The organism is Tenacibaculum pelagium, assembly GCF_014062345.1.
GTDB lineage: Bacteria > Bacteroidota > Bacteroidia > Flavobacteriales > Flavobacteriaceae > Polaribacter > Polaribacter pelagius.
On the sequence record NZ_JACGLS010000002.1, the window covers coordinates 173,015 to 230,685 of the forward strand.

Consider the following 57,671-nt stretch of genomic DNA (forward strand, 5'->3'; position numbering starts at 1 on the left):
CTCAACACAGAAATAAAGAACTGGTTATAAAACGTTTTTTTGAATTAATTACCTCAAGCTTAATCAAGAAAAAAATACGAAAAGCTTCCAAACCAACAAAGGCATCAATAAAAAGAAAGGCTGAAAATAAAAAGCGAAATGCGCTTAAGAAAGTTCTACGAAAAAAGCCTAATATAGATTAAGCATTTGTTTTTTCGACAACCTAGATAAAAATTATTGCTTCTTTGTGTTCTATTCTAAAAATCTGTTATACATTTGCAGCGTTCTCGTAAAGGGGTGCCTAATATCGGCTGAGATCATACCCAATGAACCTAGAACAGGTAATGCTGTTTAGGGATTGTGAACGTAAAGAAAACATCTAATAGATGTTTTAGTGTAGAGATAAAGGGTTATGCTTTTTTATTTTTACGCTACGTTTAAAACACGTTAATTATTCAACAAAAACATAGAATAATTACCTCTTTTTATTCGATTTTATTTTTAAAAAAATGAGACCGATGTCTTTTATTAAACAAGTGAAGATAGTAGCTTTTTTAATGGTATTATTTGCAACCTTAACCGCAAATGCTCAAGATTACATTTTAGCTGGTAAAGTAGTTAACAACAAACAAGAACCTTTGGTTGGAGCTACTGTGGCTGTTAAACAATTACAAAAAGGAACTTCAACTGATTTTGAAGGAACTTTTAAATTAAACTTAGCTAAAGGTAAACACACTATTGAGGTTTCTTACCTTGGTTATAAAACTTTAACTCAAGAAGTTGATATCACGTCAAACCAAAGCATTACTTTAAAATTAGTTTCTGATGCTAATGTATTAGACGAAGTTTTAGTTTCGGCGGTTCGAGTAAAAGCGGATGCTCCTGTAACCCACTCTAACTTATCTAAAAAAGAAATAGCAAAGCGTAATTTAGGACAAGACATTCCTATTTTAATGAACTATTTACCGAATGTGATTTCATCATCAGACGCTGGTGCTGGTATTGGATATACTTATTTAAGAGTTCGTGGTTCTGATGCTTCTCGTGTAAATGTTACTGTAAACGGAATTCCTTATAACGACAGTGAAAGTCAAGGAACTTTCTGGGTAAATATGGGAGATTTTGCTTCGTCAACTCAAAGCTTACAATTACAACGTGGTGTAGGAACATCTACAAACGGTTCGGGAGCTTTCGGTGCAAGTTTAAACATTTTAACCGATGCTGTTGCTGAAGAAGCTGGCGGAGAAATTTCAAACTCTTTCGGTTCTTATGGGACAAGAAAACATACCGTAAAATTTACCACAGGAAAAGTTAATGACCACTTTGAATTTGCTGGTCGTTTATCAAACATTTATTCTGATGGTTATGTCGATAGAGCTTTTACAGATTTAAAGTCTTATTTTTTACAAGGAAGTTATACTGATGAAAACACTTTAATAAAGGCTTTAGTTTTTGGTGGTAAAGAACACACCTACCAAGCTTGGTATGGTTTAGATGCGGCTCAACTAGCAGCAGACAGAAGACAAAATCCTTATACTTATGATAACGAATCAGACAATTATCAACAAGATCATTATCAATTACATTGGAATGAAAAACTGAACGATAACTGGTCTACAAATATTGGTTTAAACTACACTCGTGGTAAAGGTTATTTCGAGCAATTTAAAGGTGGTAGAGATGCTGTAGATTACAATAATTTAATTGTAGATGATAGCGATGTAATTGTTAGACGTTGGTTAGACAATCATTTTTATGTATTAAATGGAAGTACAACTTATAAAAACGACAAACTAGAAGTTATTTCAGGACTTTCTTATAGCAAGTATAAAAACGATCATTACGGAGAAGTAATCTGGGGAAGTGACTTAGCTCCTAACACTAACATTAGAGATAGATATTACGAAAGTAATTCTAAAAAATCTGATTGGAGTATCTTTTCTAAAGCCACTTTTAATATTACTGATAATTTAAAAGCTTTTGTAGATGTACAAGGTAGGTTTGTAAACTATACAACTGCTGGGTTAACTTCTGATAGAAACCCTATTGATGTTGATAAAGACTTTAATTTCTTTAATCCAAAGTTAGGTTTTACTTATAAGGTAAATAACGAAAATAGTTTATACGCTTCTTATGCTAAAGCTAATAGAGAACCTAACAGAAATGATTTTGAAAGTAACGCTGCAAAAGTAGCTCACGAAAGTTTAAATGATTTTGAATTAGGATGGAGACTTGCTAATGAAACTGTTAAACTAAACACTAATATCTATTACATGCAATACGATAATCAACTAGTACTTACTGGAGCTTTAGATAATTCTGGTGAATATTTAAGAGAAAATGTAAAAGATAGTTATCGCTTAGGTTTAGAAGTTGATGCAACAATAAAACTTTCTGAAAAATTTACTTTAGCATCTAACATTGCTTTAAGTAAAAATAAAATTAAAGATTTAACAATAGAGCGTGATGGAGCTCTTCAAAACTTAGGTACTACTAATATTGCTTTTTCACCAAATATTGTTTCTGGAAGTAGTTTAAGTTTTGCTCCTGTTGATAATTTTCAAATGACTTTCTTAAGTAAATATGTTGGAAGCCAATATTTAAGTAATACAGATACTGAAGCATCAAAAATTGATGATTATTTTACAAGTGATTTCAATTTAGTTTATGAAATACCAACAAATAAAATCCTTAAGTCAATTGTTTTAACAGCTTTAGTTAACAATTTATTTAATAAAGAATATGTAGACAGAGGATATACATATTTAAACAACTGGAGTGGACCAACTTCTTTTGAAGTACAAGGTTATTATCCACAAGCAACAAGAAACTTTTTACTTGGAGCTACGTTGAAATTTTAAATAAGGGAAAAGTGCTAGAAAAAGAAAAAACCGATGCAAATGCATCGGTTTTTTTATTGAGAAAGAGTTCTATTTCTCTTGAATTTTTATTTCTAAAAACATAACTTCGCTAACGTTGAATATAAATCATTAAAACGGATTCATATTCATAAACTAGTTGTACGTAATTAAAAAAAACAGAAAATGAAAAAAACCTATTTATTATTATTGATTATATCCCTTTGTAGTTGTGTCTCAATAAATCAAAACACATCAAATAATAATGAACCCCCTTTAAGTTCACTTAAATCTAACTCTGAACTGGATTCATATTATACAAACTTAAAATTATTAATGAATAAAAATTATTACTATGTTCATCGCGTTTTTAACACAAGTGAATTTGAAGATTCAAAAAATAAAATTTATAAAAATTTATCGAGAATAACTAAGAATGAATTTGAAGCGTTTTTAACTAAAAGTAATTTTAAGAACTTTAATGAATTTAAAAACTTCTTTAATCAATTTAAACCTATAAGTCATCATAAAAATAAATTTGATGAAAAAACCAAAAAAAAACTAACAAAGATTGAAAATATGTTAGATAGCATAATTAATTTTGAGACACAAAAAACAAGAACTAATTAAATAATAAACTGTATACATAACTTAAACCAATTTTTATGAAAAAGACATTTTTGCTAGTAATACTTTTTTTAATGACAAAAATCTGTTACTCTCAAGACATTAACTTATTTATTAAAGACATAAAAGAAGAAAGACATTTAGAGCAAGAAGATAGTTTCATTGAATTAACTTCAATAATTAAAGGAATAAAAGTTAATAATTTAAATCAAGTAAAGATTAAAGAAATTACTACTGCAGTAGATGACAATGGAAATATTTTAAAAAAAATGGAAAGCTTTTTTGGAGACGATTACAGTAGTAGTAACCAACTAAAAATAAAACTTGAAGCTCCAAGTAGAAAATCTAGTAAAATATCTTCTTTAGAAGGAGTCATTAAATACTTTAGTCCGTCTGAATCTAATGGTTCTAAAATTATTATTACAAATTTATTAGATAATTATAACAAAAATTTACTTAGAAAAAAACATTCTGATATTAAGTTAACTTTAATTGACAAAGAAGCTCTTCAAAAACTAAAAGAAGAAGACGAAAAAGAATATAATAAACAAATAGAAAAATTAAAAAAAGAAGGAGGTTTAGGAGAAGAATTAGCAGAAACGGTAGGTGCTTTTAAACAATTTTTTGAAGGATTTTCTAATTTTGGTTCTAAAGAGTCATTATCTTTTTATATTGAAGATAAAAAAGATGAAATTGTTGAAATTTTCATTTATAATGGAGAAGGAAAAAAAATGAATTATGGTAGCAGTCGAATGGGGAAAAATAAACTTACCATTAATTTAAGAGAAAAAGTCGCTTCCAATTGGAAAATTGAAGTTTTGATTGAGAATGAAAAATCTTTAAAAGAATATAAGTTTAACTTGATAAATATTATTTTACCATAATAACTATGCACAACACAGTATAAAATTAATTGCTGGTTTTAGCCAATTTACGAAAGTCCTCGCGGACTTTCTATCTGTTATTTATTTGCTAACTTTAGTACTTTAAACACGCACTAATCTTATACAACAACGTTAGCGAAACATAAAAAAATCCCGAGTTAAAAACTCGGGATTTTTTTATTTATTTACTTTACCTACTGCACAGCTTACAAACGATTTTGCTTTGTGCAAAACTGTGTTTTTATCGCCTACTTCTGGATATCCTAGTTTAGATAATTTTTCTTTTACCAAAATTAAAGTTGCTTCATTACTAGTTAAAGTTACTAACGAATTTTCTACATCAACATTTACTTTTTCTGTACCTTTAATAGAATTTAATCCGTTAATAATGGTATTTGCACAACCTCCACATTTTAAATTTTCAATATAAATTTCTTGCTTCATTTTACTTGTTTTTTTCTTCCCAAGCCATATAACCCCCTAAAACATTATACGGTTGAAAACCATTTTTCAATAACACATCTGCTGCTATTTTACTTCTACCTCCCGATCGACAATAAATATATACTGGGTTTGATTTATCTAACTTTTCTAAGGCTAGTTTCTCAAAATCATCAGCAGTTACATTTATTTTTATTGCGTTATCAATAATACCATCTACCCACTCACTTGGAGTTCTAACATCTATTAATTGAACGTTTTTGTCATTATTTAATACAACTTCTAAATCTTCAACTGTTACATCTACAACTCCTTCATTTTTTGGTTTACAAGAAGAAATAGTAGTAACAGCTAACACTAAAAGTAAAACGATTTTTTTCATTTTATATTATTTTAAAGTTGACGGACAAACCATATCGGTTCTTTGAATATTTGTTTTTTTAATTGCTCCATAGCCTCCTGCAACATCAATTACATTATGATATCCTCTTGCTTTTAAAATAGAAGCTGCAATTACCGATCGATACCCTCCTGCGCAGTGAATATAAAAATCTTCATCAGCAGGAAATTCTTCTACGTAATCATTTAAAAAATCTAACGGTGTACTTGGCACATCTACAATATGCTCATTTGCATATTCTCCTGGTTTACGCGCATCGAAAACTTTTGCGTTATTGTTTATTGCATCTTCTAGATCGGTAGCAGACACAGAACGTAATGTATCCATCTCTTTTCCTGATGCTTTCCAAGTATCAAAACTTCCATCTAAATATCCTAAAACATTGTCGAAACCAACACGAGATAAACGTGTAATAGTAGTTTCTTCTTCACCAACCGGAGTTACCAATAAAATAGGTTGCGTAACATCTTTTATCATAGCTCCTACCCAAGGGGCAAACGTACCTCCTAATCCAATAAAAATAGATTGTGGTATAAATCCTTTAATAAACTCAAACTGATGGCGTACGTCTAAAATAATCGCGTCAGTTTCATTCGCTATTTTTTCGAAATCTTCAACAGATAAAGCTCGTGATCCGCTCTTAATAACATCATCGATAGATTGATATCCTTCCTTATTCATTTTTACATTTAAAGGGAAATATGCTGGCGGAGGTAACAAACCATCTGTAACTTCTTGCACAAATTCTTCTTTGGTCATATCTGCTCGCAACGCATAATTTGTCTTTTTCTGATCGCCAATAGTACCTACAGTTTCTTTGCTTAAATTTTTACCACAAGCTGACCCTGCTCCATGAGCCGGATAAACAATAACTTCATCAGCTAAAGGCATAATTTTAGTTCGTAAACTATTAAATAACATTCCTGCTAAATCTTCTTGAGTCAAGTCTCCTTTTTGAGCTAAATCAGGACGACCTACATCTCCTAAAAACAAGGTGTCTCCACTAAATATTGCGTGATTGTTTCCTTCTTTATCTTTTAACAAATAGGTAGTACTCTCCATCGTATGTCCAGGAGTATGTAATGCTGTAATGGTAATTTCTCCTACTTTAAATACTTCTCCGTCTTTCGCTATATCTGCTTTGAATGAAGTTTTTGCTGTTGGACCATATACAATAGTTGCTCCAGTTTTTTCAGCAAGTGTAACATGACCACTTACAAAATCAGCATGAAAATGAGTTTCGAAAATATATTTAATTTTTGCCTCGTCTTTATCTGCTCTCTTTATATACTGTTCTACTTCACGTAAAGGATCAATGATCGCAACTTCTCCGTTACTTTCAATATAATAAGCTCCTTGTGCTAAACAACCTGTATAAATTTGCTCTATCTTCATAATATACTATTCGTACGCTTGATGTATATACTGTGCGTACTTTTTTTGATTTTGATTATCTCCCGTTTTATAAAAATTTACAGCTCCGTTTGGTCTCATAAAAAAATGATCTAAACTAAGTACCTCTAATAAACCACCTCTAAAAAAGGCGTCTCTCACTGGTCCTTTTACTGCTGCAAAATAAAACTCTATATTTCTTTTTTTATAATACTTAATTCTTTCTTTAAGCATTTCTATTCCTGTACTATCTACTCTATTAATGCTCTCTGCATCTAATACAATCAATTTTAATGCCTCGCCTTTTTCTTCTGTCAATTCGTCTAACTTGTCTCGAAAATAATTTGAATTGGCATAAAATAATTGTGCATCAAAACGAAACACCAACACTTCATCATCTATAACTACTTCTTTAAATCTTGATTTATTTCTGTAAAAATCTGAATTAGGAACTTTACCTAACTCAATTGCATAAGGTCTTGATGTTCTAAAAATTAAAACGATTAGAGATAAACCTACACCAATTAAAATTCCGTATTCAATACCAAAAAACAATGTTGAAAAGAACGTTGCTACTAACAGCCAAAAATCTAGATTATTAGCTTTCCACAATCTCTTTGCTTCTTTAATATTAATTAAATTGAAAACAGCTACAATAATAATAGCTGCTAATATTGTTTTAGGTAAATGATAAAATACTGGTGTTAAAAAAAGTAAGGTAAGTACAACTATTATTGCTGATACTAATGCCGAAACACCAGTAGTTCCTCCAGATTCTTCATTTATTGCTGAACGTGAAAAACTAGATGTTGAAGGATAGGATTGAAATAAAGACCCAACAATATTACTTATTCCTAAAGCTACCAATTCTTGATTTGGGCGTATACGATATTCATCTTGTTTTGCTTCTAATGTTTTTCCTATAGAAATGGTTTCTAAATACCCAACCATTACTAATGTTGCTGCAATTGGAAATAATTCTCTTATCAAAGCAATGTCTATTACAGGGATTGAAAATTTAGGTAATCCTGAAGGAATATCTTTTACAATAGCTACATCTGTAAATTGGTTTTCAAAAAAACGAATAGCTAAAATACCTAGAGCAACTACAACCAGCGCATTTGGTATTTTCTTATTTATCTTTCTAAACACCATAATTATAATACAGGCAACAATTCCTATTATTGTTGTATTCAAATTAAAGTATTCAATTCTATTAAAAACATCTTCTAATAAAATATGTACTTGATCACTTTGTAAAAACTCTACACCTAATAAATTTCTGAATTGGTTTAAACCAATGATTAAGGCTACTGCTGATGTAAATCCTATAATTACAGGACGAGATAAGAAATTAACAATAAACCCTAAGCGCAAAACTCCCATTAAAAACTGGATAGCTCCAACTATTAATGCTAATAGAATAGCAATAGCTATATAACTTTCAGACCCTATTAAGGCTAGTGTTGAAACTCCTGTTGCTACGATTAAAGAATCCATTGCTACTGGACCAATCGCCACTTGACGAGAAGAACCAAATATAGCATACATTAATTGCGGGACTAAAGCTGCATACAAACCATAAATTGGTGGTAAACCTGCAATTAAAGCATAAGCAATTCCTTGTGGAATAAGTACAATAGCCACAGTTATACCTGCTATAACATCACCTCTTAATTGTGATTTTTTATAGTTTGGTAACCATTCTAATATGGGTATAAGTTTCTTTAGTAGTTTCACCTATTCTATTTTATTAAAGTTATAATAAAAAGGAATTGTCCATTTTAAAAAAGCTTCTTCGCTATTAATCTTTTCTATTTTAATCTCGTGTAATCCTTTTGTTACTCCTTCTAAATCTATAAAAGCTAGAATTCCAAATTGGTTTGTCTTATAATGATTGTTGTATCTTAAATAAGAGACTTCAATTTTTTTACCGTCTAAAAATATATTATGATATTTTTTATAACATTCTTTTAAATATTCTGCTTCGTGTAAATGCTTTTCTACTTTACTCTTATCTTTTTGTTCCTCATAAACACCGCAAACAGTTTCTCTCATAGAACTTTCGTAGTCAAATATTGGAATAAAAACTTCTACGACATTTGACTTTATCATATCAGATTGAATTTCTGGAGCTAATAAAAAATCAGAATTATTTGAGTCTTTATAATAATTTGAATACGTCTTATGTGCATCAAAATATTTTTGATAATTAGAATCTGCTAAATAAAATATATTTGTTTTAGAAAATTGTGTTACAGCAACTAAAGAACCAGATAATAAAAAAAGAAACATCAAATAAGTTAATGACTTTTTCTTTTTAAAATTGGAACCAAAAATCATGAAAACTTGTAAAAGATTTTTATACAATGGTCCATAAAGAATCATATTCATGTATTTTACCAAAGTAAAATTTAAATGTTGTAGTTTTTCTTTTTCCTTATTTCTCTTAAGGTTAGAGAATAAAGTAACTAAAGTTTGAGCTATTGCTCCTGCAATTATTATTATAGCTGGTATTATTAGGATGTAATATGGTATAAATTCAGAAAGTATATTAAATAAAAGTAAATAAATACTCACAAACAAAGCCATGTAACCATATATGAATAAAAAAGTAAAAGCTACTGAAAAAATTACACTACACAATTCGTCTACTTTTTGAATTGAATCTTTTAGTTTAGGTAATATCGATAATATTTTCTCTGTATAAATTTTAGAATAGGCACTATCTTCTATACTATAATCAGGAAATACAGAATTTAACCCTACTAAACCAACCCAATAAGCTCTTAGTATAAAATGTATGACAAACATAGATGTTAAAACACTTACTGCAAGAAAACTAAAAAGACAAATAAAATATGCTACAAAGTATTGGTTAGGGTTTAAAATATTAATAAAAATATTAGCTCCCCAATTAACAAAATCAAAAAGCTGAAAAGTACCAAAGATGGCAATAGCAGATACTAAAAGTTCTGCTTCCCAACTTTCATCTTTTAATCTTTGTAACCAATTTTTAGTATTGTTTTCCATAAACTAAAATAATTCTCCTTGACTTGTTCCTTTTACTCTTCCTAAATGTTTATAAGCTAAATCTGTTACTTCTCTTCCACGAGGTGTACGCATTATAAATCCTTGTTGAATTAAAAATGGTTCGTAAACCTCTTCAATTGTTTCTGAATTTTCTGATACTGCTGTTGCCAATGTAGATATTCCTACCGGACCACCTTTAAACTTATCGATTATTGTTGTTAGAATCTTATTATCCATTTCATCTAAACCATGTGCGTCTACATTCAATGCCTTTAAAGCATATTGAGCGATTTCTATGGTAATAGTTCCATCTCCTTTTATCTGTGCAAAATCACGTACTCTACGTAATAATGCATTTGCGATACGAGGGGTACCTCTACTACGCCCAGCAATTTCTATTGCAGCTTCCATAGAAATTGGAACACCAAGAATCTGTGAACTTCTTTGAATAATTGTAGTCAATAATTCTGTAGTATAATAATGTAATCTACTGCTGATACCGAAACGTGCTCTCATTGGAGCTGTCAACAATCCTGAACGAGTTGTTGCTCCGACAAGTGTAAAAGGCTCTAAATTAATTTGAACCGTACGTGCATTGGGTCCAGATTCGATCATAATATCGATTTTATAGTCTTCCATCGCTGAGTATAAATACTCTTCTACAATAGGGCTTAATCGATGGATTTCATCTATAAACAACACATCACGTTCATCAAGGTTTGTTAATAAACCTGCTAAATCTCCTGGTTTATCTAAAACAGGCCCTGAAGTAACTTTTATACTTACTCCTAGCTCATTTGCTAAAATATGTGCTAATGTGGTTTTTCCTAAACCTGGAGGGCCGTGAAACAACGTATGATCTAATGCTTCATCACGCTGATTTGCTGCTTCAACAAAAATCTTTAAATTTTCAATTGCTTGATCTTGACCTGAAAAATCATCAAACGAAAGCGGGCGTAGTTTTTTTTCTACATCTAGTTCTTCATTGGTGAAATTGGTGTTTTCAGGGTTTAGATTTTCATTCATAAGAGCACAAATATACTTGAATTATAAATTTCGAATTGTAATAATTGTTACGTAGCAACATTAGTAATGCTAAGATACATATTCACTATTGATTTTAGCGCATAAAAAAAGCCTCCCAAAACTGGAAGGCTTCATTTTATTTTATCTTTTAAGATGGCTCTTCTCCATCTAATAAAGGTGTTGTTTGTAATACGAAATCTTTTCCGTGTACATATTCACCATTTTCATCAGTCTTACTGTAATCATAAGCCCATCTGTGAACTTCAGGAATTGCTCCTGGCCAGTTACCGTGAATGTGCTCAACTGGAGTAGTCCATTCTAATGTGTTAGACTTCCATGGGTTTTGTTCAGCTTTATTACCTCTATAAATTGAGATAAAGAAGTTTGCTAAGAAAATTAACTGAGCTGCTCCACCTATAATGGCCATTACTGTCATGAATACATTAATCTCTACTAAATCATCAAACATTGGAAAGTTAGTGTTTGTATAATAACGACGTGGTAAGCCTGCTAAACCAACAAAGTGCATTGGGAAAAATACTCCGTAAGCAGTAATAATTGTTAACCAGAAGTGCCAGTAACCTAAAGTTTTATTCATCATTCTACCATACATCTTAGGGAACCAGTGGTATACTCCAGCAAACATTCCTAATAAAGCAGATACACCCATTACTAAGTGGAAGTGCGCTACTACGAAGTAAGTATCATGTACGTTAATATCTAATGCTGAATCTCCTAAAACTAACCCTGTTAGACCTCCTGTTACGAATGTAGAAACTAAACCGATTGAGAATAACATTGCAGGATTTAGCTGTAAATTACCTTTCCATAAGGTAGTTATAAAGTTAAATGCTTTTACAGCTGATGGAATTGCAATTAATACCGTTGTAAACGTAAACACAGATCCTAAGAATGGATTCATTCCTGAGATAAACATGTGGTGACCCCATACAATTGTAGATAAAAAGGCAATTGCCATAATAGATCCAATCATTGCGCGGTAACCAAAAATTGGTTTACGAGCGTTGGTAGAAATAATTTCAGAAGTAATACCTAATGCAGGTAATAATATAATATATACTTCAGGGTGACCTAAGAACCAAAATAAGTGTTCGAATAATACTGGTGAACCTCCTTGGTAGTGTAATACTTCACCTGAAATAAAGATATCTGATAAAAAGAATGATGTACCGAAACTTCTATCTAAGATTAATAATAAAGCTGCAGATAAAAGAACTGGGAATGAAATTACACCGATAATTGCTGTAATAAAGAACGCCCACATTGTTAATGGTAAACGCGTCATTTTCATTCCTTTTGTACGTAAGTTTAAAATTGTTACGATATAGTTTAATGAACCAATTAAAGACGATGCAATAAAAATAGCCATAGAAACTAACCATAATGTCATACCCGTACCCGATCCTGGAATTGCTTGTGGTAATGCAGATAATGGTGGATAAATTGTCCATCCTGCTGATGCTGGTCCAGCTTCAACAAATAATGAAATTACCATTACTACTGATGATAAGAAAAATAACCAGTAAGATACCATGTTTAAGAATCCAGAAGCCATATCACGAGCTCCAATTTGTAATGGAATTAATAAGTTAGAAAACGTTCCACTTAATCCTGCTGTTAATACAAAGAATACCATTATTGTACCGTGAATTGTAACCAATGCTAAGTACATATCAGGATTCATAATTCCATCTGTTTGATGGTCTCCTAAAAATGCTTCAATAATCGAAAACGATTTTTCTGGCCATGCAATTTGTAAACGGAATAACATAGACATAAACCCTCCTATTATACCCATAAATATACCGGTTACTAGGAACTGCTTCGAGATCATTTTATGATCTTGACTGAAGATGTATTTAGTTACAAATGTTTCTTTGTGATGATGATCTGACATAATCTATATCTTTATATATACTTTTAAAAAATATCTTATTTAATAACTTGAGCTAATGTTTTTTGTTCTGATAACCACTTTTCGTATTCAGCTGGTTCTACGACAGTAATTTTCATTTGCATATTGTAGTGAGAAGCACCACAAATTTTATTACACAATAACAAAAAATCAAACTCATAAGGATCTTCTCCTTTTGCTTTTCTAATCTTGTTAATTCCGTCTGTTTTTGCTATTACTTCAGCATTCTGACGCATCTCTGCAGTAGTATACTTAGGTGTAAATGCAAATTGAGTTACCATACCTGGTACACAGTTCATCTGCGCTCTAAAGTGAGGCATATAAGCTGAGTGTAATACGTCTTGAGAACGGAACTTGAATAATACTTTTTTACCCTTTGGTAAAACTAATTCAGTAACTTTTTTATCATCTTGAGATTTAGGGTCAGACATATCAACCCCCATTGAGTTAATACCTTTAATAAAGTTTACATTTCCTAAACCTAATGCGTTATCTGCCCCTGCATAACGAGCTTGCCAATCGAATTGTCTTGAATAAACTTCAATTTCAATTGGGTTTTCGTCATCTCCAACATACATAATGTTGTTCCAAGCCCATAAACCGTATCCGATTAAGATTACAATTGTTACAGCTGGTATAACAGTCCAGATTAACTCTAATTTATGACTATCTGCATAGAATAAAGCTTTTTGATCTTTTTTACCTCTATACTTATACGTAAAGAAGAAAATTAAGAATTGCATTGCAAATTGTACAATACCAATTAACCAAAATGTGATGTTGAATAAATTATCATCATGTTCACCTTCTATCGAAGCCGATTCTGGTAACATAATTATATTCATTGCTATTAAACAGTAAATCATCATTGCATATAGGAATATTAAAAATCCTATAGCTAATTTACCTTGTGTTTCGTTGTCTTTATCATTAGCAATAACCGAACGAAAGTTCATTATGCGAGTAATTTGCCAAAAACTAACTCCTATTGCAACTGCTATGAAAATATAAAATAAAGCGAGCATATTATCTAAACTATTATTGTTTATTAATTCTTTTTATTAATGGTGGTTACTATCTTCTCCTCTGTGTTCGATGTTATAGTAATGGTATGTTTCACTCTCTTGTAAGAATGGGTTTCCTTTTGCTATTGGATCTGCTTTTGCGAATGCACTGAATGTAGCATAGATAAACAATCCTAAAAAGAATAAGATACCACTAACTTCACCAATTCCGAATCCCCATTGAGCACCTACAGTACCAGGCATAATCATTACGAATAAATCTACGTAGTGACCTAATAAGATTACTACACCTCCGATTACTACGAACCAAGGAATACTCTTAAAATCACTGTTGATTAATAATAATACTGGGAAGATAAAGTTCATTCCTACCATTGCTAAGAAAGGTAGCTTATACTCATTAAAACGTAATAAGTAGTAAGTCGTTTCTTCTGGCATATCAGCATACCATATTAACATGAACTGAGCGAACCATAAGTATGTCCAGAATACAGAGAAACCAAACATGTATTTTGCTAAATCGTGAATATGACTATCGTTAACAAACGGTAAAGCTCCTTTAGAACGTAAGTAAATAGTTACAAAAGCAATTGTTGTTAAAGCTGATACTAAGAAAGTAGCTAATACATACCATCCGAATAATGTAGAGAACCAGTGTGGGTCAATTCCCATAATCCAATCCCAAGACATCATAGATTCAGTAATCATAAATAAGAATAAGAAGATTACAGAAATATTGTAGTTTCTCTTATGTAATTTTAAATCTCCATTATCTTGTTTAATAGAATCTCTTCTAATAAAGAAACGATAAGCATTCCAAACTAATAAATAGAAGATACTTCTCATTAACCATCCCGGAGTATTTAAATACCATTTTTTACCATCAATAATAGCATCATAGTTAGGACTTGTAGGGTCTACAACTCCTTCTCCCATCCATGGAAATAAATGGTTCATATGCATTGCAGTAGCAATTAAGAACAATAACATAATTACACTTACATAATGCATGTTAGCAGTAATAGCTTCCATTACTCTAAATAATACTACAGACCAACCTGCTTGTGCCACTCTTTGAATTGCATAGAATGCTAGTACTAATAATGTAACTCCTAAAAAGAATAATAAGGCTACAAAAAATGCTGCCCAAGGGCGGTTTTGCATTTGATGAAAAGCATGTTCTGCGTGAGCTTCATGTTCTTCAGCGTGAGCTGCATCTGCATGAGCATCTTTAGTTTCAACAACGTGTGCAGTTGCTTCTTCTTTGTGAGTATCTTTTACATGAGCTGAATCTGTATCAACATCTGCATGTAATTCTTCTTTTACTTCTTCAGCATGTGTTGCTGTACTATCAGCAGCATGTTCTTCTGTTTTTGCTTCTTCTGAATGTTTTTCAACTTCAGCATGTGCTTCAGTTTTAGCTTCTTCAGCATGTGCTTTTTCTTCTCCATGAGAATCAGCAACATCGTGACCACCTCCATGGTGAGCATCTTGTTTTGCTAAAATTTCTTTTGCTTCTTCTAATGTTTTAGGTGCCGACATAAAGTTGTAGGCAGTACCTAACGCTCCTAAAATCATAAGAGCAATAGCAAGCATTTTTAATTTTCCTGAAAACTGGTACATATCTTAACTATCTATTATAGACTTATTTTAATTCGCTTCTTAACTTTTCTACGTACTGTACAACTTGCCAACGCTCTTTGTACTGTAATTGTGATGCATGAGACCCCATTAAGTTTTTACCGTACATAATAACGTGGTAAATATTTCCTGGTGTTAACTCTCTATCCTTGTAATTAGGAATACCGTTAAATTTATCTCTTTGCGATAAAACTCCATTTCCATCACCTTTTGTTCCGTGACAAGAAGCACAATAAATTCCGTATAACTCTTTACCTTTTTCTAAATTTACTTCAGTAGTAGGTAATGGATTTTTTAATTCTGCTTTTGCTTTTTCGTATCCTTCGTTTGTATCAGGAATATCATAAGCTACAATACCGTTTCTACTAACAGTACCAGCGACTGGGTCTCTATCAACCATTTTTCCGTTTAAACCATCAGCACCATTTGCTTCATAAGGAACAGCTACATACATATCTGGCATGTATTGTACTTGTGGTTTACGTTTATTATTACAAGAAATTACACTTGCAATAACAACTAAAGCGATAATTATTTTAAAACTCTTCATATCTCTTTATTAGTGCTTTTCTACTACGTTAATTTCTACAGCTCCTGTTGATTCTAACAAAGCTTTTAATTCGTCTTCATTTCCATCAACTGGAATTTCCATTAAGAAATGATCATCTGTTGTTCTTGGATCTGGATTTTCAGCTTTCTTAAATGGCCAAATCTTACTTCTCATATAAAAAGTAATAACCATTAAGTGAGCCGCAAAGAATACTGTTAATTCGAACATAATTGGCACGAATGCTGGCATGTTTGTTGCCCAAGAAAAATTAGGTTTACCTCCAATATCTTGTGGCCAATCAGCAATCATAGTATACCATGTTAACCATATAGCTACAGATAAACCAGTAATACCGTACATAAAAGCAGTAATTGCTAAACGTGTTGGTGCTAATCCCATTGCTTTGTCTAATCCGTGAACTGGAAATGGACAAAAGATCTCTTCGATATGATAATGGTCGGCTTTTACCTTCTTAACGGCATCCATTAAGATATCATCATCATTATATAATGCGTGAATTACTTTATTAGTGCTCATTGTTCTCCTCTCTTAATTTTTTATAATTCTCCCCTGTTGATTTTAAGATTGTCTTAATCTCTGCTGTAGGAATTACTGGGAATGTTCTTGCATATAATAAGAATAATACAAAGAAGAATCCGATAGTTCCAATGAAGATACCAACATCAACAAACGTTGGTTCAAAACGCCACCATGTAGATGGTAATTGACCTTTACTTAATACAATTGCAATAATATCGAAACGTTCAAACCACATACCGATGTTAATAATAATTGAGATAATGAAAGACCAAATAAAACTTCTTCTAATCTTTTTAAACCATAATAATTGTGGTGTAAAGATGTTACAGATTAATAATGACCAAAATGCCCATCCGTAAGCTCCTGCTTCAGCTCCAAAAGATAAATAAGTGTAATTTTCGTAAGGTGATCCTGTATACCATGCGATAAAGAATTCAGTTGCATATGCTACTGCTACGATACCACCTGTTAAGATAATTACGATGTTCATATACTCTACGTGTAAACGTGTAATATATGCTTCCATATTTGTAACCTTACGCATAATACCTAATAAGGTTTGTACCATTGCAAATCCTGAGAAGATTGCTCCTGCTACGAAATATGGAGGAAATATTGTTGAGTGCCATCCTGGGTTAATAGATGTTGCGAAGTCCATCGATACAATCGTGTGTACAGAAAGTACTAATGGAGTTGCTAAACCTGCTAATACTAATGATACTTCTTCAAAACGTTGCCAGTCTTTAGCTCTACCAGACCATCCGAAAGATAATAATGCGTAAATCTTCTTTTGGAAAGGCTTAACAGCTCTATCACGAATCGTTGCAAAATCAGGTAATAAACCAGTCCACCAGAAAACTAATGATACCGATAAATACGTAGAAATTGCGAATACATCCCATAATAATGGTGAGTTAAAATTAACCCATAATGATCCGAATTGGTTAGGAATTGGTAATACCCAGTATCCGTTCCATGGACGCCCCATGTGAATAATTGGGAATAAACCTGCTTGGAATACCGCAAAAATTGTCATTGCTTCTGCAGAACGGTTAATTGCCATTCTCCATTTTTGACGGAATAATAATAGTACTGCGGAAATAAGTGTACCTGCGTGACCGATACCTACCCACCATACAAAGTTGGTAATATCCCATGCCCAACCGATGTTTTTACTTAAACCCCAAACACCAATACCGGTACCTACGGTGTAAAAGATACATCCAAATCCCCATAACATTGCTGCTAATGAAATATAGAATGCTACATACCAATGTTTGTTTGCTTTACCTTCTATAGGTCTAGCAATATCCTCAGTAATATCGTGGTAACTTTTGTTACCAAGTATTAAAGGTTCTCTATAAGATGATTCGTAATGAGACGACATAAATCTATATACTTGTTAATTTTATTATTAAGCTTCGTTTGTATTTCTTACTTTAACTTGGTACACAACGTTTGGTTTAGTACCTATATAATCTAATACGTGGAATGCTCTATTATCTTCTTTTAATGCTGCTACTGTATCTTCAGAGTTATTAATATCTCCAAACACCATTGCTCCTGTAGAACAAGCTTGAGAACATGCTGTTGCAAACTCATCTTTATTTACAGCTCTACCTTCTTTTTTAGCTTTTAAGATGGTAGCTTGTGTCATTTGAATACACATAGAACATTTTTCCATAACTCCTCTAGAACGAACAACTACATCTGGATTTAACACCATTTTTCCGTATTCGTTATTCATGTTAAAGTCGAACTCTTCGTTTTCTGCGTAGTTAAACCAGTTAAAACGACGAACTCTATATGGACAGTTGTTTGCACAATATCTTGTACCAACACATCTGTTATAAGCCATTTGGTTTTGACCTTGACGACCGTGAGATGTTGCTGCTACTGGACATACTGTTTCACATGGTGCGTGATTACAGTGCTGACACATCATTGGTTGGAAAGCTACTTGAGGATTCTCTGCAGGGTTTTCTAAAGCATCGAATAAATCTCCTCTGCTTAACTCTAATACCTTCTCAGTATATCTTCTTTCAACTTCTTGATTTGCTAATCCTGGGTTCTGAGCTTTAAACTCTTCTAACGTCATTGTAGCATCTTCCTGCTTATCTACAACAGTAGAAGAATAATAACGATCGATACGTAACCAGTGCATATCTCTACCTACACGAACTTCATCTTTACCAACAACAGGAACGTTATTTTCTGCGTGACATGCTACAACACATGCTCCACATCCTGTACATGAAGTTAAATCGATAGATAAGTTAAAGTGATGTCCGATACTTCTATCATGCTCATCCCATAAGTCAATCTTACTTCCTTCAACTTCTTGGTGATCGTAAGTAACCATATATGGTTTATTCCATGTATGCTTAGGATCTAAGTTTTTATTAGTTACTTCTTTTAAAGAAGCTTCCTTTAAAATATCATGACGTCCAGCAAGTGTACTTTGTACTTGAGTACAAGCAAACTTGTGCCATCCTGATGCTTTTTCTATAGAAACGTTGTATTGTACATTGCTTCCATCTTTATAAAATGGATATGCATTAATACCAACTTGCATTTCAGATTTTAATCCTTGAGTTCTACCGTAACCAACTGCTAAACCAACAGATCCTTTTGCTTGACCTGGTTGAATCATTACCGGAATATTCTTAATCGTTACTCCGTTTACAGTTACGTTTGCGTAGTTACCATCAATAGCTCCATTATCTTTTACAGGGTTAGAGAAACCTAACTCCTTAGCATCTGCCATAGATACTGTTAAGTAGTTATCCCACGCTGCACGTGTTAATGGATCAGGTAATTCTTGTAACCAAGGGTTATTTGCTTGCTTACCATCACCTAATGCTGTTGATGAGTATAAATTTAATTCGAATCCTGAAGCGTTATTAGCTGATCTTACTAAAGCAACACCCGCTGCATTTACATCAACTTCTGCTCTTTCAACATCTTCAGATACTACTTCGTTTTTAAAGAAACCATCATGTAACGCTTGATTCCAAGATGCTCCTCCTAAAACAGTAGTACTCCAAAATTCTTTTAAAGTATCATAATAGTTTACAGAACTACCAGACCACTTTAATAATACATCTTGTAACTGACGTGTATTAAATAATGGTGAAATAGTTGGCTGCATTAAACTATAAGTACCTGCTACTGTCATTACATCTCCCCAACTCTCTAAGTTGTGAGGTGCTGGTAATGTATATTGTGTAGCATTAGCTGTTGTATCATCTTGAGTAGAGATTGCAACAGATAATTTTAAGTTCTTAATTCCGTTAGCTAATTCAGTTGCGTTTGCTAAAGTATATAATGGGTTTGTGTTATAAGTAACTAAACCTTTTACTTTACCTGATTTAATATCTGCAACTAATTCTGCTACTTGAGTATCGTTACCTTGACGCGTTAAGTTAACAGCCTTCGTATCGATAACTTCACTATTTAATGCTTTATTGATTGCTAATGCAATTAACTGCGCATTTTTATCATTTAATCCTGTAACTACAACCCCTTTAGATCCTGCTTTCTTTAAATCAGCAGCTAGCTTCTTTACTTCAGTATCTAATTTTGTTGCTTTAGATGGAAGAGAACCTCCAGTTACAGCATTATATAAATTGATTAAAGCAAAAACTTGTTCAGAAGGTTTCACAACCATTCTTTTATCAGCATTTGCTCCAGTCAATGACATGTTACTTTCTATTTGAACGTGGTAAGACATTTTACCAGATTCAACTTTACGCCCTGCAGCATATGATTTTTCATAACCACCTTGCCAATCTCCTAAGAAATCTGCTCCGATAGATGCAATTACTTCAGCTTTAGAAAAATCGTAATTTGGTAATGCACGTTGACCGTACATTGCTTCAAAAGCATCAGCAGTAGCACTTTCAGAAATTGCATCGTATACTACATGCTTCACATTTGGATAAGCAGTAATAAAATCAGCAATTACTTTTTCAGTAGAAGGACTTGCTAAAGTACCTGTTAATAACACAACAGATTCGTTTGCGTCTTTTAACTGATTTAATTTTGCTACAATTTCTTTATCAGCATCAGCCCAAGAAATTTGAGTTTCACCTTTTCTAGGTTCTTTTAAACGTAAGTCACCATCATATAATGATAAAACAGATGCTTGTGTACGTGCATTTGTTTCTCCTCCTGCCTCTTTGTTAGGCATTACAAGAATTGGACGACCTTCGCGTGTTTTAACTAATACGTTTGCAAAATCAAAACCATCTGCAATTGTAGTTGCGTACCAATCAGCAACACCTACAACGATATCATTTGGTTGCACTACATAAGGAATTGATTTTCTTACTGGACCTTCACAAGCTGCTAAAGAAGCTGCCGCTGTGGTAAACCCAACATATTTCAAGAAATCTCTACGTGAAGTTGATGAAGTTTCTAATGTTTCTTTATCACCTAAAAACTCATCTGTAGGAATATCTTGTACAAACTCATTATTACGTAGCGTTTCAACAACAGAACTATCTTTTAGTTCTTCAACACTTTGCCAGTATTTTTTGTTTGAAGCCATTTATATACGTGTTTTTCTACTTTCTAATTGATTAATAGTGGCATTTACCACACTCTTTTCCACCTAACTGCGCAATTGTTACTTGCTCTACTCCATACTTCTTCGCTAATTCTTTATGAATCTTTGCGTAGTATTCATTTCCTTTTAAGTCAACCTTAGTTTCCTTATGACAGTCGATACACCAACCCATTGTTAATGGCGAGTATTGATATACTTCTTCCATTTCTTCAACTGGTCCGTGACATTTTTGACATTTTAATCCTGCAACAGTAACGTGTTGTGAGTGGTTAAAATACGCAAAGTCAGGTAAATTGTGAACTCTCACCCATTTTACTGGTTTCGTTTCACCTGTGTATTCTAATTTATCTGCATCCCATCCAACAGCATCGTAAATCTTAGCGATTTCCTTATCTAAGTCAGATTTATTTAAAGTATGATCATCCATCACCACTTTAGTATCATCGGCAACTTCTGAAATATTTTTATGACAATTCATACAAACACTTACTGAAGGAATCCCTGAATTTTTACTATGCTTTGCAGCAGAGTGACAGTATTGACAATCTATCTTATTATCTCCTGCGTGAATTTTATGAGAAAAAGCAATTGGCTGAATTGGCTGATACCCTTGATCTACCCCTACTTTAAATAAACTTCCAAACAAGAAGTATGCAGTAACTAATGCTCCGAAAATTACAGTTAACACATGTAAAAATGTGTTTTTCTTAATCCCTTCCCACAATTCTGCAGTTTGCCCCATTAACCCTGGAGTTTTTGGCGCTCCTTTTAACTCACTAATTGTTTTTAATAAACTAGCAATAATTAAAAAGGCTACAATAATTGCCGCTGCTAAAATATACAACAACCACTTTGGCGCATCTCCTTTTTGCGAACCAGCTACAGCAACATCTGCCTCACCAGCTTTCTTAATCTCACCAACAGTTGTATAATAAAGAATATCGTCGATATTCTTATCAGTTAACTGAGGGAAAGCCGTCATGTTTGACTGCTTATACTCATCAAAAATCTCGATTGCATCCTTATCTCCAGAAGCTCTTAATGCCGCATTATCTTTAATCCAAGCTTGCAACCATTCTTTACTTCTTTTCTCTTCAACTCCACCTAAAGCTGGCCCAACAAGTTTTTTATCTAACTTGTGACATGAAGCACATAAAGACTTAAATAATTTTTTACCTTCTTTCTGACGCGCTTCGTCAATCTCTTGCGAAAATGCCGAAAAACTTACGAATAAAACTAAAAGGAAAGCTAAACTCTTTACGAGAGTTTGGGTTAATCTACTGTGATGTTTCACACTTTTCATACTATAAAATATAAGTTTTGTATCTATTTTGGTACAATTTTTTCTATATAGCTGATATAAAAACAGCACATAGAAAGTTGCACAAAAGTACTACTTCTGTCTAAATTGTGAAATGTTAAGAGATTGCTAATTTATAATTTATACTAATTCTAAATAAACAACGTTAGCAATGTATTAAACAGCAAGTCGTTACTTTTGTAAAAAGATTTAAAAAAATGAAAAAACAGAAATTCATCATTACTTTTTTATTACTTCTTATTGGAGGTGTATATTTTGCTAATGGGCAATCTAACTACACTGAAAATAAAGATATTATTTCTTTAATTGAAAAGAAAAGAGAATACAATAAACGCAATGGTACTGGTTATAGAATTCAATTATATAATGGGTTAGAAAAGAGAGCTAGAAGTTTTCGTGGAAGGTTTCACGTAGAGTTCCCAGGTGTATATACAAAACTTTCTTACACTGCTCCTGAATGGAAAATACAAGTTGGGAATTACAAAACAAGATTACAAGCCGATAGAGCATTAAACAAAATAAGAGAAAAATTTAACGGAGCTATTGTTGTTCCTTTATAAAAATCTCTCTTCAAAAAAGACAAAAAAAAGAGTGTTCATAATGAACACTCTTTTTTTTATACTATCAAAAATAACTTTAATTAATAAGCTCTTTCATCATTCCCTTCATAGAAATTAATAAATGCCTGATTAACTACTCGATGACCTCCATCGGTTGGGTAATCTCCGGTAAAGTACCAATCCCCTAAATTATCAGGACATGCTTTGTGCAAACCACTTACTGGTTGAAAAATTACATCAATATCAGCTTTAATCTCTGATGTTTTAAGCATTTGAGCAATTTTAGCAGACACTTCTTTATCTGTGAAAGGCGCATAAATTTCCTTTACGAAGTTTACCACATTCTTATCCTCACTATTCTCTTGTTGCTTACATTTATTATACACTTCATCAACAATATGATATTGATTTGTTTCTTTTAACAATTCTAAAGCCGCTTTAAAAGCAATAAAATCATTGATTTTTGCCATGTCAATTCCATAACAATCTGGGTAACGAATTTGAGGCGCTGAAGAAACTACAACTATTTTCTTAGGATTTAATCGATCTAAGATCTTAATGATACTTTTCTTTAAAGTCGTACCACGAACAATACTATCGTCGATAATTACTAAATTATCTGTTGGTTTTACCACACCATAAGTTACATCGTATACATGGGCTACTAAATCGTCACGACTACTATCGTCAGTAATAAACGTTCTTAGCTTCGCATCTTTAATTGCTATCTTTTCAAAACGTGGTCTTTTTGATAAAATATCTACCACTGTTTCTTTCGACAATTTTCCGTTCCCTGCTAAAATCGCAGCTGTTTTTTGCTGATTCAACACGTCTTCTGCAGCTTCCATCATTCCAAAAAATGATGTTTCTGCAGTATTAGGAATATAAGAAAACACCGAATTTTCTATATCATTATTAATCGACTTCAATACTTCAGGAAATACATATTTCCCTAAATTTTTTCTTTCTTCATAAATTGAAGCATCACTTCCTCTAGAAAAATAAATACGCTCAAAAGAGCATGCTTTTTTAACACGTTGTTCTAAAACTGGCTTCATTGAAGTTTCACCATTCTTCTTTATAATTAATGCGTGACCTCTGTCTATTTCTTTAATAGCATCAATATCAACATTAAATACAGTTTGAATTACTGGACGCTCTGAAGCTACAACAACAACTTCTTCATCTTCATAATAAAACGCTGGACGAATTGCAGAAGGATCTCTTAACACAAAAGCATCTCCATGACCTAGTAATCCTGCCATCGCATAACCACCATCCCAATTTTTTGCCGAACGTTGTAAAATTCTCTGAATATCTAAATGCTCTTCTATAAAAGGCGAAGCATCTTTTTTACTGAATCCAGCTTCTTTCGCTTTGATATATAAGTCAGAAACTTCATCTTCTAAAAAGTGTCCAATCTTTTCCATCACCGTTACTGTATCAGTAAACTCTTTTGGATGCTGCCCTAAATCAATTAAATCGTTTAACAATTGTTTAGAGTTGGTCATATTAAAATTACCTGCAACTATTAAGCTTTGGTGTTTCCAATTACTTTGACGTAAAAATGGATGTACACTTTCTATTGAATTCTTACCAAAAGTACCATAACGAACGTGTCCTAAAAATAGGTTTCCTAAATAAGGCACATTCTCTTCTTGCCATTGAACATCATCAACCTTTTCTGGGTGCTCTTCAAAAACTCCATTAATTCTTTTATTAACTTTTCCGAAAATATCTTGAATTGGCTGTGATTTATTAGATCTAATTCTACTAATATATCTTGTACCTGGTTCAACGTTAAATTTTATGCTTGCTAAACCTGCACCATCTTGACCACGATTGTGCTGTTTTTCCATTAACAAGTACATTTTGTTTACACCATAAAATGCAGTACCATATTTATCTTTATAGTATTGTAATGGCTTTTTTAATCGAACCATTGCAATTCCGCATTCATGTTTAATAGCGTCACTCATTTGAATTATAAATATTTAGTTGTGTTGTGTGTTGTTGTTTTTAATATAAAAAAAATCCGCAGCAAAACGCGCGGATTTTTATTTATGATAACTCTATATCAAATTGTGTTAAATCTTTAAAAGACTGCAAACGTGTTAGCACTTCGTCTTTCGTTAGTTCTTCCATTCGCTGTGTTCCGAATTTCTCAACACAGAAAGAAGCTAAGTTAGAACCGTAGATAATCGCGTTCTTCATATTCTCAAACGATATATCTTCTGTTTTCGCTAAATATCCGCAGAAACCTCCTGCGAAAGTATCTCCTGCTCCTGTTGGATCAAACACTTCTGCTAATGGTAATGCCGGTGCGTAAAACATTTTTCCTTCATTAAATAATAAAGCTCCATGTTCTCCTTTTTTAATTACCACATATTTAGGACCCATTTCATGAATCTTCTTAGCAGCATTAACTAAAGAATACTCTCCAGATAATTGACGCGCTTCTTCATCGTTAATTGTAATTACATCTACTCTTTTTAAAACAGTATGCAAATCAGCTAAAGCAATGTCCATCCAAAAGTTCATAGTATCTAAAACTACTAATTTTGGTCTTTCGTTCATTTGATCTAAAACAGATGCTTGTGTTAACGGGTGTAAATTACCTAACATTACAATACCAGAGTCTTTAAATGCTTCTGGAACTACTGGTTGAAAATGCTCTAATACATTTAATTCAGTTACTAAAGTATCACGAGAGTTCATATCGTTATGATATTTACCACTCCAAAAGAAAGTCTTTCCTTCTTTAATGATCTCTACTCCATCAGTATTAATTCCTTTGTTGTTCATCATATCTAAATATGACTGAGGAAAATCTCCACCAACAACAGAAACTACTCCTGTTTCAACTCCAAATTGAGAAGCTGCTAAACCAACAAAAGTTCCTGAACCTCCTAATATCTTATCTGTTTTACCAAAAGGCGTTTCAATAGCGTCAAATGCTACGGTACCAACTGCTAATAATTTACTCATTTCTTATTTTTTTACTGTAATTTTGCACTTTTAAATAAAGTGGTCGTACGACTGTGCAAAAATAGTTTTAAAAAATGACTATCAAAGAAATACAAGAAGAAATTATTGATGAGTTTTCAATGTTTGAAGACTGGATGGAGCGCTATGAGTATATTATTGATTTAGGAAGATCGTTGCCTTTAATAAATGAAGCTTATAAATTAGATGAAAATTTAATTAAAGGATGTCAATCGAAAGTATGGTTGTATTCTGAATTAAAGAACGACACTATTGAATTTACTGCCGATAGTGATGCTATTTTAACCAAAGGTATTGTGGCGTTATTATTGAGGGTATTTTCAAACCAAACACCACAAGCTATTTTAGAAGCGAATACTAATTTTATTGATGAAATTGGACTGAAAGAACACTTAAGTCCAACTCGTGCTAATGGATTAGTATCAATGGTGAAACAAATAAAAATGTACGCAATTGCTCAACAGAGTAAATTAGCGAATTAAAGAAAGAAGAAATGACAGATAAAGATTTAGAAGATTTAGGAGATAAAATAGTTCGTGTATTAAAAACCATATTCGATCCAGAGATACCTGTAGATATTTACGAGTTAGGTTTAATATATGATGTATTCGTATCAGAAGAAAACGATGCTAAAATATTAATGACTTTAACCTCTCCTAACTGCCCAGTAGCAGAAAGCTTACCGGTAGAGATTGAGGAAAAGGTGAAAACCTTAAAAGAAATTAACAACTGTGAAGTTGAAATTACTTTCGATCCTACTTGGACTCAAGACATGATGAGTGACGAAGCTAAATTAGAATTAGGAATGCTGTAATTTATGGCAGAAGAAATTATAAATAGAGTTGCCAATAGTAAATTAATTACTATCGATCTTGAAGATTTTTATCCTCAAGGGAATCGTGTTGTTTTTGACATTAAAGATTGGCTATATGAAGGATTAATTCTTCGTGAAAAGGATTTTAGGGAGCAGGTAAATAATCATGATTGGTCTCAGTACGAAAACAACTATGTTGCTTTATCATGTTCTTCTGATGCTATTATTCCTTCTTGGGCTTATTTACTACTATCCACTCAATTATCCGAATATGCGAAGAAAGTTGTTGTTGGGAATTTAGAATTGTTAGAAACTGTTATCTATCAAGAAATCATCAATCAAATTGACACTTCAGAATTTACTGATAAACCTGTAATTATTAAAGGATGTGCAGATAAACCAATTCCTCCTTCTGCTTACACTTTATTAATAGAGAAAATTCAACCTGTCGCTAAAACAATTATGTTTGGTGAAGCTTGCTCAACAGTTCCTTTATATAAAAAGACGAAAAAGTGACTTTTTAAAAATAAGTTTGTCTAACTATACCGAGTACGTATATTTGCGCCCTCAAAAAAAACAAAAATAACATTACAATGAAAAAATTATTAGCTATCGCTTTCTTATTTGGAGCTTTAACTGTTAGTGCACAAGAAAAGAAAGAAGAACAACCAAAAGAAGGATGGAAAAGAACAGGAAACATTTCTTTTTTATTCAATCAATCAGCATTTAACAACTGGTTAGCTGGTGGAACAAACAACATTTCTGGTACTTTAGGATTAAACTACGACTTTAACTACATAAAAGGAGACTGGACTTGGGATAATAAATTAATTGCTTCTTATGGTTTAACAAAGTTAAAAGGAGAAGATATTCAAAAAACTGATGATCGTTTAGAGTTAAACTCTTTATTAGGAAAAAAAGCTTCAGGATACTGGTATTACTCGGCATTTTTTAACTTTAAAACTCAAATGTCATCAACTGATGTCGGAGGAGAACAACAATCTCACTTTTTCTCACCTGCATACTTCCAATTCGGACCTGGTATGTTATGGAAAAAGTCTGACAACTTAAAAATTAACATCGCACCAGCAACTTCTAAATTAATTGTTGTTCACGATCATTTTACTAAAGTACCATCTGCCGGAGTTAATGCTTTTAATGCTGCAGGAGGATATTTTGGAGTTGAAGCTAACGAAACTACTCGTTTCGAATTTGGTGCTGCTGTTAACGCATATTACAAATTTGATTTAATGGAAAATGTATCAGTTGAAAATATTTTAAACTTATACAGCAACTATATAGAAGAGGCTCAAAATGTTGATATTGACTATACAGTAAATGTAGTTATGAAAATTAACAAGTACTTATCGGCTAACTTAGCATTACAGGCTATTTATGACGATAATGCTTACGAAGGATTTCAAACAAGAGAAGTATTTGGTTTAGGTGTTAACTACGGTTTCTAAACAAGATAAACACAATATATCAAACAAACCTCAAAGAGAAATCTTTGAGGTTTTGTTTTTTGCTTATTTTAGCTTAAAATTAAAAAAGAATGACCTTATTAATAATTTACGCTACAGTTTCTATTTTTTTCTCTTTTCTATGTTCAATTTTAGAAGCTGTACTACTAAGTGTATCACCTACTTTTATTAATGTTAAAAAGAAAGAAGGAAAAGCATTTGCTACACAGTTAGAGACACTTAAAAAAGATGTTGACAAACCTTTAATTGCAATTCTTACACTAAACACACTTGCCCACACTGTTGGTGCTATTTTAGTGGGGGTGCAAGCCAAAGTTGCCTATGCAGAATTGTACGGAAGCGAAACTAAATCCTTTTTAGGAATTGAATTTACTGAAGATTTAATGGTTGGTGTGGTATCTTCTATTATGACTATTTTAATTTTAGTTGCTTCAGAAATTATTCCAAAAACTATAGGAGCTACTTACTGGAAACAATTGGCTAATTTTACTACTAAGGCTTTGAACATTATGATTTTTCCATTAAAATGGACAGGTATTCTTTGGATATTACAACTAACAACAAAGTTAATCGGTGGAAAAGGTGGACATGGTGAAAGTGTTTTAAGTAGAGAAGATTTTTCTGCAATGACAGATATTGCTGAGCAAGAAGGCGTTTTTCAAGAGAACGAAAGTAACGTAATTAGAAACATGTTGAACTTTAAAGATGTTCAGGCAAAACACATTATGACTCCTCGTACTGTTATTACAACTGCTGATGAAAGTCAAACCATTCAATCTTTTTTCGACGACAATAAATCACTGCGTTTTTCAAGAATTCCTGTTTTTGCAGAGAATCCTGATAACATCACAGGGTATATTTTAAAAGACCAATTACTATTAGCTTTAATTGATAAAAAAGGAGATCAGCCTTTAAAATCGATTAAAAGAAATATTATTATTGCGAATAGAGATTTATCAATCCCTAACTTGTTTGAAAAATTAATTGAACAAAGAGAGCATTTAGCTTTAGTTGTTGATGAATACGGATCGGTAAGCGGATTAGTTACCCAAGAAGATGTTATCGAAACCTTATTGGGCTTCGAAATTATGGATGAAAGCGATAACGTAGCAGATTTACAAAGTTTAGCAAGAAAGAGTTGGGAAAGGCGTGCAAAACGTCTTGGTATTATTGAAGAAGATGATACTGAGTAAACAATTCTAAAGATCAAGTATAAAAAAAGGAGTGAATTTAAATTCACTCCTTTTTTATTATATAAACTACTTTTTAACTTACTCTAGTTATTAATTGTCCAAGATATATAATACAACGAACCAATTAAACCAGATCCAGGTGCAACTACGTACTCTTTACCCGTTAAGTTTGTTCCTCCAATTTTTATTTTAGACTTTAAAGATGGTATTCTATAATTCATCTGAGCGTCTAAAACTGTTCTTGCATCAACTTGGGCATCTAAGAAACTTGATTGCCATAAAAAGTCATTTTGCCATCTTGCATTAATGTTAAATCCAAAATTTTTAAATAAGTTAGGATTACCAAACATAACTTTAAGCTGATGCTCTGGAATATTGAACCCTGGTTGAAAAGATGGGTCACTAGCCTGATCGAAAACTAATTTACTATATGTATAATTAGTTCCGAAATTAAATGTTTTAAACACTTTTGTTGTTAAACCTATTCCAACACCATAAGAATCAATATCAGCAGTTGAATTAGTATTTAAAGTAACATTGGTAACATCTCTATTAGCTAAAGCAGCTGTAGCCAATGCATCAGGTATTCCATTAGAAATAACCCCATAATTAGGAACCACCACATCTTTAAATGCTACGAAATTTTCATATTGATTATAATATCCGCTTAAATCTAATTCTACAATATTAGTTTCCCCAATATTAATAATACTTCTATATCCTAATTCATAAGATTTTACATTCTCAGCTTCAACAGGTTTTACATCAGCTTTATCAAGACTTGCAAGAGCTGTTGGTAAAGCAGGTGCTCCTCCAGCAATTAAAACACCTAAAAACTGATTATATGAATCCTTTGTATAAGACTTATTAAAAGCATCCGAACCAGTTATTGTAGAAGTTGATGGGGCACCTGTACCTGAGTTAGTAACTACAGCATTGAATCTCGTTAAGTTTTCTACTGAAGTACCTAAAATGAAACGGTTAGGCCCTGATCTTAAACCAAAAAATTGTTCTGGGATACTTGGGTTTCTAAATCCTGTTTGATAAGAAGCACGGATTATTTTATTCTTACTTCCTCCAACATCGTAAGTTAATGCAACCCTTGGCGAGTAATTTCCTTCGAAATTTTTTGCTTTATCATAACGTATAGATGCAGTTAACTTAGCTCTTTCATCTAAAAAGCTTTTTTGAATTTGAGAATAAGCTCCGTACATATCGAAGTTTATTGGACTGTCTTTATCTGTAAATAAAGTTCCTTGAGAGTTAATATTGAATTTACGGTATGAACCTCCTATTTGAATTTCAGCCCATGATATTAAATCTCTAAAATTATAATTTGCATCAGCATGATAATAACCTGTTTTATCTTTAATCCCTGCTCCTCCTTCGTTTATAGGTGTTGCGATAATTTCATCTAATGCTTTTCTGTACTCAGGTGTTCCTGGCTTCAATCTATTTCTATCTGCAAAATCACGAGCACTTTTGTCGTTTCCTGGTGTAACTCCTGGAACACCGCCAGCAAATGCAGTAGCATACTCACCAAACCAATTTTCAGAAGGGTTATATCTTTCATTTAAAGCAACCCCTGCAAATCTAAGATCATGAGTTTTATCTCCTGAATCATTACCAACATAATAACCTCTTACGAAAAAGTTTTTACCAATAACCTCTAATTTATGTTGCTCTAAAGAATAACCTTCTTGTGAAAACCTATTTGTTCCTTGGTATGAATTATTACCTTGAGAAAAACGAGAGTTATAAATTAATTCTAATTTATCGTTACCCATTGGTCTATAATGTATCGAACCGTCAAACTTAACATTATACCCATCATAATCATAAATTTGATTTTCAGCATATCCTGTTCTACTAACTCTTCCAATACCTGGTAATGGAAACACAACTTCATCTCCATAGAAATTTACCCCATCATAATCAGAGTGAGAATCTCTATCTCCTTCTTTAACAACACCTCCAACACCAGTCGTATTAGTATCATCATTCGCATGCCATTCTTCAGCTTTAAAAGCGTTAAAATTAACTTTAGCTGCAATATAATCATTAAACTTATAAGCCATTCTAACTCCTACATCGTAAAACGGATTAGTCCCTGCCGCTTCTTGAGTCATTTGACCTGTTTTAAAATAAGCACTTATTCCGTCGTAATTAAAAGGGTTTTTACTTCTCATTAAAAGTATACCGTTAAAGGCATTCGCACCATATAATGCAGAAGAAGCTCCTGGTAATATCTCAACGCTTTTAACGTCTAAATCTGACAATCCTAAAACATTACCCGCAGAGAAATTTAATGCTGGTATTGAAGTTTCAGCACCGTCAAGCAATTGTACAAAACGGGTGTTATCAAAAGTAGCAAAACCTCTTGAGTTAATTGCTTTATAACCATAATTCGACTCTCTAGATTCTATTCCTTTTAAATTAGCTAAACCATCATAAAAAGAAACTGAAGTATTTCTTTTCATATCTGTAATACCAATTCTTTCGATAGTAACTGGAGATTCAATAATACGTTCTGGAGATCTCGATGCAGAAATAACAACTTCATCTAAAGCTGTATTTTCTTTTAAAATTACATTTACCTCTTGATCTTTAGAAGTAATTTCAATTACTTCTGTTTTGTATCCAAAAGCTGAAACTTGAATAGAAAAAGGGAATTTTGCTTTAACAGATATCGTGAAATTTCCATCAATATCTGAAGTTGTTTGTCCTTGTACTGAATTGATTAAGGCACTCGGAAAAGGCTCAAGATATTCATCATATACCTTTCCTGTAATTGTAGTTTGCCCATAAAAAGACATACTACATAAAACAAAAACTGTTAATAGTAGTTTTTTAAACATAGTGTTTATTTTAATTAATTGTATTTATTATTGAGGGATATTTACTCGTCTAAAGCAAACATAATTGGAAATCCGTATTTTACTGAAGTACGACTTCCGTCTTTTTTAGCTGGTGAAAATTGCGGTAATTGCGCAACTACTCTTTTAGCTTCTTGATTAAGTATTTTACCGTTTTTAGGCCCTAAAGTTTTAATGTTTCTAATATCACCATTCTTATCAATGATAAAACGAACCCAAACTTCTCCTTGGATTGATTCTTTTACAGCTTGACTTGGATACCTAAAGTGCTTAGAGATATGCTTTATCATTTCTTCATTGAAACAATCTATACGCTCTCCTTTTTTTGCTTTTTTACAAGCATTAAATGAAGGTATTTTATCAACTGCACTAAACTTTGATGCTTTTCTAACTTCTTCGGCAGACAGCTTATTTTTAATATCTTCTATATTGCTTTTTAAAGATATTGATTGAGTTAATACGGGCTTTTGCTCTGTACTTGCAACTCCTGAAGTACCAATTCCAGAAACTCCAGATACTGCTTTCTTTTTAAAAGCTTCTCTTTTTTTCAGGTATCTTCTATTCGCGGATACCTTAACCGTAATCTGTCTTGATTTTTTGTTTTTCTTACTTTTAGATTCTTTAATAGTACATTTTGTAACACTTATACTATTCACATCTATTTCAGCTTCATCAGGGGTTTCACATACTTCTTGTGAAAAAATGTTAACAGAAAAAATTAATGCTAACATTAATAATAAAAATTTTCTCATAATACTGGGGGGTATTTATCTGTAAATCAGGCTTTATTAAAAATAAAACAAAATAAACTAGCTTACAAAAATATCCTTTTTTATTATAAAAAAATGTTAAAAGAGTTAAAAACAGGAAAATAACTGTTAATATTTATAGCTAATCCAACTTAAAACTCATTGGAAAACTATATTCTACTTCTTTTTTTACACCATCGTGTTTTCCTGGCAAGAAATCTGGCAGTAATGAAACTATTCTTTTTGCTTCTTTCTTTAAGATTTTATGCTCTTTGTTTTCAACTTTAACACGTATATCTTTTACTTTACCATTTACATCAATAATAAAACTCACTTCTAAATCACCTTCAATTTCTTTTTCAAGAGCAATTTCTGGATATATAAAATGTTTTATAATATGTTTTTCCATCTCATAATTAAAACAATCTTCTTTATTTATCGAAGTATCTCTACAAGATAAAAACAATGGAATTTCTTCTATAGTATTAAAAGAGATTACTTCTTCAACTATCTTAAGTTTATTCTTTTCTAATGCATTCTCTTTAGGAGCAACCTGATTAACATTCTTTGTTTTTAATGCATTTGAAACACTAGCAATTCTCGGAATTAAAGATTCTCTCTTTTTTAAATACCTTCGGCTTCTTATCGTTATATTATTAGCACTTATTTCTTTATTATTTATATCTTTTTTTGCTTCAGTTATTTCACATTTGTTTATAGAATTTAAATCTACCAACGTGGTTTCCTTTTCAGTACATTTTTCCTGAGAAAAAATCTGAAAAACAAAAAATTGAATTACAAATAGTAGGATTACTTTTTTCATAACTATATATATTTAAACCAATATATTATGTTAGACGCCAATTGCCATTCAAAATTTCAAGGTCAGTATTATACTATTTTTTAGCTTTTAATGCTAAAAAGCCACCTTAAATTTTAAGACAAGGTTAAGCGCCTAAAAAATGGTTATTGAAAAATTTACTTGTTTATTTTTATCAAAAAGAATATTTGATAATTTACTCGGAATTGAGACTATTTTTTTCATTTTTTCGGGGGTTAAAATGGTTAAAAAATTGATTTTTAAAGCTTAAGAAATATTATGAATTTTCACTTAAGCTAAACTAAAGATAACAAAAAAGAACTTAAATATCAAAATATTTAAGTTCTTTTTATATTATCACCTCATTATTTTTAGGTAAACTTCTTAATATTCTTGGTATAAAAAATCACTGTAAGGAAAGCGCTGTACATGAATTTTTCTCACTTCATCGTACGTCTTTTCTTTAAAGTTATCTAAGTTATCTTTATTTAATGCAGAAATAAAAATACTTTCTTTCTCTAAATCATTCATCCATGTTTTTTCCCAATCTGCTAATGAGTAATGTGCTTTTGTTTTCTCAGTAACCAAATCATCTTCGTCAATCGTTTCATGAGTATAAGCATCTATTTTATTAAAAACCATTACCGTAGGTTTATTTGCGCTGTCTATTTCATCTAATATTTTATTTACTGAAGCAATATGGTCTTCGAAATTTGGATGAGAAATATCAACCACATGCAATAATAAATCTGCCTCACGAACTTCATCTAAAGTAGATTTAAAAGATTCCACCAGCTGAGTTGGTAATTTTCTAATAAACCCAACAGTATCTGTCATTAGAAAAGGAATATTCTTAATCACCACTTTTCTTACTGTTGTATCTAAAGTTGCAAAAAGCTTATTTTCAGCAAAAACATCGCTCTTACTAACTACATTCATTAAAGTAGATTTCCCTACGTTAGTATAACCTACCAAAGCAACACGAACCATTTTTCCACGATTCTTTCGTTGAACAGCCATTTGCTTATCAATAGTAGCAAGCTTTTTCTTTAACAACGTAATTTTATCTCTAATAATACGTCTATCAGTTTCAATCTCTGTTTCACCAGGACCACGCATACCGATACCCCCTTTTTGCTTATCAAGGTGTGTCCATAATCGAGTTAATCGTGGAAGTAAATATTGATATTGAGCTAATTCTACTTGTGCTTTTGCTGAACTTGTTTGAGCTCTACTTGCAAAAATATCTAGAATTAAATTGGTTCTATCTAAAACTTTACAATCTAAAAAGTTCTCAATATTTCTTAATTGAGCAGGAGATAATTCGTCATCGAAAATCGCTGTTCCTATATTGTGAGATTCAATATATGCTTTTACATCTTCTAACTTACCTGTTCCTAAAAAAGTTTTTGGATTTGGTCTTTCTAATTTTTGAGTAAAACGTTTTACAGGCACTCCACCCGCAGTTAAAGTTAAAAACTCTAACTCATCTAAATATTCTTTAGATTGTTTTTCGTTTTGATGCTGCGTTATAATACCTATTAAAACCGCTTTTTCTGATATGGCTTCTCGTGTTTCTATCATAGGCTACAAAAGTACAAATTTATCAACTCAACCAATATCTTTTAATTACTTGTTTAGCAAAAGGCTCTAAACTATAATTTCATGAATTTTATTTTTTAAAATTGGCAACACCTCTTTTTCAAACCAAGGGTTTTTAGTCAACCAAAATCTATTTCTTGGTGATGGGTGTGGTAGCACAAAGTATTTAGGTAAGTATTCGTGAAAATTATCAACTGTTTCGGTTAATGTTCTCTTCGTTTGATTTTTTAAATAATAATTCTGAGCATACATACCAATTAAAATAACCAATTTAACATTCTTCATTTTATCTATTAATTGATGATGCCATTGCGGAGCACATTCTTTTCTTGGTGGCAAATCACCTGATTTACCTTTACCAGGGTAACAGAAGCCCATAGGAACTATTCCGAAGTTATTAGTATTATAAAATTGTTCATCGGTAACGTTCATCCATTTTCTTAGCTGTTTCCCACTAGCATCATCCCAAGGAATTCTTGATTTATGAACCTTTGTTCCTGGCGCTTGCCCTATAATTACAATTTTAGAAGATTCATTCGCAAAAACAACTGGATTCGGCTCTATGAATTCTTTGCATAAATCACACTTACGAATGTTAATTAATAATTCTTTCATGCTTTAAATTTAAACTTTAAGCATAAAAAAACACTCATTTTATCTTAAAATGAGTGTTTCTTCTTCAATCTTTTTTATTCTAGTGACTTATTGCATAACCAGCTGCTTTACCAAACTCTGCTAATTGTGTAAAAATACTTTTAAAAAAATTTTGAATCCCCTTTAGTAATTGTTTTTTCATAATTATGTTTTATTAATTTCCCCTACTACAAAGATAAAAACTTAACCACTTGTTTTAAAGCGAAATAGATGCAAATGTATAATTGGTATATAATTATGTATGAATAGCAATTTGTTATTTATTTTTAACATGCTACACAATAAAAATCGACTAAAGGAGTTACTTAAAATTTTATAAAGTCGTTAAAAGCTACATAATATGGCTGATCTTTAAATACTGGCAAGTCAACACTTTCTGCATTTGCAATACCTATACCAGCGAACCAAACTTTAGCGTTTTGCTTTTTTGCGTGTTCTTTAAATGTTTCCATCCATAAAACATCATATTCCTCAGGAGATTGAATGTTGTTTGTAGTTTTTACTAATACAAAAATAGTAGGTTCCCCTTTTTTGAATAACACAAACTGAGGATGTTTTTTAAGTTCGCTATTAATAGCTACAAACTCATAACCCATCTGTTCTAAGTTTTTACCCACAATATTCATCCCTAAATTATGTAGTTCTTGCTCAGTAAGTGCTTGCATTATTTCTTTTTATTACGTCTGTTGTAATTTTTATCGCCACGAGTTTTTGGCTTCTTATACTTCTTCGCAATTTCTCTACGGTAAGAACCTCCTAAATTCACCTTACTATTCTTTTCACTCTTTTCGTGAAACGCAGGACCCGGAACATATTCTTGTGAAGTTCTATTTTTAGAAATTTCTCGCTCTTCTTTAGGGCGTTCTTCCTCTGTTAATTGTTTTGAAATTTCTACCTGCTCAGGAATTTCTAATTTCGGAATCTCATATTTCATCAATTCCTCAATTCGTTGTTTTGCTTCCTGTTCTTTTTCTGTAGTAAATAAAATTGTTTTCCCTTCATGTTCTGCACGTCCTGTACGACCAATACGATGCATATAATTTTCAGGGAAATGTGGTGTATTAAAGTTGATAACGTGTGTTACTTCCTCTAAATCTAATCCACGTGCAATTACATCGGTAGCAATTAAAACTCGCTTTTCACCTTTATTAAACTGCTCAATAGAACGTAAACGATAATTCTGTGTTTTATTAGAATGTATTACACATGTTTGAGAAGGAAACTCTTCTTTAATGCATTCAAACAATCTATCGGCATTTCTTTTATTTGGCGCAAAAACTAATACTTTGCTATATTCTGATTTATCAAATAGTAACTCGTTTAATAAGTTGACTTTTGTATAAAAATTAGGAACATCATAAGCTACTTGTTGTATATTATCAAGTGGTGTTCCACTAACTGCAATAGCAATCTTTTTTGGTGCAATAAAGAAGTCATCAATCAACGCTTCTACATCTTGAGTCATTGTAGCAGAAAACATGATGTTTTGACGACGAGGAGGTAGCAAATCAAAAATGTTTAATAATTGAAATCTAAATCCTAAATCTAACATTACATCTACTTCATCAATCACTAATTTTTGAATTGATTTTAGTTTTAAAACTCTACTTAAGGCTAAATCGTACAAGCGTCCTGGAGTTGCTACAATAACATCAGCTCCTTCCATTACTGCTTGCTTATGACGGTTTAAATTAACACCTCCATACACGCCAATAGTACGTAAGGTCATGTATTTTGCAAGCTTTTCTATTTCATCTACTACTTGAACTACTAATTCACGCGTTGGAACTAAAACTAGCACTCTAGGGTGTTGTTGTTTTGAGAACTTTAAATCACGAAGTATAGGTAACATATAAGCAAATGTTTTACCTGTACCTGTTTGTGCTATACCCACCATGTCTTTACCCGATCTAATTACGGGAAAAGCTTTCTCTTGAACTGGTGTTGGGTTCTCAAAACCAAGGTCTTCAATTGAGTTACGTAGCGGGTTAGATAAGTCTATATCGTGAAAAGTAGTCATTTATGCAAAATTTGTGCAAAGGTACACTTTCTAATTCACTTATTACTTCTATAAAACCAATTGTAATTCAGTTTTATAGCGTTCAAAATCTCTTAAATTATGATGTGTTCCTTCATCAATTAAAACACTTTTTTTCTTAGTATGATTAATCAATTTTAGTAAATCTCTTGTATCATTTGGCGAAGTAACTTTATCTTCTAATCCATGAAAAATTAATACTGGTGATTGTACTTTTTCAATAAAACTAAACGTTGGAAATTGATACCTTAAAATAGAGTTTAAACCAAATTTAAACTGATGTTTTACAGCATGTGGTAAACTATAAAAAGGTGATTCTAAAATTAATTGCTTCGGGTTGTTTTCTGATGCTACTTTAGTCGCAAAAGTAGTTCCTAAGGAACGTCCATAAACCACAATTTGATTTTCAGAAAATTTTTGTTTTAAAAAATCATAACTCAACAAAGCATCCTCATACATTTTCCCTTCGTTAAACTTTCCTGTACTTTTACCATAACCACGGTAATCTATTACGAAAACGTTGTACTGAAATTGTTTAAAACACTGCACTATTTTACCCCAGCGAGTTAAATTACCTTTATTACCGTGAAAAAACAAAATAGCTCCTTTTGGGTTATTAACCGTAAAATACAATCCGTTTATCGTTTCATTGTCTGAAGTTTTTAGATTGATTTCTTCAAAAGGCTGCTCAAATTTAAATTGATAATCTTTATCAAGTTTTTCTGATAAAAAAATGATTTTTTCTTGAAACATATTAACAGCAAAAAAACTTAAAATTAAAACACCTACAATCCAAACTAGCACTTTTTTAATCATTACTTTTTACGTTTGGTTCTAATAAAATCGATGCTAGTATTCTCTCTATCCACTTCTGTAATCCCCTGTGAATTTAAAATTTCTTTTAAAGCTCTATGGTAACTTTCGTAATTATGTAAGTTCTTATGTCCTCCTCCAATAATTGGGTATAACCTTGTTAATTCTGGCTTCATTTTAGACAAACGAACACTCGATTTAAACCGAATAACTTTATCATCTGTACCATGTATAATTTTAATTGGGCATTTTACGTATTTAATCCATTTATAGGTGGGCATAGAATAACGCATTACCAAACCTAACGGAATAAAAGGCAAATAACGTTTCGCGTTGTTAGACATGCTAAAATACGGGCAAGCTAACACTAACATTTTTGGGTTATTTACAGAAGCTACTTTGGTTGCTAAACCTGTTCCTAAAGAACGTCCATACACAATAATATTTTCTTCTTTTACTCGTTCTTTTATCTTATCATAAACCAATAAAGCATCGTCTTTCATAGTTTGTTGACTCATTTTACCTGTGCTTTTTCCAAAACCTCGATAATCTATCATCAACACATCATAATCGAATAAAGTAAAATCAACTGCAAACTTTCCCCAGCCTTTTATACTCTTAGAGTTTCCTTTTAAATAATAGACTAAGCCTTTTGATTTGCCCTTAGCTTTAAATAACAAGCCATTGATAGTTACTCCTTCCTTTATTTCTAAATTATATTCCTTTACCTCTTGATTTTCATATTGAAACTGGAAGTCTTTAGGTAATTTTTCAGGGTGGAACAAAAACTTTTCCTGAAAAAAATAGAGCACAATACTCACTACAATTATTATAGCAACAAATACAAAAAGATAAAAAGTCCAGCCCATAGTAAGGTTTCAATACACTAATCTACTGATTTTTAAATAATAAAAAAACCGATACGTTTCTGTATCGGTTTTTTATATATAATGTCGATTATCGACCTATCCTCCAAAGTCATCAAATCGGATGTTTTCGTCATCAAGACCAAAATCTTCTCCCATTTTTTGTACTGCTTTGTTCATTAATGGTGGTCCACAGAAATATAATTCTAAATCTTCTGGAGCCTCATGCTTAGATAAATATTGGTCTATTACAACTTGGTGAATAAATCCAACAAAACCATCTCCAGCCTCATCATTAATATCTGCTTTAACCTTCCAGTTATCTTGTTCCATTGGTTCTGATAACGCCAAGTAGAATTTAAAATTTGGAAAATCTTTTTCTAATGCTCTAAAGTAGTGAATGTAGAATAATTCTGCTTTAGAACGACCTCCGTACCAATAGGTAACTTTTCTACCAGTTTTTAAAGTTCTGAATAAGTGATAAATATGTGAACGCATTGGTGCCATACCTGCTCCTCCACCTACATATAACATTTCTGCTTCAGACTCATTGATAAAGAACTCTCCGTAAGGTCCAGAGATAGTTACTTTATCTCCTGGTTTTTGGTTGAAAATATAAGAAGAAGCTACTCCTGGATTTACATCCATCCATCCGCCTTTAGCACGATCGAAAGGAGGTGTAGCCACACGAACATTTAACATGATTTCTCTTCCTTCTGCAGGGTAAGAAGCCATAGAATATGCACGTTCTACTATTTCAGTATTTTTCATTACTAATGGTCTAAGGTTAAACTTATCCCAATCAGCCTCAAATTTATCTGGTTCACCTGGATGATCTTGTGGGTGTGCTGAAATATCCATATCTGAATATTTAATCTCACACTCAGGAATTTCAATTTGAATATATCCTCCAGCTTTGTAATCCATATCTTCTGGAATCTCAACTACAAACTCTTTAATAAAAGTTGCTACGTTATAGTTACGTACTACAGTTGCTTCCCATTTCTTAATTCCAAAAATTTCTTCTGGGATAGAAATGTCCATGTCTTGTTTTACTTTAACCTGACATGCTAAACGGATACCGTGTTGTAATTCTTTACGTGTAAAGTGTGGTGTTTCTGTTGGTAAAGCTTCACCTCCACCAGAATTAACGTGACACTCACATTGTACACAAGATCCACCACCACCACATGCTGATGGTAAGAAAATCTTCTCGTTTCCTAAAGTTGTTAACAATGTAGCTCCAGAAGCTACTTCAATTGTTTTATCACCGTTAATCGTAATCTTTACAGGTCCCGATGGTGCTAATTTTTGTTTTACAAATAATAACAATCCTACTAAAACTAATACAATTGCTAAGAATGCTACTACAGTTACAGCTACTGTACCTCCAGTACTTACTTCTAAAAACATCATTATTCTGTAATTTTTTTAGTGTTATCTGCTATTTTTTCAGCATCCTCTTTTACCTCTTCCTTCTTTTCTTCTATCTTGATTTCTGCTTTAGGAGCTTCTTCTTTCTTCGCTTCATCATCACCTCCTGTTAACATACCTCCAAAACTCATAAATCCGATCGCCATTAGACCAGTAATAATAAAAGTAATTCCTAATCCTCTTAATGCTGGTGGCACTGATGAATATCTGATTTTTTCACGAATCGCAGCAATAGCTAAAATTGCTAAAAACCATCCGATACCAGAACCAATACCATAAGTTAATGATAATCCTAATGTTGGAATTTCACGAGATTGCATAAATAAAGACCCTCCTAAAATTGCACAGTTTACTGCAATTAACGGTAAGAAAATACCTAAAGAGTTATATAATGCTGGTGCAAATTTCTCAACAATAATTTCTACCAATTGTACCATGGTTGCAATTGTTGCAATAAACATGATAAATGATAAGAAACTTAAATCGTAATCTGCATATTCAGCTCCTAACCAAGATAATGCTCCTGGTTGTAATAAATATTGATCTAATAACCAGTTAATAGGTACTGTTACAGCTAATACAAAGATAACTGCAGCTCCTAAACCTACGGCTGTTGATACTTTTTTAGATACCGCTAAGTAAGAACACATTCCTAAGAACGTAGCAAATACCATGTTATCTATAAATATCGACTTGAAAAATAATTCTAAATGTTCCATTTTTCTATATTTTTAATGAACCCTAACTAGGTTAGTCTTCAATTAATGCTTTGTTTCTACTACGTTGTACCCAAATAATAATACCTACAACAATTAATGCCATTGGCGATAATAACATGAATCCGTTATTCTCATATCCTAAAGCATATAATCCTGTTTTCTCAATTGGGTCTCCTAATACTTTAAATCCTAATAAAGTACCAGAACCTAACAATTCTCTAAAGAAACCTACTGCAATTAAAATAACAGCGTATCCTAAAGCATTTCCTATTCCATCTAAGAACGATCTCCATGGTCCGTTACCTAAAGCAAATGCTTCAAAACGTCCCATAATAATACAGTTGGTAATAATTAAACCTACGAATACCGAAAGTGTTTTACTTAACTCATAAGCAAATGCCTTTAATACTTGATCAACAATAATTACTAAAGCAGCAACTACGATTAACTGTACAATAATTCTGATTTTTGATGGAATGATATTTCTTAATAAAGAAATCACCACGTTTCCTATTCCTAATACAAACAATACCGATACAGACATTACAATAGATGCTTGTAACTCTGCAGTAATTGCTAATGCAGAACAAATACCTAATACCTGAATAGTAATTGGGTTGTTATCTGCTAATGGGTCCGTAATTAACGCTGCGTCTTTTTTTGATAAAAGTCCCATAATTATTTCAATGTTTTAAAGTAAGGTACGTATAAACCTAATTCAGATTTAATCATTGCTGCAACACCGTCTCCAGTAATTGTTGCTCCTGCAATTGCATCTACCTCGTTATCATTTTTATCTTCGTTCTTCGGGTCGTTATTTGATTTAGAAACCGTGATTCCTTTAAAAGAACCATTATTCATTAAATTTTCTCCGATGAAATCATCCATAAAATAACGTTGCTTAATGTTAGCTCCTAATCCTGGTGTTTCTCCTTTATGATCGAAGAAAGCTCCTTGAACTACCATGTTTTTATCCATTGCAACGTATCCCCATATAGCATCCCAAAGACCTTTACCTCTAATTGGTGCGATGTAAAACGTTTTACCGTCTTTTTCACCTACAAATAATGGTAACTTTCTTACGTTTCCTGCTTTTGCAGCTGTTTGTTGTTTTTTAACATCAATTAAATAAGCATTTGCATCTTCAGAAACATTAGTCCTTTCGATTACTAATTGCTTTTTAATGTATTTTGAAAATTCGTCAGCTACTTTATCTTTTGATACAAAGATTGCGCTGCTTTCATCATTATCATTTACTCCCATAGCATACAAAATGTTTTGTTGCTTTTCGATACGCTTATTAGCATCGATCATTGGGCGAAGCGATGAAGCTGTAAAAGCCAACAAAGCTCCTACTACTAATACCATACCTATGGCAAAAAGTAGCGTATATCCATTACTATCTGTTCTCTTACTCATAATTTTAGGCAGTTTTAACTTTAGCACGTTTTAATCTTCTCTTTACATTTCCTTGAACCACATAATGGTCGATTGTTGGAGCAAAAACGTTCATTAATAAAATAGCTAACATTACTCCTTCTGGATATGCAGGGTTGAATACACGAATCATAATCGAGATAAATCCGATTAAGAAACCATAAATCCATTTTCCTTTATTTGTTTGTGAAGCAGATACAGGGTCAGTAGCCATATATACAGCACCAAATGCAAATCCTCCAACTAATAAATGTTTCCAAAAATCTAAGCTCATTAATCCGTAAAACTTGCTTGTTTCACCAATCCAACCTAAATCAACTACTTGATTAAAGATGAATCCCATTACTAAGGCTCCGATTACTGCAGATAACATAATTCTCCAGCTTCCAATCTTTGTAAAGATTAAGAATAAACCTCCTAATAAAATTAATAAAGTTGAAGTTTCTCCAATAGAACCTGGAATAAATCCGAAGAACATATCAGAAACTGAAAAGTTAGGAGCAGCATTCTGTGCTAAACTTCCTAAAACAGTTTCTCCTGAGATTGCATCAGCAGAACCTGCTAATTCTCTTGCTCCTTCTACCCATACTTTATCTCCAGACATCCAAGTTGGATATGCGAAGAATAAAAATGCACGAATTGTTAAAGCTGGATTTAAGATGTTCATTCCTGTTCCTCCAAATACTTCTTTACCAATTACAACTCCAAATGCAACTGCAACAGCTAACATCCATAAAGGTAAATCGATTGGCACGATTAACGGAACTAACATTCCTGTTACTAAGTATCCTTCTTCAATCTCATGCCCTTTAATAATACAGAACACAAATTCGATAGCTAAACCAACTACGTAAGAAACAATTACTAATGGTAAAATTTTTGCTGCTCCGACTAATAAGTTGTCTAAGTTCCAAAAATCTCCACTAAAGAAAGACATTCCTTCAGTAAATCCGTTAATAGCTGCATAGTGTTGGTACCCTGCATTAAACATACCGAATAATAAACATGGTACTAAAGCCATGATTACAATATTCATTGTACGTTTTAAATCATCTGCTGCCTTTATATGAGTTCCTCCGTGAGTTGTCTCATTTGGCAAGTATAAAAAAGTATGGAAACCATTAAATAGCGGTGCCATTTTAGTTCCTTTATACTTTTCTTTTAAATTATGTAAGTTTTGTTTTAAGCCCATATCTTATCCTAATTCTTCTCTCATTAAATCTAATCCTTCACGAATTATCTTCTGGTGAGGTTGTTTAGACACACAAATAAATTCTGTTAACGCAAAATCTTCTGGTGCAATTTCGTAAGCTCCTAACCCTTCCATTTCGTCAAGGTCTTTATACATACAAGCTTTTAATAATTGCATCGGATAGATATCTAACGGAAATACTTCTTCATACGCTCCTGTAACCACAAATGCTCTGTGTTCACCGTTTGTATTCGTATTTAAGTCATACTTTTTCTTAGGATTTAACCAAGAGAATGTTAAAGCTCTAGAAGTAGAAACTTTATCAAAAACTGGCTTATTCCATCCAAAAAACTCGTAATCATCACCTTCAGGAATCGCAGTAACTTGGTTATCATAGTATCCTAAGAAACCATTTTCTCCAACCTGCTCTCCACTTAACACATTTCCGCTAATTACACGTTCGTTATCAGTTTCTAAATTACCTTTAGTAATATCACTCATTTGTGCTCCTGCTACAGCAGTAACATACTGAGGTTTACTAAATTTAGAACCTGTTAACGCAACTGTACGTTTTGCATTAAACTTTCCTGTTAATAATAACTCACCTATTACCACTAAATCTTGAGGAGTAACTACCCATACAACTTCACCTTTATTAATCGGATCGATTTGTGCAATTTGAGTACTTACATTTCCTACAGGATGTGGTCCAGATACTTTATGTAACTCAACACCTTTCATCTCTTTAAAAGGAGATAATGTTGAATTTTTAGCAACTGAAACATGTACTTTTCCTTCCGTTAACTTTGTTAACGCAGTTAAAGCAGCCTGTAATTCAGCTTCTTTACCTTTTAAGGTATAATCGTAATCTGCTGCTAATGGAGCACTAGCGTAGGCTGATACAAAAATAGCTTTTGGTGCTTGATTAGGGTTTGCAACCACGTCGTAAGGACGCTGCTTTACAAATGGCCAACAACCTGAAGCAAATAAGTGATTTTTCACTTCTTCGCTAGACATTGCATCAACATCTTTTTTACCAAAATCTTTGTATTCCTGCTGTGCTGTAGCAGTGATTTTAATTTCTAATACTTTTCTTCTTGCTCCACGAACGATTTCTGTAACTTTTCCGCTAACTGGACTTGGAAATAAAATACGTTCATCACTCTTTGCATGAAAAAGTGCTTCACCTGCTTTTACTTCTGTACCCTCTTTAGCTAAAATTTTAGGAATAACGCCGTGAAAATCGCTTGGCTTAATAGCGAACATACTACCCAATGGAAGTTCGGTAGTAATTTGTTCTGCCTCACCAACTAGCTTGATATCCAAGCCTTTCTTAATACGGATGTCTTTTGACATAGGAACTGATTAATTTGATTTTCTTAAAAAACATGCAAATTTACTGATTTTGAAAATTTTGGGTAAGTTTTTAGTTTTTTATCTTTTCGATAGCTCTTTATTTATATTTATTCTAAATAAATTATTTTTCTTTGGCTTACAATTTGATACATTTGTTACCATGATAAAAAAACTTACTCTTTTACTGTTTGTATTTACTAGCGTATTAAATGCTCAGAACATTAAAACCATTCAATTAAGGCCTAAACATAGCACTAATCAATATGCTGCTATGGTAAAGCTAGGTCAGGTTTTAGAACTTTCTTTTGATGATTTAGATGCCGACAATAAAGAATATAAATATAAAGTTGAACACATGACACATGATTGGAAGCCAAGCAGCCTAACTTCCAATCAATACATCGATGGTTTTGATGAAAACGAAATCTTTAACATTAGCAACTCATTTAACACTCTACAACCTTATACTCATTATTCGGTTGATATTCCTAATCAAAATACAATCATTACCAAGAGTGGTAATTACTTAATTTCTGTTTTAGATGAAGATTACGAAGTAGTTTTTTCGAGACGCTGCGTATTTTATGAAGACATAACTACTGTGGGGATTGCGATTTTTAGAAGTAGAGACACAAAATCTAACAATCAAAAACAAACAGTTCAATTTGTAGTAAATCATCCAACGTTAGCAATCAACAATCCTACTCAAGAAATAAATGTATCAGTAATTCAAAATTATAATTGGAATAATGCTATAAACGATATTCAACCAGTTTTTATTAAACCTCAACAGTTAGTTTACAATCACACTTTTAAAACTAATTTTTGGGGAGGTAATGAATTTTTAAATTTTGACAGCAAACACATTCGCAACACCAGCTTAAATATTGCTAAAACAGAACGAAAAGACATTTACAATAGTTACTTATACACTAACGAGCCGAAAGCTAACAAAACTTACACCTATAATCCAGATATTAACGGTCAATTTGTTGTTAGAACACTAGAAGCTGATGATGCAAATACTGAAGCAGATTATTCTCTCGTTCACTTTTCCTTAGACGCTTTTGAACCTTACGAAAACAAAGAAGTATATGTTTACGGAGCCTTCAATAACTTTCAATTAACTGATGAAAACAAAATGAAATACAATTCAGTTGACAGGATTTATCAAGCAGCAATACTTTTTAAACAAGGGTTTTACAATTACAGTTATGCAACTTTAAACAAGGATAACAAAGTTAACCTACGCGAAATTGATGGCTCCTTTTTTCAGACTGAAAATGAATACACTGTAATTGTATACTACAAGCCATTTGGAGAAATTTACGATAGAGTTATTGGAGTTGGAAATGGCTACTTTAATCAAAACAGATAGTTAATCATTGTAACTATTGATTAAAACTCGAAAAAAAACTATATTTATGCTATGTTTCAACAGATAACAAAAGGCATAAAAATATCGGTAAAAACCACTTTCAACGGCAAAGTGTATCGAGGTTATCAAGAATATTATACTTTTAGTTATTACATTTCAATAGAAAATAATTCTAAAAATACAGTCCAGCTTTTAGAACGCTATTGGACTATTTTCGATGCTCTCAACAATATTGAATATGCAGAAGGAGAAGGAGTTGTAGGAGAAACACCAATTTTAAAGCCCAATGAGGAATACAATTATAGATCAAATTGTTTTTTACTATCAAATACTGGTGCTATGATGGGACATTATAAAATGATTAACTTTGAAACTTCAGAAGAGTTTTTGGTAACCATACCAACTTTTCAACTAACCACAACGCCTACCTTAAACTAATGGCAAAGAAAAATAAAGCTATAGTAGTTAAAGACACAAACTGTCTAAACTGCGGATATCCTTTTAATCAACAAGAAAATTTCTGCCCTGAGTGTGGGCAAAAAAACAAAGGAAAAAAAATCACTTTAAAAAGCTTTATAAGTGAAGTTTTTGCTGGCTTTATTTCTTGGGATGCTAAATTCTGGAAGACACTTATTCCTTTATTAATTGATCCTGGAAAAGTTTCCAAAGATTATATTGAAGGTAAACGAAATAGATATGTTAACCCTTTTAGATTTTACATAACCACCTCAATCGTTTTCTTTTTAATATTGGGAGCCACCGAAAGCTATGATAAGTTTAATGATTTACGAAAAGGAACTAATAAATCTAGCATTGCATTTAATCAAAATAACAATCAAGAAGTAGATTTAGATTCAATTCAAAAAGTCGTTATAAACGAAATTGAAAAAGCCAAAATTAAAGACTCTTTAGGTATCGACATACCTTTAGATTCAACTACACTAAAAAAAATAAAAGAAAAAGAAAATAACTTTCATTTTTCATTAGGGGGTGAAAAAATCGACATGATGAAATATGTTAGATTTCACAAGAAATATCCAGAAATTGCTATTGATGCTGCTTTAGACAGCCTACAACTAGAAAAAAACTTTAAAAATAGATTTTGGTACAGCCGGTTAAAAGTGTTTAATGGCGTAGTATCTAATAATAGCGAAACAGGTTATAAATTTTTAAAACAGATATTGTCATATGCATCTATCGCATTATTTATCCTACTCCCGTTATTTACACTGTTCTTAAAAATAATTTACGCTCGTAGAAAATACACATATGTAGAGCATTTAGTTTTTGTTTTTCATGTTCAAACAGTATTCTTCTTACTTTTTTCTATTTTTTATATTATTGGATATATTAAAGATGCTATATACCTAATACCTATATTTTTATTGTTATTTATAATTTACTTATTTCTAGCAATGAAGAAATTTTATAACCAAGGCTATTTAAAAACATTTATTAAATATATAATGGCAAATACAGTATTTTTCTTTCTAGCTACAATAGGTGCTTTAATTGTTTCTTTTATTGCTTTTGCGCTGTATTAATTCTGTTCATTTATAAAATCCACATATTTAATAGAAACATCATTCGCATTTTTATAAACCGAAGTAACACTAACTGTTTCAACTCGAGTACGTTTCATTTTTAACGATATCTCTGAATCCCCTTTTGTTTCATCTTGATGAAAAGCAAGAATATCTTCTTGTGTAAAATCCTTATACTCTTCTAACCAATCAGCAAACCAAACACGACGCAATTGTTTCATTTCCTCATCATATAAGGTTGATGACGACCATATTTTTGGTTCATTTTCTAACACTTCAAAATGTTTTTGTTCTCCGTCCCAAACTAATTCATAAGCTTTTAGATTTTGCTTCCAATCAACTAAAACAATTGTAAAAGGTTCTATTCCATCAAAATCAAAATGATTAATAATCTCAACAGGATTATCAACCTTTAATAATTGCTTTACAATTACTCCTCTACTCATTCGATAATTTTCTACACGTTTATGCTTTGTAAAACCTCCATTTAACAAACAAATCAATCTCTTTTTTTCAGACAAACCAATCCAAGTACCTCCAGCTAATTCATCTTTAGGATAGGTAAGCTTCACCCCTTCCTCATCATACTCTTTTGGCGGAATTGTTTTTCTATTCGGATCTTCATCTCTATTAGAGGTTAATATAAAATCATTATTTCCTAAAGGTAAATAAGTTACCGTGCACATATTGTATCTTTTTTGGTAAGTTAAGACGTAAAAACAGCTTAGTTATTACTAAAAATAAGTGTTAACTTTGCGCCTCAAATCAATCTAAGATTGTTTGGCTAAAGTATCACACATTAATCTTTGCAAATTAATAGTATTAGATTGTGTTTTTTACTTTTTAATTGAAAAAAATAATTTTTAAATAAACAACATAACAAAATGGCAAGAGGATTTTTTAATGTTCCTAAAGCAGTAAACGAACCTGTGAAAGGATACGCTCCTGGCTCTCCTGAAAGAGAAGAATTATTAGCTACTTATAAATCAATGTTTAATAGTAATATTGATGTACCTATGCATATTAACGGTGAAGAGGTTAGAACTGGAAATACCAGAAACATTACTCCTCCTCACGACCACAAACATGTTGTTGGACAATATCATACAGCAGACAAATCTCACGTAGAAACTGCAATTTCTACTGCTTTAGCGGCAAGAGAAGCATGGTCTTCGGTTTCTTGGATGGAAAGAGCTTCTATCTTTTTAAAAGCTGCTGAATTATTAGCAGGTCCTTACCGTGCTAAAATGAATGCTGCAACAATGATTGCACAATCTAAAAACGTACACCAAGCAGAAATTGATGCGGCTTGTGAAATGATTGATTTCTTCCGTTTTAACGTAGAGTACATGACAGATATTTTTAAAGATCAGCCAGCATCTGCTCCTGGAATTTGGAACAGAGTTGAGTACAGACCTTTAGAAGGTTTTGTATATGCAATTACGCCGTTTAACTTTACATCTATTGCAGCTAATTTACCAGCAGCAGCAGCTTTAATGGGGAACGTTGTTGTTTGGAAACCATCTGATCATCAAGCATATTCTGCACAAGTAATTGTAGATTTATTTAAAGAAGCTGGTTTACCTGACGGTGTAATTAACGTTGTTTATGGTGACCCAGTTATGATTACTGATACTGTATTGGCTTCTCCAGATTTCTCTGGATTACACTTTACAGGTTCTACACATGTTTTCAAACATTTATGGAAACAAATAGGTACTAACATCGAAACCTATAAAACATACCCTAGAATTGTAGGTGAAACTGGTGGTAAAGATTTTATCTGGGCACACAACTCAGCAAATCCTTTACAAGTTGCTACTGCAATTACAAGAGGTGCTTTTGAGTATCAAGGGCAAAAATGTTCTGCGGCTTCTCGTGCTTACATCCCTGCTTCTATTTGGGCAGATGTTAAAAAACATTTAGAAGCTCAAACTTCTGAATTAAAAATGGGATCTCCAGAAGATCCTTCTAACTTTGTAAATGCTGTAATTCACGAAGGTTCTTTCGATAAAATTGCAAAGTATATTGATGCAGCTAAAGATGATGCAGATGCTGATGTAATTATTGGAGGAGGTCATGATAAATCTAAAGGATATTTTATTGAGCCTACAGTAATTATAGCGAAGTCTCCGACATTTGCGACAATGACAGCTGAATTATTCGGACCTGTAATGACAATTTACATTTACGAAGATGCTGAATGGGAAGCTTCATTAAAATTAGTAGATGAGTCTACAGAATACGCTTTAACTGGTGCTATCTTTTCAACAGATAGATATATTGTTGAACAAGCTTCTAAAGCATTAGAAAATGCTGCTGGAAACTTCTATATTAACGATAAACCAACAGGTGCTGTTGTAGGGCAACAGCCATTTGGAGGAGCAAGAGCTTCTGGAACAAATGACAAAGCAGGTTCTGCACAAAACTTATTACGTTGGACTTCTGTTCGTCTAATTAAAGAAACATTTGTAACTCCACAAGATTACAAATATCCTTTCTTAGGATAAACTCTTAAACAAAAAGTAGCACAAGATGAGCTACTTTTTGTTTTTAGTGCAATTTTCTTATTACTATATTCAAAAATAAATCCTATGAAAAAGAAATTTAGCTTTATTTTTTTGACTCTGATATTTATAACCCTTAACACAATAACTGCCCAGGTTAAATTTAAAATAAATGTCAATAAAAATAAAATCGATATTAAAGAATCTTTAAAAGTAGATTTTATAATAAATAAAAAAGAAAACAACTTTCAAGCCCCAGGCTTTAAGAAATTCACTATAGTCAGAGGACCTTTTCAATCTGAAAGTCAATCATGGATAAATGGGAAAAATACATATTCTAAGACTTACACCTACATTTTAACAGCTAAAAAAGAAGGTAAATTAATTATTCCTTCGGCTACTTGTAACATAGATAGCAAACTCTATAAAACTACACCTACATCAATAGAAGTAGTAACAAATAAATCTCAGGTTAAAAAAAATTCTAAAGTACTTTATACAAAATTTGGCTCACCAATAAATAGAGAAAAATTCTTTATTTCTTGTAAAGATCAAATCAATAAAGGAATAAATAATACAGACAAAAAAAAGATAGACATTCCAGCTTTTTGCTCATGTATAACTGACAATTTAGTTAAAAAATTAGTTGCGAATGATATTCAAGACGCTATTGAAAACGAAAAAATATTAGGTTTACTTTTTAAAAATCAAAACGACCCTGAGCTAAAAACATGTTTTGAAAAAAGTACAATAAACAGTTTCAAATTAACAGATTTCAATAATCTAATTATAAATAAGTCAATGTATATTGGGTGCTTAAATCAAATGACTTCAAAACAACAAAAAAATGGACAAATGTCTTTGAATAACGCAAAAAAATATTGTTCATGTTTTGCTGCAGGTTTTGTCTCAAAAGGATATACTTATCTAGATGTAAAAAAAATTACTAGCCAAAATGACGAATTCTTTAATGAAGCTTTAATCCCTTGTCTAAATAAAGTAGTTAAAAAGGTCGCCTACCAACCAAACGACATTATAGGAAACTCCTTTTTATCAAAAGTTCCTTTAATCGAACAAAATCATTATGGGTATAAGGTTAAAATGTCTATTGGAAGTATATTCAAATATTATGTATTTGATACTGGAGCAAGTGATGTGATGATTAATAAAGACTTAGAAAAATATTTACTATCAAAAGATATTATAAAACAAGAAGATTATTTAGGTACAAAATCTATCATCCTAGGAAACGATAAAAACATTAATGCTAGAATTGTGAGACTAAATAATATAAAAATAGGAGACTATGTAGTAAACAACGTGGAAGCGGCAATAATAGATAGTAAAAAGTTATTTTTTGGGAGGAGCTTATTAAATAAATTCAAGAAATGGCAATTTGATAGTCAAGATAAAATTCTAACTCTTTATAAATAATAAAATTTAAGGCTTTTAAAAGTATAATTCTTAATAACAACTTAAGACTATAAATACCCTTTCTTAGGATAAGATTATAATTTTAAATTACATAAAAAGCAACCTCGTTTGAGGTTGCTTTTTTGATTTGTTTTCTTACTTCACAATTAAAACAACAATGAAATTGTAATAACAGCTATTCATTTGAAGCAAGCATTTTCTTTACTTCATTACGTACCAAAGCGTAACCAATGCTATTAAAATTATAATCAGCAATTTCATTAAACATATCCATTGCTACGTCATTATTCCCTGCCATTTTATTTGCTTTAGCCATCCAATACCTATCATACACATTGTCAGGATTTAATTTAGCTGCATATTCAAGTGCTTTATCATAATTTTCTTGTTTGTAATTAACAAACGCCAACACCCTGTGATAAGGTCTTAATTTGTTTGGATCATTTATCGTTGCCAAAGTGCTTTTTATTATTTCTGCTTTCGCTAGTGCTTCCTCATAATTTTCAGCTGCAGCCGAAGCTATAGCATCCCAATAAAGCGCATTAACTTTTTGATTTGTAATTGCTCCTTTCGAACCTATATCTTTACCAAATTGATTAAAAAGTGGCTTCATCATTTCTACAACTTCTTTTAAATGCTCTACATCTCCATGATGCATAGCAATCATTGCGCAATTAAAAGCACAGTTCATTTTTGTTCCTGTCTTATTACTTTCTGGAATATCCATTTGACTTACAGCTTGAGCAGCGTTCTCTAAGAAAGCCAGTGCTTTTTTAGGATCTTCCTCATACAAGTAGGTAAATGCCTCAAAATTGTATGAGTTTAGACCAAATTCACTTACAGCCCGAGCATCTTGGAAATTTTTTCGTGCAGCATCAAAATTCCCTAAAAAACTATTGGCATGCCCAGCTTTAGAAAATGCAACCGCATCTGTAGGATCTAGCTCAGCAGCCTTAATATAACTTTTCAATGCTTTTTCAAGGTCGTTTTGAGCACGGTAGCAATCTCCTAAATTAATTTGTGCACGAGAGCTTTGTGGCACTTTCTCTACCACTCTTTCCATATACTTTTCCGCTTCCTTAAAGTCTTTAGGCGAAGTAAATAAATATGAAGCTCCAAGATTTGAAATTGCTGGTAAAAAATCTGAATTTAACCCTATTGCTTTTTTCCAATTTTCACGAGACTTTTCAACCTTATCTAAAGAAGCGTATGAGTTTGCCAAATAATCATAAGCTCGAGCTGATGAAGGATACTTTTCTACTAACTTTTTACTTAACTCCAATTCTTTTACATCATCATTCTCCATATTAGCCATAAGTAAATCCATAAGCATGGCCTCACCTTCATTAGCTGTACTTCTTAAGGCTAAAAATTTATCTCGATTTTTAGAAAAATCTTTTGCTGAATTACTACTAAAAGCTCTGTACATTTGAGCACTCACAAAATTAGGATCTAGTGCTAAAGCTTTATCAAAAAAGGGTTTGGCTTTTTGACCATTTCCTTGATCAAAAATATTCAATCCTGTAAGAAATTCTTGCATCGCTTCATTTGAAGTAGATTCAAACGGAATTTCATTTTCAGGGTAAAAGGTCTTTTTAGTTTGAGGGGCTTGACATGCAGTTAAAATAAACATAATTGCCGCCATTAAATAAACAGTTAATTTTTTAATACTATACATAATAACTATGGTTTTAATGATACAAACTAAATTTGTAATTTATTGATTTTTAGGAATATAACCAATATCAATGAGTTTTAAAAAGGAAAACCCCTTATTTAAAACACTAAATATTTAATATTAAAAACACTTAAGAAATAAGTTCTATTCAAGGTTGCTTTTTAGCTTGATTCTTAACCTAAATTCTACTATATTTCACTAACGTTGGATATAAATTATTAAAACGAATTCATATCCTTAAAAAAGTTGGCAGTAATTTAAAACAATAACGTTCATAAAAATAAACAATATATGACTAAGAAGAATTATAGCTTAGTAAAATTAATAGTGCTGGCAAAACTATTTATCGTGACTTTAGTTTTATTCGAGTTTTATGGATGTGCTGAGCAAAATAGAAATGAGAAAAAAGTAATTGATAAACTTCAATCAAAAGACAAGTTTGATACCGTTGAAGAAGCTATTATCAGAGACAAACAATTATTAAATACGAATAGTTTGCCTGAAAACGAAGTCTCAGTTACATTGAGAAATACCGAATACAACAATTACAAACAAGGTGAAAAAATAGGATTACGTAAAGAGTTCTATGAAAACGGACAGATAAAGAGTGAAGGTGTTTTTAAAGCTGAAAAAAAAGAAGGCCTTCATAAAGAATGGCAAAGTAATGGTGTTTTAATTTTAGAGGGATATTATGAAAATGGTATTGCAAACGGAATAATGAAATGGTATCACGACAAAGGGTTTTTGGCTGGTGTAGGGTTAATGAAAAATGGGGAAAGACACGGAATATGGAAAGTATATGCGATTGAAGATGGAAAATTAGCAGCGGAAGTAAAATTTAAAGAAGGTAAGCAACAAGAAGTACTAAAAACATATGATAGTACTGATCAATAAAAAAGAAAAACTACCGCCAACAATGGCTATAGTTAATACGGGTTTTGATGTTTAAATCAAAGTTTAGTGTATACCTATAAAGTCCGCCAAATCTTTTGATTTGGCTTTAGAACAAAAAAGATAAAACAAAATAAAAAGCTTTGGCTAAGTGCTTAATCGGAAATTCAGTAATTTAAATTCCCGTACTAACCATAGCCGAGGCGTTAGCGAAAAAAATAAAAAAGCACTCTTTAAAGAGTGCTTTTTATATTTTAAATTAACTCAATCTTCATGTTTAAATACAACCACTTTGTTGGCACATTGTCTGATTTTCCGTTAACTATTAAATCATAATCAATTCCCCAATCAAATAAATTTACCTGTCCATCTAAAACTAGTGAGCTTGCGACTTGTTCATTTGGTTTTCTAATACCAGTAACAAATAATTTTACTTCTTTTTCCACTCCTTTAATCGACATCTTACCATTAACTTGGTACCAATCTACTCCCATCGTATAGACATTGGTAGATTTAAATGTAATCTTCTCATTATTTTCTCCAATAAACAATCCCGGAGTTTTAATTCTTGGTGTTAATTCTTTAGCTCTACATACGTTAAATGTATTTGGATCTACCTCGAACGAAATTTCCATATTCTCTAACGGATTTCCTGAATCTAACCGTACAGGATAATCAACCTTTAAATCATTAACCACGCCTGCAAATGGTGTACTACAATGTCCGTGAGTAACAAAAAAACTCATTGTTTTATTTACTTCACTTTCTAATGTCGATACTTTGTCAGTTTTCTTATTAATCGATGTTGTTTTCGTATATCCGCTTACAATAATTACTGCTACCAATACAGCTATCAGTAAAACACTCTTTTTTATTTTGTTCATAATAACACATTTTATATTTCTACGAATATAGCTTCCGTCTCCTGTGAAATATGTAAATGAAATGTAAAAAAAGTGTAAAAACATTTCAAAAACTATGAATCGTTTAGAAAAATAAACTTCTGCTTTTTATTTATTTTTACCTTTTAAAAATCACCCTATAAAATACCGTTGATGTCACAAAAAAACGACTTAAAAGAAATTGCAAAACTCTTTTTTAAACTAGGAAGCATTGCTTTTGGTGGTCCTGCTGCTCATATTGCCATGATGGAAGATGAAGTTGTTAGGAAACGTAAATGGATGACTCAAGAGCATTTTTTAGATCTTATTGGTGCTACTAATTTAATTCCAGGACCAAATTCAACAGAAATGACCATGCATTGTGGTCATGAAAGAGCGGGATGGAAAGGATTAATCGTTGCTGGGTTTTGTTTTATTTTACCAGCAGTTGTAATTACCGGAATTTTTGCTTGGTTATATCAAGAATATGGACAATTACCAAAAGTTGAACCTTTTATTTATGGTATAAAACCAGCGGTAATTGCTATTGTTATAATGGCAGGGTATCGCTTAGGTAAAAAAGCTATTAAAAATACTGAATTAGCTATTTTAGGAATTATTGCTCTGGTAGCTTGCTTATTAGGAGTTAATGAAATTATTACCCTATTCGGTTGTGGAGTATTAGGCTTGAGTTTTTATTTTTTCAAACAAAACCGCAGTAATCTAAATAGTTTTTTTCCAATCTTTATTTATCAAGCCAGTGAATCCTTCAACTTAAGCAACATAAAAATATTGCTTACCTTTTTAAAAATAGGGGCAATATTATACGGTAGTGGTTATGTATTATTTGCTTTTTTAGATTCTGAATTAGTAGCCAACGGTTGGTTAACCAGACAAGCGTTAATTGATGCTGTTGCCGTAGGGCAAATAACTCCAGGACCTGTTTTATCTACCGCTACTTTTATTGGCTGGCAGTTAAATGGAATTACGGGAGCTTTAGTTGCAACACTAGGAATTTTTCTTCCATCATTTCTGTTTGTTTTGGTGTTAAATCCGTTAATACCAAAAATGAGAAAATCAAAAAGTATTCGTTCAATTTTGGATGCTGTAAACGTTGCAGCTGTTGCTTTAATTATTGCCGTGTGCATAGAAATGGCAAAAGACACCCTAGTTGATTGGCGAACTATTACCATTGCTGTAATTAGTTTAATTGTTGTTTTCGGTTTTAAAAAATTAAACAGTGCTTTTATTGTTTTAGGAGGATCAGTTCTTGGTTACCTATTAACTTTTATATAGAGATTTAAAAATCAACCAAACTAAAATACATTCTTACTCATATCGTTTCTTTTAGGTTACCTTTGCAAAAAAAGAATCAATGCAGTTTTCAGAATTACCTCTTAGTAAATCTATTTTAAAAGTACTTACAGAAGAAAGATATCACAGACCTACTTTAGTACAAGAAAAGGTTATTCCGTTAGTATTAGAGAACAAAGATGTGATTGTTGCTGCACAAACTGGTACT

52 protein-coding genes (2 of these 52 running past the window's edge) are annotated in these 57,671 nt (G+C 31.9%); 18 read left to right on the forward strand and 34 right to left on the reverse strand.

Going from position 1 to position 57,671, the window contains the following annotated elements:
• The 4 genes from arfB to H3Z83_RS05855 all read left to right on the forward strand — a co-directional run.
• Nucleotides 1–182, forward strand: partial view of an alternative ribosome rescue aminoacyl-tRNA hydrolase ArfB gene (gene arfB / locus H3Z83_RS05840; RefSeq protein WP_182124547.1) — the final stretch only. The gene continues 223 nt to the left of window position 1, outside the view; 182 of the gene's 405 nt are visible here — the last part of the coding sequence; the start codon falls outside the window, past its left edge; its stop codon occupies nt 180–182.
• A 315-nt stretch (nt 183–497) separates the two neighbouring features.
• Nucleotides 498–2,840: a TonB-dependent receptor gene (locus tag H3Z83_RS05845; protein ID WP_182124548.1), complete on the forward strand. Its 2,343-nt coding sequence runs from the start codon at nt 498–500 to the stop codon at nt 2,838–2,840.
• 183 nt (nt 2,841–3,023) lie between these two features.
• The gene (locus H3Z83_RS05850; RefSeq protein ID WP_182124549.1) at nt 3,024–3,467 is read left to right on the forward strand and encodes a hypothetical protein; all 444 of its coding nucleotides are present in this window, start codon (nt 3,024–3,026) and stop codon (nt 3,465–3,467) included.
• A 35-nt stretch (nt 3,468–3,502) separates the two neighbouring features.
• Entirely contained in the window at nt 3,503–4,348 is an 846-nt protein-coding gene (locus H3Z83_RS05855; RefSeq protein ID WP_182124550.1) for a hypothetical protein, read from the forward strand.
• Nucleotides 4,349–4,525: 177 nt separating this feature from the next.
• On the opposite strand, the gene H3Z83_RS05860 is transcribed toward H3Z83_RS05855, so the two are convergent.
• The 14 genes from H3Z83_RS05860 to H3Z83_RS05925 all read right to left on the reverse strand — a co-directional run bounded on the left by H3Z83_RS05860 (nt 4,526) and on the right by H3Z83_RS05925 (nt 22,205).
• Complete coding sequence (locus H3Z83_RS05860) at nt 4,526–4,792, reverse strand: heavy-metal-associated domain-containing protein (protein ID WP_182124551.1); 267 nt, start codon at nt 4,790–4,792, stop codon at nt 4,526–4,528.
• A 1-nt stretch (nt 4,793) separates the two neighbouring features.
• A complete protein-coding gene (locus H3Z83_RS05865) occupies nt 4,794–5,171 on the reverse strand; it encodes a rhodanese-like domain-containing protein (protein WP_182124552.1) in 378 nt (125 codons plus the stop codon).
• A gap of 6 nt (nt 5,172–5,177) precedes the next feature.
• Complete coding sequence (locus H3Z83_RS05870) at nt 5,178–6,584, reverse strand: MBL fold metallo-hydrolase (protein ID WP_182124553.1); 1,407 nt, start codon at nt 6,582–6,584, stop codon at nt 5,178–5,180.
• A 6-nt stretch (nt 6,585–6,590) separates the two neighbouring features.
• Nucleotides 6,591–8,321: a SulP family inorganic anion transporter gene (locus H3Z83_RS05875; RefSeq protein WP_182124554.1), complete on the reverse strand. Its 1,731-nt coding sequence runs from the start codon at nt 8,319–8,321 to the stop codon at nt 6,591–6,593.
• The gene (locus H3Z83_RS05880) at nt 8,322–9,614 is read right to left on the reverse strand and encodes a hypothetical protein (RefSeq protein ID WP_182124555.1); all 1,293 of its coding nucleotides are present in this window, start codon (nt 9,612–9,614) and stop codon (nt 8,322–8,324) included.
• 3 nt (nt 9,615–9,617) lie between these two features.
• Nucleotides 9,618–10,640: a Holliday junction branch migration DNA helicase RuvB gene (ruvB, locus tag H3Z83_RS05885; RefSeq protein ID WP_182124556.1), complete on the reverse strand. Its 1,023-nt coding sequence runs from the start codon at nt 10,638–10,640 to the stop codon at nt 9,618–9,620.
• A gap of 148 nt (nt 10,641–10,788) precedes the next feature.
• A complete protein-coding gene (locus H3Z83_RS05890) occupies nt 10,789–12,558 on the reverse strand; it encodes a cytochrome c oxidase subunit I (RefSeq protein ID WP_182124557.1) in 1,770 nt (589 codons plus the stop codon).
• Nucleotides 12,559–12,593: 35 nt separating this feature from the next.
• Complete coding sequence (locus H3Z83_RS05895; protein ID WP_182124558.1) at nt 12,594–13,601, reverse strand: cytochrome c oxidase subunit II; 1,008 nt, start codon at nt 13,599–13,601, stop codon at nt 12,594–12,596.
• A 36-nt stretch (nt 13,602–13,637) separates the two neighbouring features.
• Nucleotides 13,638–15,224: a quinol:cytochrome C oxidoreductase gene (locus H3Z83_RS05900; protein WP_182124559.1), complete on the reverse strand. Its 1,587-nt coding sequence runs from the start codon at nt 15,222–15,224 to the stop codon at nt 13,638–13,640.
• Between the two features lie 22 nt (nt 15,225–15,246).
• Entirely contained in the window at nt 15,247–15,792 is a 546-nt protein-coding gene (locus H3Z83_RS05905) for a c-type cytochrome (protein ID WP_182124560.1), read from the reverse strand.
• 9 nt (nt 15,793–15,801) lie between these two features.
• Entirely contained in the window at nt 15,802–16,329 is a 528-nt protein-coding gene (locus tag H3Z83_RS05910; RefSeq protein ID WP_182124561.1) for a DUF3341 domain-containing protein, read from the reverse strand.
• Nucleotides 16,319–17,719 carry an NrfD/PsrC family molybdoenzyme membrane anchor subunit gene (gene nrfD, locus H3Z83_RS05915; RefSeq protein WP_182124562.1) on the reverse strand — a complete coding sequence of 467 codons (1,401 nt, stop codon included), beginning with the start codon at nt 17,717–17,719 and terminating at the stop codon, nt 16,319–16,321. Before nrfD ends, H3Z83_RS05910 begins: the two co-directional genes overlap by 11 nt.
• A 27-nt stretch (nt 17,720–17,746) precedes the next feature.
• Nucleotides 17,747–20,884: a TAT-variant-translocated molybdopterin oxidoreductase gene (locus tag H3Z83_RS05920; protein ID WP_182124563.1), complete on the reverse strand. Its 3,138-nt coding sequence runs from the start codon at nt 20,882–20,884 to the stop codon at nt 17,747–17,749.
• Between the two features lie 31 nt (nt 20,885–20,915).
• Nucleotides 20,916–22,205: a c-type cytochrome gene (locus tag H3Z83_RS05925; RefSeq protein ID WP_182124564.1), complete on the reverse strand. Its 1,290-nt coding sequence runs from the start codon at nt 22,203–22,205 to the stop codon at nt 20,916–20,918.
• Between the two features lie 215 nt (nt 22,206–22,420).
• Here H3Z83_RS05925 and H3Z83_RS05930 point away from each other — a divergent pair, with 215 nt between their 5' ends.
• On the forward strand, nt 22,421–22,783 hold the full coding sequence (locus tag H3Z83_RS05930; protein ID WP_182124565.1) for an SPOR domain-containing protein: 363 nt from the start codon (nt 22,421–22,423) through the stop codon (nt 22,781–22,783).
• Between the two features lie 80 nt (nt 22,784–22,863).
• Here the strand turns inward: H3Z83_RS05930 and H3Z83_RS05935 are convergent, their stop codons facing one another.
• Nucleotides 22,864–24,762: an amidophosphoribosyltransferase gene (locus H3Z83_RS05935; RefSeq protein WP_182124566.1), complete on the reverse strand. Its 1,899-nt coding sequence runs from the start codon at nt 24,760–24,762 to the stop codon at nt 22,864–22,866.
• An 82-nt stretch (nt 24,763–24,844) separates the two neighbouring features.
• Nucleotides 24,845–25,771: a PfkB family carbohydrate kinase gene (locus tag H3Z83_RS05940; protein ID WP_182124567.1), complete on the reverse strand. Its 927-nt coding sequence runs from the start codon at nt 25,769–25,771 to the stop codon at nt 24,845–24,847.
• Between the two features lie 74 nt (nt 25,772–25,845).
• Between H3Z83_RS05940 and H3Z83_RS05945 the strand changes: the two genes are divergently transcribed.
• From H3Z83_RS05945 to H3Z83_RS05965, 5 genes are all read left to right on the forward strand, one after another.
• Nucleotides 25,846–26,271: a SufE family protein gene (locus tag H3Z83_RS05945; RefSeq protein WP_182124568.1), complete on the forward strand. Its 426-nt coding sequence runs from the start codon at nt 25,846–25,848 to the stop codon at nt 26,269–26,271.
• Between the two features lie 11 nt (nt 26,272–26,282).
• Nucleotides 26,283–26,603, forward strand: a complete 321-nt coding sequence (locus tag H3Z83_RS05950; protein ID WP_182124569.1) for a DUF59 domain-containing protein — start codon at nt 26,283–26,285, stop codon at nt 26,601–26,603.
• 3 nt (nt 26,604–26,606) lie between these two features.
• The gene (locus tag H3Z83_RS05955; RefSeq protein ID WP_182124570.1) at nt 26,607–27,119 is read left to right on the forward strand and encodes a DUF2480 family protein; all 513 of its coding nucleotides are present in this window, start codon (nt 26,607–26,609) and stop codon (nt 27,117–27,119) included.
• Between the two features lie 77 nt (nt 27,120–27,196).
• Complete coding sequence (locus H3Z83_RS05960) at nt 27,197–28,069, forward strand: DUF3078 domain-containing protein (protein WP_182124571.1); 873 nt, start codon at nt 27,197–27,199, stop codon at nt 28,067–28,069.
• A gap of 89 nt (nt 28,070–28,158) precedes the next feature.
• Complete coding sequence (locus H3Z83_RS05965) at nt 28,159–29,280, forward strand: CNNM domain-containing protein (RefSeq protein ID WP_182124572.1); 1,122 nt, start codon at nt 28,159–28,161, stop codon at nt 29,278–29,280.
• Nucleotides 29,281–29,363: 83 nt separating this feature from the next.
• Here H3Z83_RS05965 and H3Z83_RS05970 read toward each other — a convergent pair whose 3' ends face one another.
• The 15 genes from H3Z83_RS05970 to H3Z83_RS06040 all read right to left on the reverse strand — a co-directional run bounded on the left by H3Z83_RS05970 (nt 29,364) and on the right by H3Z83_RS06040 (nt 45,836).
• Nucleotides 29,364–32,138 (reverse strand): TonB-dependent receptor, encoded by a 2,775-nt coding sequence (locus H3Z83_RS05970; protein WP_182124573.1) that lies wholly within the window; start codon nt 32,136–32,138, stop codon nt 29,364–29,366.
• 41 nt (nt 32,139–32,179) lie between these two features.
• Nucleotides 32,180–32,908, reverse strand: a complete 729-nt coding sequence (locus tag H3Z83_RS05975; RefSeq protein ID WP_182124574.1) for an energy transducer TonB — start codon at nt 32,906–32,908, stop codon at nt 32,180–32,182.
• A gap of 139 nt (nt 32,909–33,047) precedes the next feature.
• Nucleotides 33,048–33,728 (reverse strand): energy transducer TonB, encoded by a 681-nt coding sequence (locus tag H3Z83_RS05980; RefSeq protein ID WP_182124575.1) that lies wholly within the window; start codon nt 33,726–33,728, stop codon nt 33,048–33,050.
• A 381-nt stretch (nt 33,729–34,109) separates the two neighbouring features.
• The gene (hflX, locus tag H3Z83_RS05985) at nt 34,110–35,309 is read right to left on the reverse strand and encodes a GTPase HflX (RefSeq protein WP_182124576.1); all 1,200 of its coding nucleotides are present in this window, start codon (nt 35,307–35,309) and stop codon (nt 34,110–34,112) included.
• Nucleotides 35,310–35,375: 66 nt separating this feature from the next.
• On the reverse strand, nt 35,376–35,942 hold the full coding sequence (locus H3Z83_RS05990) for a uracil-DNA glycosylase family protein (protein ID WP_182124577.1): 567 nt from the start codon (nt 35,940–35,942) through the stop codon (nt 35,376–35,378).
• A 344-nt stretch (nt 35,943–36,286) separates the two neighbouring features.
• The gene (locus H3Z83_RS05995; protein WP_182124578.1) at nt 36,287–36,646 is read right to left on the reverse strand and encodes a Na(+)-translocating NADH-quinone reductase subunit F; all 360 of its coding nucleotides are present in this window, start codon (nt 36,644–36,646) and stop codon (nt 36,287–36,289) included.
• Entirely contained in the window at nt 36,646–38,001 is a 1,356-nt protein-coding gene (locus tag H3Z83_RS06000) for a DEAD/DEAH box helicase (RefSeq protein ID WP_182124579.1), read from the reverse strand. The genes H3Z83_RS05995 and H3Z83_RS06000 overlap by 1 nt, the downstream gene beginning before the upstream one ends.
• Nucleotides 38,002–38,049: 48 nt before the next feature.
• Entirely contained in the window at nt 38,050–38,835 is a 786-nt protein-coding gene (locus tag H3Z83_RS06005; protein WP_182124580.1) for an alpha/beta hydrolase, read from the reverse strand.
• Nucleotides 38,835–39,617 carry an alpha/beta hydrolase gene (locus tag H3Z83_RS06010; protein ID WP_246337484.1) on the reverse strand — a complete coding sequence of 261 codons (783 nt, stop codon included), beginning with the start codon at nt 39,615–39,617 and terminating at the stop codon, nt 38,835–38,837. Before H3Z83_RS06010 ends, H3Z83_RS06005 begins: the two co-directional genes overlap by 1 nt.
• A 180-nt stretch (nt 39,618–39,797) precedes the next feature.
• Nucleotides 39,798–41,111, reverse strand: a complete 1,314-nt coding sequence (gene nqrF / locus H3Z83_RS06015) for an NADH:ubiquinone reductase (Na(+)-transporting) subunit F (protein WP_182124771.1) — start codon at nt 41,109–41,111, stop codon at nt 39,798–39,800.
• A gap of 2 nt (nt 41,112–41,113) precedes the next feature.
• On the reverse strand, nt 41,114–41,851 hold the full coding sequence (gene nqrE / locus H3Z83_RS06020) for an NADH:ubiquinone reductase (Na(+)-transporting) subunit E (protein WP_182124582.1): 738 nt from the start codon (nt 41,849–41,851) through the stop codon (nt 41,114–41,116).
• Between the two features lie 31 nt (nt 41,852–41,882).
• Nucleotides 41,883–42,527: an NADH:ubiquinone reductase (Na(+)-transporting) subunit D gene (locus H3Z83_RS06025; RefSeq protein WP_182124583.1), complete on the reverse strand. Its 645-nt coding sequence runs from the start codon at nt 42,525–42,527 to the stop codon at nt 41,883–41,885.
• A 2-nt stretch (nt 42,528–42,529) separates the two neighbouring features.
• Nucleotides 42,530–43,270, reverse strand: a complete 741-nt coding sequence (locus H3Z83_RS06030) for a Na(+)-translocating NADH-quinone reductase subunit C (protein ID WP_182124584.1) — start codon at nt 43,268–43,270, stop codon at nt 42,530–42,532.
• A gap of 4 nt (nt 43,271–43,274) precedes the next feature.
• Nucleotides 43,275–44,480 (reverse strand): NADH:ubiquinone reductase (Na(+)-transporting) subunit B, encoded by a 1,206-nt coding sequence (locus H3Z83_RS06035; protein WP_182124585.1) that lies wholly within the window; start codon nt 44,478–44,480, stop codon nt 43,275–43,277.
• 3 nt (nt 44,481–44,483) lie between these two features.
• A complete protein-coding gene (locus H3Z83_RS06040; RefSeq protein WP_182124586.1) occupies nt 44,484–45,836 on the reverse strand; it encodes a Na(+)-translocating NADH-quinone reductase subunit A in 1,353 nt (450 codons plus the stop codon).
• Between the two features lie 160 nt (nt 45,837–45,996).
• Between H3Z83_RS06040 and H3Z83_RS06045 the strand changes: the two genes are divergently transcribed.
• The 3 genes from H3Z83_RS06045 to H3Z83_RS06055 are packed head-to-tail and all read left to right on the forward strand — an operon-like array spanning nt 45,997 to nt 48,758.
• Complete coding sequence (locus H3Z83_RS06045) at nt 45,997–47,214, forward strand: type IX secretion system plug protein (protein ID WP_182124587.1); 1,218 nt, start codon at nt 45,997–45,999, stop codon at nt 47,212–47,214.
• A gap of 51 nt (nt 47,215–47,265) precedes the next feature.
• Nucleotides 47,266–47,652: a Co2+/Mg2+ efflux protein ApaG gene (gene apaG / locus H3Z83_RS06050; protein WP_182124588.1), complete on the forward strand. Its 387-nt coding sequence runs from the start codon at nt 47,266–47,268 to the stop codon at nt 47,650–47,652.
• Entirely contained in the window at nt 47,652–48,758 is a 1,107-nt protein-coding gene (locus tag H3Z83_RS06055; protein WP_182124589.1) for a DUF3667 domain-containing protein, read from the forward strand. The genes apaG and H3Z83_RS06055 overlap by 1 nt, the downstream gene beginning before the upstream one ends.
• On the opposite strand, the gene H3Z83_RS06060 is transcribed toward H3Z83_RS06055, so the two are convergent.
• The gene (locus H3Z83_RS06060) at nt 48,755–49,444 is read right to left on the reverse strand and encodes an NRDE family protein (RefSeq protein WP_182124590.1); all 690 of its coding nucleotides are present in this window, start codon (nt 49,442–49,444) and stop codon (nt 48,755–48,757) included. The genes H3Z83_RS06055 and H3Z83_RS06060 overlap by 4 nt on opposite strands.
• 198 nt (nt 49,445–49,642) lie before the next feature.
• Between H3Z83_RS06060 and pruA the strand changes: the two genes are divergently transcribed.
• Nucleotides 49,643–51,268: an L-glutamate gamma-semialdehyde dehydrogenase gene (gene pruA / locus H3Z83_RS06065; RefSeq protein WP_182124591.1), complete on the forward strand. Its 1,626-nt coding sequence runs from the start codon at nt 49,643–49,645 to the stop codon at nt 51,266–51,268.
• A gap of 84 nt (nt 51,269–51,352) precedes the next feature.
• Nucleotides 51,353–52,699, forward strand: a complete 1,347-nt coding sequence (locus tag H3Z83_RS06070) for a BatD family protein (protein ID WP_182124592.1) — start codon at nt 51,353–51,355, stop codon at nt 52,697–52,699.
• A gap of 175 nt (nt 52,700–52,874) precedes the next feature.
• On the opposite strand, the gene H3Z83_RS06075 is transcribed toward H3Z83_RS06070, so the two are convergent.
• Nucleotides 52,875–54,377 (reverse strand): tetratricopeptide repeat protein, encoded by a 1,503-nt coding sequence (locus H3Z83_RS06075; protein ID WP_182124593.1) that lies wholly within the window; start codon nt 54,375–54,377, stop codon nt 52,875–52,877.
• Nucleotides 54,378–54,725: 348 nt separating this feature from the next.
• Between H3Z83_RS06075 and H3Z83_RS06080 the strand changes: the two genes are divergently transcribed.
• On the forward strand, nt 54,726–55,271 hold the full coding sequence (locus H3Z83_RS06080) for a toxin-antitoxin system YwqK family antitoxin (RefSeq protein ID WP_182124594.1): 546 nt from the start codon (nt 54,726–54,728) through the stop codon (nt 55,269–55,271).
• A gap of 251 nt (nt 55,272–55,522) precedes the next feature.
• On the opposite strand, the gene H3Z83_RS06085 is transcribed toward H3Z83_RS06080, so the two are convergent.
• Nucleotides 55,523–56,152 (reverse strand): YceI family protein, encoded by a 630-nt coding sequence (locus tag H3Z83_RS06085; RefSeq protein ID WP_182124595.1) that lies wholly within the window; start codon nt 56,150–56,152, stop codon nt 55,523–55,525.
• Nucleotides 56,153–56,323: 171 nt separating this feature from the next.
• On the opposite strand from H3Z83_RS06085, the gene chrA reads away from it, so the two are divergent.
• Together chrA and H3Z83_RS06095 are read left to right on the forward strand one after the other, a co-directional pair.
• A complete protein-coding gene (gene chrA, locus H3Z83_RS06090) occupies nt 56,324–57,445 on the forward strand; it encodes a chromate efflux transporter (protein WP_182124596.1) in 1,122 nt (373 codons plus the stop codon).
• A 79-nt stretch (nt 57,446–57,524) separates the two neighbouring features.
• Nucleotides 57,525–57,671, forward strand: partial view of a DEAD/DEAH box helicase gene (locus H3Z83_RS06095; RefSeq protein ID WP_182124597.1) — the 5' portion only. Its footprint extends 1,086 nt past the window's final position; the window shows 147 of its 1,233 coding nt (coding positions 1–147); the start codon lies at nt 57,525–57,527; its stop codon lies beyond the right edge, outside the window.

Bases quoted from the DNA above. Each gene is read 5' to 3' on its own strand.
- H3Z83_RS06060 (WP_182124590.1), bottom strand. From the start codon at position 49,444: ATGTGCACGGTAACTTATTTACCTTTAGGAAATAATGATTTTATATTA.
- H3Z83_RS05980 (WP_182124575.1), bottom strand. From the start codon at position 33,728: ATGAAAAAAGTAATCCTACTATTTGTAATTCAATTTTTTGTTTTTCAG.
- H3Z83_RS06070 (WP_182124592.1), top strand. From the start codon at position 51,353: ATGAAAAAGAAATTTAGCTTTATTTTTTTGACTCTGATATTTATAACC.
- apaG (WP_182124588.1), top strand. From the start codon at position 47,266: ATGTTTCAACAGATAACAAAAGGCATAAAAATATCGGTAAAAACCACT.
- H3Z83_RS05935 (WP_182124566.1), bottom strand. From the start codon at position 24,762: ATGAGTGACGCTATTAAACATGAATGCGGAATTGCAATGGTTCGATTA.
- nqrE (WP_182124582.1), bottom strand. From the start codon at position 41,851: ATGGAACATTTAGAATTATTTTTCAAGTCGATATTTATAGATAACATG.
- nrfD (WP_182124562.1), bottom strand. From the start codon at position 17,719: ATGTCGTCTCATTACGAATCATCTTATAGAGAACCTTTAATACTTGGT.
- H3Z83_RS05965 (WP_182124572.1), top strand. From the start codon at position 28,159: ATGACCTTATTAATAATTTACGCTACAGTTTCTATTTTTTTCTCTTTT.
- H3Z83_RS05865 (WP_182124552.1), bottom strand. From the start codon at position 5,171: ATGAAAAAAATCGTTTTACTTTTAGTGTTAGCTGTTACTACTATTTCT.
- H3Z83_RS05880 (WP_182124555.1), bottom strand. From the start codon at position 9,614: ATGGAAAACAATACTAAAAATTGGTTACAAAGATTAAAAGATGAAAGT.
- H3Z83_RS05855 (WP_182124550.1), top strand. From the start codon at position 3,503: ATGAAAAAGACATTTTTGCTAGTAATACTTTTTTTAATGACAAAAATC.
- H3Z83_RS05850 (WP_182124549.1), top strand. From the start codon at position 3,024: ATGAAAAAAACCTATTTATTATTATTGATTATATCCCTTTGTAGTTGT.
- H3Z83_RS05895 (WP_182124558.1), bottom strand. From the start codon at position 13,601: ATGCTCGCTTTATTTTATATTTTCATAGCAGTTGCAATAGGAGTTAGT.
- H3Z83_RS05940 (WP_182124567.1), bottom strand. From the start codon at position 25,771: ATGAGTAAATTATTAGCAGTTGGTACCGTAGCATTTGACGCTATTGAA.
- H3Z83_RS06075 (WP_182124593.1), bottom strand. From the start codon at position 54,377: ATGTATAGTATTAAAAAATTAACTGTTTATTTAATGGCGGCAATTATG.
- ruvB (WP_182124556.1), bottom strand. From the start codon at position 10,640: ATGAATGAAAATCTAAACCCTGAAAACACCAATTTCACCAATGAAGAA.
- H3Z83_RS06040 (WP_182124586.1), bottom strand. From the start codon at position 45,836: ATGTCAAAAGACATCCGTATTAAGAAAGGCTTGGATATCAAGCTAGTT.
- H3Z83_RS05955 (WP_182124570.1), top strand. From the start codon at position 26,607: ATGGCAGAAGAAATTATAAATAGAGTTGCCAATAGTAAATTAATTACT.
- H3Z83_RS06055 (WP_182124589.1), top strand. From the start codon at position 47,652: ATGGCAAAGAAAAATAAAGCTATAGTAGTTAAAGACACAAACTGTCTA.
- H3Z83_RS05860 (WP_182124551.1), bottom strand. From the start codon at position 4,792: ATGAAGCAAGAAATTTATATTGAAAATTTAAAATGTGGAGGTTGTGCA.
- H3Z83_RS06035 (WP_182124585.1), bottom strand. From the start codon at position 44,480: ATGGGCTTAAAACAAAACTTACATAATTTAAAAGAAAAGTATAAAGGA.
- H3Z83_RS06030 (WP_182124584.1), bottom strand. From the start codon at position 43,270: ATGAGTAAGAGAACAGATAGTAATGGATATACGCTACTTTTTGCCATA.
- H3Z83_RS05970 (WP_182124573.1), bottom strand. From the start codon at position 32,138: ATGTTTAAAAAACTACTATTAACAGTTTTTGTTTTATGTAGTATGTCT.
- H3Z83_RS05925 (WP_182124564.1), bottom strand. From the start codon at position 22,205: ATGAAAAGTGTGAAACATCACAGTAGATTAACCCAAACTCTCGTAAAG.
- H3Z83_RS05950 (WP_182124569.1), top strand. From the start codon at position 26,283: ATGACAGATAAAGATTTAGAAGATTTAGGAGATAAAATAGTTCGTGTA.
- H3Z83_RS05905 (WP_182124560.1), bottom strand. From the start codon at position 15,792: ATGAAGAGTTTTAAAATAATTATCGCTTTAGTTGTTATTGCAAGTGTA.
- H3Z83_RS05910 (WP_182124561.1), bottom strand. From the start codon at position 16,329: ATGAGCACTAATAAAGTAATTCACGCATTATATAATGATGATGATATC.
- H3Z83_RS05945 (WP_182124568.1), top strand. From the start codon at position 25,846: ATGACTATCAAAGAAATACAAGAAGAAATTATTGATGAGTTTTCAATG.
- hflX (WP_182124576.1), bottom strand. From the start codon at position 35,309: ATGATAGAAACACGAGAAGCCATATCAGAAAAAGCGGTTTTAATAGGT.
- H3Z83_RS05890 (WP_182124557.1), bottom strand. From the start codon at position 12,558: ATGTCAGATCATCATCACAAAGAAACATTTGTAACTAAATACATCTTC.
- chrA (WP_182124596.1), top strand. From the start codon at position 56,324: ATGTCACAAAAAAACGACTTAAAAGAAATTGCAAAACTCTTTTTTAAA.
- H3Z83_RS05960 (WP_182124571.1), top strand. From the start codon at position 27,197: ATGAAAAAATTATTAGCTATCGCTTTCTTATTTGGAGCTTTAACTGTT.
- H3Z83_RS06000 (WP_182124579.1), bottom strand. From the start codon at position 38,001: ATGACTACTTTTCACGATATAGACTTATCTAACCCGCTACGTAACTCA.
- H3Z83_RS05870 (WP_182124553.1), bottom strand. From the start codon at position 6,584: ATGAAGATAGAGCAAATTTATACAGGTTGTTTAGCACAAGGAGCTTAT.
- H3Z83_RS05845 (WP_182124548.1), top strand. From the start codon at position 498: ATGTCTTTTATTAAACAAGTGAAGATAGTAGCTTTTTTAATGGTATTA.
- pruA (WP_182124591.1), top strand. From the start codon at position 49,643: ATGGCAAGAGGATTTTTTAATGTTCCTAAAGCAGTAAACGAACCTGTG.
- H3Z83_RS06085 (WP_182124595.1), bottom strand. From the start codon at position 56,152: ATGAACAAAATAAAAAAGAGTGTTTTACTGATAGCTGTATTGGTAGCA.
- H3Z83_RS05990 (WP_182124577.1), bottom strand. From the start codon at position 35,942: ATGAAAGAATTATTAATTAACATTCGTAAGTGTGATTTATGCAAAGAA.
- H3Z83_RS05975 (WP_182124574.1), bottom strand. From the start codon at position 32,908: ATGAGAAAATTTTTATTATTAATGTTAGCATTAATTTTTTCTGTTAAC.
- H3Z83_RS05930 (WP_182124565.1), top strand. From the start codon at position 22,421: ATGAAAAAACAGAAATTCATCATTACTTTTTTATTACTTCTTATTGGA.
- H3Z83_RS05920 (WP_182124563.1), bottom strand. From the start codon at position 20,884: ATGGCTTCAAACAAAAAATACTGGCAAAGTGTTGAAGAACTAAAAGAT.
- H3Z83_RS05995 (WP_182124578.1), bottom strand. From the start codon at position 36,646: ATGCAAGCACTTACTGAGCAAGAACTACATAATTTAGGGATGAATATT.
- H3Z83_RS06025 (WP_182124583.1), bottom strand. From the start codon at position 42,527: ATGGGACTTTTATCAAAAAAAGACGCAGCGTTAATTACGGACCCATTA.
- nqrF (WP_182124771.1), bottom strand. From the start codon at position 41,111: ATGTTTTTAGAAGTAAGTACTGGAGGTACAGTAGCTGTAACTGTAGTA.
- H3Z83_RS06005 (WP_182124580.1), bottom strand. From the start codon at position 38,835: ATGATTAAAAAAGTGCTAGTTTGGATTGTAGGTGTTTTAATTTTAAGT.
- H3Z83_RS05900 (WP_182124559.1), bottom strand. From the start codon at position 15,224: ATGTACCAGTTTTCAGGAAAATTAAAAATGCTTGCTATTGCTCTTATG.
- H3Z83_RS06045 (WP_182124587.1), top strand. From the start codon at position 45,997: ATGATAAAAAAACTTACTCTTTTACTGTTTGTATTTACTAGCGTATTA.